The following is a 56731-nucleotide window of genomic DNA, read 5'->3' as shown; positions in this document are numbered from 1 at the left end:
CGTGCCACGGCCCTGCGCATCGCCCGATTGCCAACTGGCTCAGGCTCTTCGCCGGGGTGTTGCCCTTCACCTTTCCAGTCGTCTGACCAAAGCCAATCTTCGAAATAATAGAGCCAAAGGTAAGTCCACGGAATGATGGTTTGGTCGATCCGCTTCCGCGCGTCCCATTCCCTGGCACCTGGAAGATAAAGACAAAGGCGCAGCGGATCTCTGTAGACGTGAGGCAAAGGACGCCCTGCCGCCAGCAACTCCAGATCCGGGTCGTCTATCTGAACACCGGGCGTTTGACCCGGCTGAAGCGTGATAGTGGCAAGGTAGGAGCGCGCCAAGGCGGTCGGTTGTATAGGCTCTTGCCATGTCAATTTGTTTGCGCGGACCTGCCCCACACCACTGATAGCCGGGCTTGCCTTCAGGAACAGCAGCTGCTGCGACAGGGTCAGGTCGTATTGCCCGCCTCGTCCTATCATCAATCACCGAAGAACGTATTTGTGGGCACGGTCGTTGATGCTGCGACCTTCGATGTCGTCAGCCCGACCACAGGTGCGACAGAAAGCAGACCCGATTTGCGACCATCCGACACCGCATTGACGCGGTTGCCGAGAACCCGTCCGGTGACACCGGAACCGAACGAACGCTCCATGTTCAATGACACACGGTCCTGACCAACAGCATCGCGAAGGACTTCAAAGTCGGACAGAGCTTGTGCGTGCCACGCATAGAATGCTGGTGCCCGGCGTTCATCCTTGTTCCAATTGTCGGCGAAGTTTTCCCCGTTGGTTGTCTCGTTCAGGATGGCATAGCCCCGCCGTCCGTCCAGAATGGGGCGGTCGATGAAGTGCGGCATCATCCGGATCGTTTCGACCAACAGATCCATTTCGTCATGGAAGACGTGGTTGCGCACGCAATAGGCATATGACTGCATCGCAAGGGTGGTAATGATAACGGAAATCGGGGCCACGTCTTGCGTGTTGTTCTGATAAAAAACGTCGCGGTGCCGTTTGAGCAATTGCACGATGCGGCGCAGGATGCCTTTCACTGCTTCTCGGACGGGGAACGGCTCCACCGTCGCCTCGTCCCGCTGCATGGCGATAAACTTGCCCACAAAGGTAGGCCGGAGTGCGGCGCGCTCATCGAACAGGGTCTTGTAGGCCCGCGGGTTTGTCGGATGCCATTCCTTCAGAGCCCGGTCGGGCACCAATTCGCCCCGGTTGCCGCAGACCGGGTTTGCTATCGTCGGGGATAGGTCGAGGTGGAAGTCCCCCGCATAGTTCAGACGCCAACAACGCTTTTTTTCTTCGAGAAGGCGCACATAGGTGGCGTGTTCCTTGAGCCGGTTTCCAACCGCCGCCTTCAGGGTCGCTGGTGAGATGCCGGACGCGATACCTGCACAAAAGCAGATCAGATCGACATCGAATTCCCGCCGCCCGATTGGCTTCACGGCCGTTCCAAGCGCACTGGACCCTTGGAGATAGACCAGAACACTGACGAGTAGGGGATCAGTTGAACCGGACAGCCAGTCTCCGACGGCACCATAGCTCTGGCGCGCACGATCAAACTGGGTTTCGGTGAGGTCCAGATCCTCGCCTATCTCGTCCAGGATGGTGAATATCTGCGTGCGCCGCCGAATATCACTGTCGGTCAGCGGCTGTCGCAACATCTGATTCATGCCGCTTTCTCCTTGAGTTGATAGACCGGCACGAAGGTATCGGCAGGCTGGGTGAAAAAGATCGGGGTCAGGTGGGGCTTTGCTTTTCGGGCTTCTGACATACCGAGGCCCTTGAGGCGGCCGATCTTCGTGGTGTCATCCAAGGTAAAAAACCCGCTCGGGACAGACGGCGAAATGCGGTAGATGCGATCCCCATCGTAAGGGTGTCCCGTCAGAAGTTTTGCCATGCCGAGGGCGCCATGTGATTGCCCATCCGCGTAAAGGTTGAGGACTTTGAGGCCGAGTCCGGCAAACCCTGGACTTTCGGGCAGCATGTAGACTTCGTCCAGACACCCCAGGCTCAGAATGCGCAGGTCTGACGGATGCCACCCCAGAAGAGTGATGGCTTCGACGACAGCAATGGCTGTGGGATTGTTGGCCCATGTCCCGCCATCGGTCAGGCCAATATCATCAGCAGTGCGATGTCGCTTGAAATACGTAGGTGCCGCTGCCGTAGACAGGGCGGCATCAAGCGCAGTCTTGCGATAATCGGTTTGCAGGCGTGTGTGATGCGCGGTCTTGTAGATATAAGGGCTGCGGAGATCGGCATCCCACGCCGGGATCACCAACCGGGTCTGTGATTGCCCGATCAGATCGTTGTTGAGAACGGCCTTGAGTTCACGGGCAAGAATTGCCGCATCGTGCTTTGGACCGACTACGTGCCGACCTGTGGCGGTGAGGGTGCGCCATGCCTGCCGTATCCTCCCCAGCGGTTCATCATCCGCATTGTCCTGACCGAAGATGACAGGCCCGCGACGCTCGTAAAGCTCGAGCAGTTCCTTTGCCGTGCGGCCGAGGCCAAGGCCGAGTGCGATGATGCCACCCGTCGATGTGCCCGCGATGAGATCGAAATAGCGCCCAATGGGCTGGCCCAGATCTTCCTCGAGCCCCGCGAGGAATGCAGCGGGCATCGTGCCCTTAATCCCGCCCCCGTCGATGGAGAGGATGCGACGTATCTGCCTGTTGTTCCCACCGTTGCTCATCCTGACATCCATTCCGCTTATGCCCTTCAGCCTTTCGGCGGATACGGGTCCTTGCCATAGGTGTTGCGCTCGCGGATGCGACCGTTCTCGCCGTGGATCAGCATCTCGCTGCCCTGACGAATGGCGGATTCCCGCGCGGCCGTGATGGCCTCGCGCTGCGTGCCGTGGACGGAAGACGCGCGGGAGTTACCCGCCCCCTTCACTGCCCAACCGCTTTCATGCGGCACAACATGCTGATTTTTCTTAGACATTTCAAGCCTCACATGTCGATTTCGGTTGACGATGCGAAAACCTTGTGTTTAAATATACAGGAAGAAATGGCGTTTATCAACCACAACAATAACCGCCGGGAGAGGATCATGTTCGGACAAAGACTCAGGCTTGCCCGCAAGCGGGCGGGTCTATCCATGCAAGCGCTCGCGGAGCGCGTAACCCCAAGCGTGTCAGCGCAGGCCATCAGCAAATACGAGGCGGACAAGATGATGCCGTCCTCGTCGGTGCTGGTCGGCCTCGGCAAGGCGCTCGGCGTGTCACTGGACTTCCTGCTCGGCGGTCAGGTCGAAGCTCTGGAAAGCGTCGAGTGGCGAAAGAACTCGACCGCCTCGGCGCAGGATCGCGCGATGGCGGAATCCATCGTCATCGAGAAGCTCGAAGACTATCTCGCCATCGAGGACATCCTCGATATGCACCCCGCTGAAGACCCCTTCGCCGCGCTGCGCGTGGAAATGGTGGCCGATGAAGAGGCCATCGACGCCAAGGCGCGGGACGTGCGGCGCGAGTGGCAGCTTGGGATCGACCCGATCCCGAGTATGACCGCCCTGCTCGAAGACAAGGGACTCAAGGTCATCGAGGCCGATCTCCCGGAACGCATCAACGGGCTGGCCTGTCATGTCGAACGGGCGGAGGGCGCACCGACTGAGGTGATCGTCGTCTCGCGGCACACCAATGTCGAACGCAAGCGCTTCAACCTCGCCCACGAACTCGCGCACCGGATCATCACCGAAACCGGCAATGCCGCACTGAAAAAGGAGCCCTCGATGCACCGCTTCGCGGGGGCGTTCCTCATTCCGCGTGAGCATCTGGAAGAGGAAGCTGGCCGAAACCGTCACGGCATGACCTGGATAGAGATCATGCGGCTCAAGCGCACCTATGGCGTCTCCGCCGCCGCGATGCTCGTGCGGCTCGGCCAGGTGGGCATCCTGTCGAAGAGCGCTGTGGAATATGCGTTCAAGACCTATGCGCGAAGCTGGCGGCGCGAGGAGCCGGAGCCTATCGGTCCAGGCGAGGGCTTTGCGGCCTTCGAGAAGCCGCAGCGCTTCGAGCGCCTCGTCTGGCGCGCACTCGGCGAGGAGATGATTTCCCCCGTGCGGGCGGCGCAGATGCTCGGGCTCCCCTTGAGCGTTGTCGAACGCGACATCAGGGGGCCTCGTGACCAGTGACCTGTGTTGTCGTCAATGATGCGTCCTGTCTGATCGACTTGAAGAAGGGAGAGTTGCTGCACGTCCTGCTGCGGCTGCCCTATCGCTTCATCGTGCCCCTGCCCATCCGTGAGGAGGAGCTGCTCGATTTCACGGCGCAGGAATGGCGGATGCTCGAAGACGGTGGCCTCGCCACCTACGATCTGCCGGGGGAAGAAGTCGCGCGGGTTTTCGCTCTAAAGCGGGAACATAGCCGCCTGTCGGCCAATGATTGCTTCGCCCTCGTGACGACAACCTGCCAGGAAAACGGCATCCTCCTGACCGGCGACAACCTTCTACGCAAGGTCGCCACCGCTCGCGCGGTGCGCGTTCATGGCGTCCTCTGGATCATCGACGAGCTGCACGCCGCCGAAGCCTGCGATGTCGGGCTTCTTGTCTCCGCCCTGCAAATCTGGCGGGCGGATGAGGCGGTCTTCCTACCCCCCGCCGAGATCGACAAGCGGCTGCGCCGTCTCGGGGCATAATCTGAACAAGGTGGAGATGGCTGGACCCTGCCCACGACGTTCCGAGCGAAAGATCGAACGGTCATGCAAACCAGCCCCTTTTTTCGGCGTCAAAAAGCATCGTTTGTGACATTCAGCGTTACGGAAGCTACGCGCAGGTCGCCATGCCCGCCACCCTATCGCGCAACCAGCCTTTCACCATCCTCCTCTCGCAGCATCGCTTCCATGTCGTCCAAGCCATCGACTGCAGAGCGCATCTGCGCCTCATCAGCTACGCTCGCTGCCTCTGCATCGGCGACCTGGCTTCCAAAATCCATCTCCATCTGGCGCTGTTCCTCGGCGATAACGGTTTGAACGACAGGCGCGGTCTTTTTTGGAGCGACGTCGGTTTGCTTTGACGTTTGGCTGCCAGCATCTTGGTGTGCGGTCTCCACAACGGCGTCAGACCCACCTGGTCCGTTCGAAGGCGGAGTCATCGGCATGGCGCGCACGCTCAACGGGAGATTGCCCTGCGATCCCCCTCCCCCCGGCTTCGGAAACGGCAACTCGCCTGATTGCGCCGCGTGGATCGCCTTGAAGAGCCGGTCGTCAAAATACTGGATCCGTTTGGCTCGGACCGGCATTTGCGCGTCGATCACCATGACGATCTCATCGAGCGGTAGGCGGCGCGCTTCATCTTCAGGCAACAACGAGCTCTCTTCAGTCCGCGTGGATTGGCTGCGGCCCTCGAAGGGGTTCTTGCCGATGGACTGGGACCGCGTGATGACGGTCTTTGTGGTCTTTCCGACAGCCTTGCTGAGCTCCTCGACCGTTTTCTCATCCGAGGGCGTCAGGTAGAGCTTCACGCCCGCATTCCCCTGCAAGGCGCGGCGTGTGTTCTCGCCATAGATTTCATCGAGGGCGGGGATGGTTTGCGTCACCACGGCGAGGTGGCCACGATAGGTGCGGAGGGTCTCGATGCTCTCGACCACGATGGGCATTTTGCCGAGGCGGTTGAACTCATCGAGCATGATCATCACTGGCCACGGCTCATCCGGTCCGGGGTCCTTTTCCTGCATGGCCGAGAGAAGATCGGAGAAGAAGAGCCGGATCAGCGGCGCCAGAGGCTTCACCATGAGAGGCTGGACCACGAGATAGACCGAAAAGGGCTTTTCGCGGATCGTCCGGAAATCAAAGTCCGACACGGCCGTTGCCTCATCAATCGCCGGGTTCTGCCATTGGTCCAGCCCCGAGGTCATCAGAAGCGAGACGTAAGACGTCAGCGTATCGTTATTGGTTGAGGCCAATCGCGTGAAGATCAGTTTGGCGGCCCGGTTGTCGACTTCGTGGCCGCGCGCGAAGTATTCCTTCTGCTTGTTCCCACCCGAGGCGGCGATGCGATAGATCTCGCCGAGGGTCGGGCGCTTGCGCTGGAAGGCCAACAGGCCTGCCGCCACGAAGAGATCGATCCCGCCCTTGAGCAGCCCCTGCACCCGGTCATTGTCGCTTTGCAGGAAGAGCGTCGCCAGGAGCTGCAGTTCCATCTGCTGGCGGGCAGGGTCTTTCAGTTCGAAGATGCGCAGAAGCGGGTTGTAGCGATGCGTGCGCTTGCCCTCCCAATCGGTGGGGGCAAAGCGATAGACCTTGTCGCCTTGGGCGGCGCGATGCCGGGCCGTGGCCTCAAAGCACTCGCCCTTCACATCGAGCGTCACGGCGGAGCCTTGCCAGGTCAGCAGGTTCGGAATGACAAAGCCCGTGGTCTTGCCGCGGCCCGTGGGGGCCACGATCAGCGCATGGGGGAAGACCTTGGAGCAAATGTAATTGGCGCGGGAGCCCGGCGTCCCCAGCTTGCCGAGGATGAACCCGGTACCGGGTGCCCCAAAAAACCCGTTGGCCTTCATCTCGCGCGCGGTCTGCCAATGGGTCTGGCCAAAGCGTGTGAGGGCCGATCCCGACAGGGCGAGGCTCAACATCAGGCCGGCAGCCGCGAAGCTGCCGATGATCAGGTGGATGAGTTGGGCGTCCTCCGGGCGGCGATCGAGGATCGCCATGTAGTTCTGCGCGATATAGGCAAAGTCGATCTCGGCCCCGAAGCCAAGGTCCTGATAGGTCAGCACGGCCGAAGCGATGGTATAGCCCATGGCTCCGGTCACAAGTGTCACCAGCAAAACGCCTGTGGCGATCCGTGCTTTGCCCATTGAGGCGCTCAATGGACCTGACCCCGCTCAGTCTCGCTGTCCAGATCAGCGGCGCGATGCCGTTCATATTCGGTGTCAGCCAGATCATCGACCACCTGGCGCAAGGCCTCCGTGTTGGCCGTTGCTGCATCCGATTGCAGATAGACCTTGGCGACATAGAGCCGGTCGAGGCGGTCCTCGAGAACCTTGTCCAGCGCATCGGCATCGCCGGATGTGAGCCGATCGAGTTGGCGAACGTCCAGCACCCGCGCGATCTCGTCGCGAAAGGCGTCCCGCTCCGCCTCGGTCTCGAAGGGCGCGGACAATTCCCCGGCCCGCTCATGGTCCAGGACACGCGCAATCTCGTCTGCTAGGCGGTCGGCACGGCCAGACTGCGAAGCAGTTTCATCGCGGGTTGCGAGGATGTCGTCGCGCGTGCCAACCCCAAGCCCGTCGCGCATCTCGGTTTCGCGGCGGACCTGATTGATGGCCTCCGTGTCCCGGATCTCGACGACGGCCGCATAGGTCGCGCCGAGCCCGCGGGCGAGGTGGGACGGCATGTCCGGATAGCGCGCGCGCAAGTCATCCGTGACAGCATCTGCAACGGGCGTGCGGAGGTCGCGTCCCGCTATGATCTGGTCGACTTCGCGGGTGATCTCGCTGGCGCGGGCCGCATCGGTGATGGTCTCCCTGTAGGGCTCAGACCGGTCGATCACATCCCCGGGGCGTGCGAGCAGCTCCGGATGTGCCTCGAGATACACGCGCTGCTCCGTCTCGATCCGGCGCTCTGCCCGCGAGACCACCTCCCAGTCCCGGTCCTCGATCTGCTGCGCTGTCAGGCCATCTGCGCGCATCTCCTGACGGATTGTCCCTTCCATCTCCCGCACCGCGCCCTCATGATAATGGAACTGCTCGCTGACCGGTTCCGCTTCCATGACGCCATCCCGGCGCAGCACGTTCTCGCGCTCCAACAGCGTGCCAAGTTCCACATGCACGTCATTCAGGATGTCACGCGCCTGCTCCAGATCGGCACGGCGTTCGAGGTTCAGATCCCGCGCCTCGGCCACCTTTGAGAGATCATCTGCGATCCATTGATGCTCAAGTGCTGCACTCGAGGCCCCGGTCTCGATCCGGGCCACAACTTCCGATGTGCTGATCCCGGTGCCGTGTAGTGCCGCGTCAATGCGCGATCTCAGGTCGGGCTCGGCCAGACGCTCGCGCTGGTTGGTGTCGATATTGGCTTCGGAATAGATCCCGCCCTCCGAGGGGGTCTCTGACAGCGTGGATGATCGCAAACCGAGAGGCTGCATGTGCTGGACCTGCGTCTGGATTTCGATGAGACGTTTTTCCAGCACGGGACGTTCCGCGTCAGATTTTTCGGCGATCATGCCCTGCACCCGCGCGAGCTTTTCCGCATAGAGGCTTCTCAGATCCTCAAAGCTTTGATCCTCGGCCATGTACACATCTCCTGTTCGGTCCACCTGCCCGCCATGCGCCAGCACCTCGCCCGCGCGGAAGAGTGCCGCGGCAATATCCTCGCGGGCCTCCCGGGAGGCCTCCGCGGCAAGCGAATGGTAGACGGTCCTGGTGTTGGCGATCTCCGCCAGCGTCCGCGTCAGGTCCTGCCCAACACGTTCCCGCTCGCGGGGCGCGCGGCCCTCTTCTTTCGCCGCATAAACCTCGCGGGTAGGGGCGGGGTAATGCACGACCCCGCGATCCACCCGGCGCGTGGCTTCCAGGCGCACGCCATACTTCTCCGCCTCCTCGACCATGGCGAGGCGGAAATCGTCGTAGTTGAAGCGGTGGTTGCGCCCCAGAAAGAAGAACTCGCCTTCCTGCGAGCGGCGGTTCAGCACCAGATGCGCATGCGGGTGATCGCGGTCCTCATGCACCGCGATGATGTAGTCGAAATGCCCCGCGTCAGTCTGGAAGAACCGCTCGGCCACATCGGTTGCGATGTCGCGCACATCCTCCCCGCGCGTGCCGATGGGGAAGGACATGAGCATGTGGGTGGTCTGTCCGAGCTTGGGCTTGAAGCCCGCATCCCACCGCTTGCCAAAGCGCTCGGTGAGGTCCTTGATGTCGCCCGCCTCGAGCTTGGACTTGCCATCCAGAAACCCGCTACTGTCCACGATATGGGTGGACTTGGTGGTGAGATAATCGAGCTGATTCATCAGCTGCGATTTGTTGTGAGTGCCCCCGCCCCGGATCGCCTTGAAGACCGCTGGCCGGTGCCCTGCTGCCGCGCGCACAAGCTGGGTCTGCTTGGCCACGTGTAGCCCCTGCATCGAGCCCCGGATGCGGCTCCAGCCGTCCCGGAAGACCTCGCCCGTAACGGTATGGACGGCATCATTCAGCCGCATGGGCAAACTCCCTCAAGGCGGCTGTGGCCTGCAGCTGCATCGCGTCCCGACGGCGGCGCAGGAGCAGATCGATCTCGTCAGCGGAATCCAGGATGAACCGCGCCAACCCGCGCATCTGGGCAAGGCGCAATTCGGTGAACTCGGCACGCGTGCCTCCCCCGGCCCCCTGCCCTTGCCGGTTGGCCAGCGTCATCTGCTTGGCGATCTGCGCGACCCCATTGCCAACCTCGTGCAGAGAGGCGCGGTAGCGCGCCATCTCTGCTGCCATCTGCGCGTCCGGAACGAACACGCCACCCGCCGCCTGAATGAGCCGCCGCAGCCCCTCGGCCCGGCTCTCGATCCCGGCTGTCGCCAGCACCGCGTCAAGGGCTGCGAGCTCGGCGGTGGTCACCTTCACACTGACTGCAGAAACAGGAACGCCCGTGTCCGTCTGGCGTTCGACATCAGCTTTCAGGACGTACCGCACGGCCCGTGCCGTCACCCCGAACTGCGTCGCCAGAGCGGTCGTCGACACACCCTCCGCGGCCTCGCGGACGATCTGCATCTTCTCGATCTCTGTCAGGCGTTTTGTTCGGGACATGCGGAAGAAAGACCCCCTATTTCCTGCCACCTTCCACCAAGGCTGCCCCCACCTTACGATAATATACCGATCTGTCAATTATATACTTACGTCGCATTCAGGCTCAGGCAGCCTTGGTGTCCGCTTCACGCCGCGGCCCGCAGGGACGCGGCTCTGCCGCCCTCACCACCGGGTGCACCACCTGTCCTAGGGGTCCCGTCCACCAGCCCCGCCCGAGGGTCTGGCCGAACGCGCATGTGTTCGGACGGAACCGCGGGCGGGCGCAAACCCCACCGACAGGGCGGACAGGCAGGGTCAAGGAGGGCCAGATTTGGCTTGCCAAATCTCTGCCGCAAAAACCGGGAGGCCCTGGCCGATAGGTTTTTGTGGATGGCCCCCTTGAGGCTGACTGGCCGGTCTGTCGCGGCCAGACTATTCCGGGGGAAGTGCGTCCGTTGAATGCGCAGCGACCGGCAGCTTCGTGAGGTCGCCTCCGGCGATCTGACCGCCGGACCCGGCATCCCTGAAACAGGGATCGGGCCGCCCCCGGATCGTCTTGGGGCGGCCCATCCTCGTGAGAGGATTCAGTCCTGGGGATCCTTCGCGCTCGGCGGGAACATCACCAGCTCCGAGACCGCGACCGGGAAGTCGAGCTTGAGGCTGAAGAACTCCGAGCCATCCCCGTTGCGGGTGTTGCGGAACATGGCGCCCACGCGTTGGAAGCGGGTGCGCTCCTGACCATCGGTGTCGGTGAACTTGACTGGGACGGTGGCGACGTAGTGGTTGGTCATTTGGGTTACTCCTTGTTGCGATGGGGATCACCCGGCACGGGGGCAAGGGGCCCGGTCGCAAGTGCAAATGCGGAGGGTCCGCGGCGCCGCCGTGGAAGCCGTATTTGTGCTTGCCGAAGCGTGAGCTGAGGGCACGAACGGGCCGACCCCGTGCGATCCACATCGATGAGCAAAAAGGAGTGATCCGGATTTGTACCGCCACTTTGAAGTCGCGATCGCACCCGTCGATACCGATCTGAGGTGGCTTGGTTCGTTCTGATCCAATGCATCTGGATAATGATCCCTCACGCTCACCACACGGCGGGTCAGCAGCGTTCAGCCGCGAGCGAAGATCGTCGTCGGTGTCGGGTGAGTGCCCCTGCTATCGGCACCAAGGTTGAGGGGGTGGGGGACAGCTGGTGCGGCCACATTGATATGGCACGGCCAAACCTTCAGCGATGAGCGTACTGCCCACGTCCCGACCGTCAACGAACAACGAGCCACAAAACCGCCCGAAATTGCATCGATCCGTGCCTTCAGTCCCGGGCCGGCAGGAACAGGCCACGCGCTCAAATTCAATTGACGCCGCACCCCGCACCAATTGACCAAGACGCGCTGTTGCCTGTTCCCCGACCTGGCGCTCTGCAGTGCAGGATGGTCTCCATGTCTCAGGCGCGTTAAACCCGACGAGACGCACGTTCGCTGTCATGCCTCGAATATCAATCGTATCACCATCAATGATCCGTACATCGCTGGCTCGAAGCGACCGGTCTTGCGAGGCGGGTCGCTCTGCAGGTGGCGCGACCGGCGATAGGAAACTGGAAGACATCCAGCCCACTCCCAAGTTAGACCGAATTTGGGTCCATTGCCCTTCATCGCGAAGCATTTCGACGCGAGTCCCTTCGCTCAAGACGCCCATCACAGCGTTCGCGGTAGACGGCTCAGAACGTTGGTTGACACGCGTCCCTGTCACATAGACGTAAGTGGTGTCTGTCGTTTGCGATGTGGGAATTGCTGACGGACTGTAGGGCGTGGATCGCGAATTCGACGTCTCAAACACTGATCCAACCAATGCGAAGAACCCGACAGCAATAACCAGCGGCACCATGATTTGGCGTTGAGCCTTGCGCACAGCACGCCGAGGTGCGGTGATTGCGCGGCTCACGGAGATCGGACGAGGTCTCGCCTGAACGGCCCTGGATCTGCGCTTTGGTGGTGGTTTCGAAGTGCCGTCGTCGGCAGCTGCCCTCGTCTGGGCCGGTTTTTCCCCTTCCAGTTTCAGGACTTTGTGCAGGCTGGCGTACTGAGCTTTGCTCAGGCGAGTCTCAGTCCCGTGACGCTCAAACCGTTCAGCCATGTTTGTGAGAAAAGACACTTCCCAATCGTTTGTCTGCCCGGACCGCAAACGCGCATCAATGCGTGATTGGATCTCTTTGGTGCGTTCCGGAGAAAAGGGCATCGAGGAAAAACCTGTTCGGGTGTTGAGCTGCGCAACAAATGTCTTCTGCCGCACGGGCACATTAAGCTGTGATTGCATCGAGATACCATCCAGCCATTCCCAAAACCACATTGGCCGTGTTGCACTCATCAAGACTTTTGCTACCCGTTGCTGGAGTTCGCTGCGACACCCCTGAGGTTCGCAAACATTTGAGAAACGACGAAAGGGCCGCCCGAAGGCGACCCTCTATGCTCACGTCTCCGCGGTCTTCTTCGCCGGGTCCGCAACCCGCATGACCGTCAGGCCTTTCGCTTCCGCCTTCTGCCCGAGGTTCAGCGCCACCCCGTTGCCGCCGAAGAGTACAACCCCCGTCGCCGCGAACTTGTCGTCCAGCATTTCGTCGTTGCACTTGAACGGTGCCGCACGCCCATGAGCGGACCAGCGCGGATCGAAGCGCGCCTGCGCGATCCCGCGTGCCCGGGCCCACCGGGCCGCAATCATCTCGGCCCCGTGCTTGCCGCCCTTGTGGCAGAGGAAGATCTCCTGGTTGCGGTTCTGCCTGATCCGTTCGCGAACCTTGTCGAGCGTATTGAAGATCACATCGACATCGGTCCAATCGGTGGCGCCTGAGACAATCAGGGGCACCCCCTCGACTTTCGACTTCTCGGCAGTCTCGCGGTCGTGCTGTTCGAGGAGCTGTCGCGCCTCGAAGACGGCCCCGGTCTCTTGCGCCCGAATGCTCGCGCGCGAGCCTGCCGCCGGGATGAAGGCGTGGCCCGTCTCGATCTCGTAGCATTCCGCCGCCGCCTCGCTCATCACCTCGATGGCGCCGACGATCTCCCGGAGGTGCAGAAAGCGCGCCTGCGCTTCTTCGAGCGCGGTCTCGGCGATCTCCGATCCGTCGTGGGATTTTGCCAGCGCGCCGATCTTGTCAGCGGTGCGGTCGACCTCCTTGCTAAGCACCACTTTCCGGCGCTGCAGGATCGTGGCGAGCCCATGGGCCAGCGGTTCGATCTCTGCTTCAAGCCCGGTCCCGCGCAGCTGACCGAGCAAAGCCTCGAAGCTCTCGCGGATGATGTGGTCGGTCAAGATGTGATCCTCGGGGATCGGCAGCTGCGCGTCCTTCTCGGTCAGTCCGAAAAGCTCGATGGTCTCGTAGGTGTTCGCATTGTCATAAGCCATGTCTGGTCTCCATATTCGGTTGTGGAGCCACCACGTGAGTGTGGGGGCATGGCCGAATGCCTGGTTTCCGAATCTGCCCGGGTCAGGGACGGCGCAGCCGCCGGCTTGCCGGGCGCAAAAGTTTTCTGCGCGCAGCCCCCGACACATGCGCGGCCTCACGCACGGGACTGCCCCGCGCCACAGGCCCCGCCCTCGCCGAAAAGTTTTGCGATCCTTGACGCGGGCTGATTTGGGGGCCATCCGGAGGATATGCTTCCGCACTCATGTGTGTGTGTTTTGACGGTAGGTTTGCCCGACCCGAGCAGGCAAAAGGCCCGACCGGACGCGGGAGACGGATGAAGCGGCGGGATCGTTTTGCCCCGCAAAACAGACCAGAGCGCAATCCGGCGGAGCGGCCGGGGAGGGACGTGCTCGCGAGGCGGGCAAACCGGGATGCCGGGTGCGACGCCGCGGTGAGGCCGCATGGCCGAATGCGCGACGGACCGAAGGGCCGTTCTCCCCTGCGACACGCGCAGCCGAGCAGGGGAGGCCGACAGGCTGGGACTCAGGTCGATGGTCGAGTGCACAAAACCGACACACTCCGCATGCAAACCGTGCAAATTGTCTGGTCTGTTAAAGGGTTCGGATGTAGAAAAGACCCTATCAACGCTGAAAATGATCATTCAGAAAGAGCAGTTCGACTTTGGCTTCCGCCCAACAACTCATCGGTCTCGTTAAGAGCCACGCAGAAGGGGACGCTGATCGTTTTTACGATCTGGCGATGCAACTCTCGGCGGCCGAAGAGCAGAAGGGACACACCCGGCTGGCTGAACAGTTGCGGCAGTGGGCTGAAGCGGGGCAAAAGCCGCCAGCAAAGCGAACCCCTGCAGTCACCCCTATCGCAACGCCTCGCGGCGATCTTGCAGAGTTTCTTGCCGCGTCTTATCCGACGGAGCGACTCGTCGATGTAATCTTACCGGATAGGATTGGGAGTGAACTGTCGCATCTCGTCTTCGAGACACGTATGCGCGAAAAGCTCGAGGCAAAAGGCCTGAAGCCACGGAGGCGCGTTCTCCTCTCCGGTCCTCCCGGCACCGGCAAGACCCTGAGTGCTTCAGCACTGGCCGGGGAGCTGCAGTACCCCCTTTTTTCGGTCATGCTCCACGGTCTAATAACGAAGTTCATGGGCGAAACGGCGCAGAAATTGAAGATGGTCTTTGATGCCATCAAGACGACACGCGGTATCTACCTGTTCGACGAAATAGACGCTTTGGCTGCGGCCCGGGGCGGTGAGAACGATGTCGGCGAAGCCCGGCGGGTTTTGAACTCATTCTTGCAGTTTCTGGATGAAGACACAGGGCCTTCGATCGTCGTCGCCACTACAAACCTGCCGGGAATTCTTGACCGCGCTGTGCTGCGCCGCTTCGATCTCGTGTTGCCCTATGTGATGCCCGACGGTCCTGCTATCCGGCAGGCACTCGAACGCCGCCTGATCGGTTTCTCGTTCAATCGAATAGGATGGAAGCGGGTGACGGATGTCGCCGCAGGCCTCTCAACGGCCGATATTGTGGCGGCGGCGGAAGATGCCGCGAGACGTGCGGTTTTGAATGATACTGACAAGATTGCGACACAGGATTTGCTTGACGCCCTCGAACGCCGACGGTCGCTCCAAGATTTAGGGACCAATGACAATGGCGCGAGACCTTCCGCACTTCCACCTTCGCAATCTCGGACAACCTCGCCCATTCCAAGCAAAGGGCGGGGGCGGTTCCAAAAGACCAAGTGATGTCCCCAATCGCGCTGCGCACGCCCAAGCGCTGCTTCAGGCCATCGACGCGTTGCCGGATATTCCGGCCACTGAGCTTCCCGGCGTTTATCTCGAAATCAGCTCCCGTATCGACGAGCGCCTGAAAAAGGATAGCCTAGATGCCAGTGGCCTGATGCTTCTTCGCATCGAAGATTTTCCTATTCCAGGTGGCGCCCAAGAGCGTGCGACGGTGTTTGCAACAGCCAAGGGTATTGAGAACCTGCGCAAGAAGGTCGACCAGTTTCGGACGGAAGACACGCCTGATCGCGAGAAAGATGGTGAATTCATCCCGGGCCGACCAAAGAATGCAGACTTGGTTCAAAGCGTCGCTGCCATTACGGAAGCGGGATTGCGTGCCCTCTGGCGCAGCCCGCCGGGCAAGTTTCCCGCGGCGGATATTGCGGCAGTCTGGGAGGTTTGGCTCGAGCCCCAAATGACCGAGGCCTTCGTTGCAGCAGCGCCTAACTATGGTGTGACTGTGGGCGCGGATCGGCTGGAGTTTCCCGAAGATACAGTGGTGGTCGTCCAGGCCGATCGCAATCAGCTTGCCCAAGCCGTCCGGCGACTGGGTGGCGTACGAGCACTTGCCGCTCCGACAATCACTGCAGATTTCTTTGACGGCTTGCCGGTGGCCGAACAGGCACAGTGGGTCGATGAGCTTTCAGGCCGGACCACCTATTCGGATCACCCCAATGCTGGCTACGTTACGCTCCTGGATACTGGTGTCAGTCGGGCGCATCCTCTGATTCAGCCGGCGCTTAGCGTGGATGATCGACATGCCGCAAATCCGGCTTGGGGATTGGAGGATGTGAAGGGCCATGGAACGCAGATGGGAGGACTCGCGCTCTTTGGCGATCTGACGCAAAAACTTCATCAGGCGAACCCAGTTATGGTCATGAACCGTCTGGAATCCGTCAAACTCCTGCCAGATGCCGGCATGAACCCGCATCATCTCCTAGGCGCGGTGACCAAGCAGGCGATCAATGCGGTCGAACAGGTTGGTCCCCGACGCCGTACTTTCACCATGACGACGACGACGGGTGAGGACACGCCGCACGACGGTGCCCCGACCTCGTGGTCGACGGAAGTCGATCAGCTTGCCGCCGGTGTTTCAGGTGGACTCAGACAGCAGCGCTTGGTGCTGGTTTCGGCAGGGAATACCGACAACTTCACCTTTGGTGCCGGAAACTACCTCGACCGATGCGATCACGAAGACAACGAGATCGAGTCGCCTGCCCAAGCGTGGAATGTTTTGTCTGTTGGAGCCTTTACCGAGAAGACTGTACTACCAAACGGAGACCCGGCCCAAGCGCTTGCACCATTCGGCGATCTATCGCCAGCTTCGAGAACTGCATCGTGGTCGTCCCATTGGCCGAACAAACCGGACGTTGTCCTTGAGGGCGGAAACTGGGCGCTAAGTGCCATGCCTCCGCCAATGCGGCACGGATGGTTATCGCTCCTTTCGACGCACCATAATTATCCGGTCCGATCTTTCACATTCACCTTCGACACCAGCGCTGCGACAGCGCTTGCAGCGAAGGATGTAACGGAACTCTGGTCGGATTATCCGACACTTTGGCCCGAGACAGTCCGTGGTCTCTATGTGTCTTCCGCGCGTTGGACTCAGCAGATGCGAGCACATTTGCCGGCCCAAGCGAACAAAGGTCATTACATGCCGCTTTTTCAGCGCTATGGATTTGGCGTTCCGGACATGGCCCGTGCCCGCCGCAGCGCGTCGAACGCGCTGACACTCATCGTGGAAGACACGATTACACCCTACGGAATCTCCGAAAAGACCGGCGGTGATGTCCACAATGAGTTGAAGCTCTTCGCCCTACCCTGGCCCGTTGAGGCTTTGCGCGCGCTCGGCAATGCCGACGTTACCTTGCGGGTGGCGCTAAGCAGCTTTATTGCTCCAAACCCGTCAGAAGCCTCACGCGGCGTTCGTTATCGCTACGCATCCCACAATCTGCGGTTCCAACTCAATCGCGCCGGCGAGAACGAAGCCCAATTCCTAGCTCGGATCAGCAAGGCGGCCGAACAGCCCGACGGTCCCGCAAACGACGAGGATGATCTTTGGGACTACGGTAGCAATCGGCGCCATGTCGGATCGCTGCACATCGATCAACTGACTTGCAAGGCATCAGATCTCGCAAGGCGAAACTTGTTGGCCGTTCACCCAGTCACCGGATGGTGGAAATCCAAAAAGCTTCTCGCTGAAGGTTTGCCTTCTGTGCGCTATGCATTAATCGTAGAAATCGATGCGGAAGGGTTGGATACCGAACTCTATGCCGAGGTTCAAGTAGCTGTCGAAGCCCTAATTGCCGCTCAAGCGGTTGTGCAAGTTTGACTCTATTGGAGACGCTGTGCAGCGCTTCCAATCTAGACAATACATCTACATCGGACCGCCTCATGCAATCGCCATTCGATCGCTCGACTGACCCAGGCATGAAAAAAAGGGGAACCGTGATCCCACGGCTCCCCTTTGGGTTCAGATCATCTCCCCCTCACCCGGATCACGCGACCAGCGACAGCCCCGCGCCTGCGTCCTGCGGCTGCTCGCCGCTGTCGATGAACGGGATGATCGAGAAGGTCTGCCCGCCGCGTTGTTCTTCGTTCTGCACGGCGTTGACGCGCAGGTCGCCATCGGGCGTGTTGATAAGCAGCGACAGGTAGTCGTTGCCGGTGCGGCTGCTTTTCGCCATCCAGGCCGAGCCGACGCGGATCGGTGTGCCCCGTGGCGAGCTGACCTCGATGCGGTAATCGGGGTGGGTCTCCTCGGATTTGTAGCTGTTCTCGATCAGCATGAACTCCAGATCGAACATCATGTTGGCGATGTAGCCGGTGAAGGCGTTGTCGGCATCCATGGCGGTCAACTCGCCCGAGATGGAGCCGGATTTCATCAGCCCGTTCGAGACGAGCGGGATGATCTCGAATTCGCCGCTTTGGGCCGCGCGCGCTTCTTTCGTCTGCACCGCGTTGACCCGGAACGGGCCGAGGCCCACATCGAGCTGCATCGAGATATAGGGGTTGCCGCTGGTATTGCCGGTCTCGTTCCAGGCCGTGCCGATGCGCACCTTGCGGCCCGACTTGTTGATCGCCGTCAGGTCGTAATCCGGGCTGCGTGCGGACATCTTGGCCCGAGCCTCGAGCTGGATGGCGATGTCAAAGCGTGACGAGTGGATCATGCCGGTGTATTCGGCGGTTGCGGTCTCGACATTGCGGGTGAGGGTTCCTGCGAACATGGGATGGTTCCTTTTGGATTGGCCGGTGCCTGACGTCCTTGCCAGCGCATCCGGGATTGCTTTCTCGACCCCTTGAGGGATCACAAATCAGAAAGCTTGCTTTCCCTTTCTGCCCTGCCTCCAGCTCATCGCTGAGGGCTGATTGGATGTGCCACCTCTCCATCGGGTGCTACGCCCCTCCCCTGCTCGTCTGGTCTTTATTGTCTGCCCGGATTTTCCGCGCTGTCCTCCGATCGCGCGATGAAGAACTCCGCCTCTTTTCCGTTCAACCGGTGCCCGCCCCGGTCGGTCAGGCCGATGCAGCTACCATTCGGTAGATAGGTGATGAGGTACTGACCGAGCCGGTCCTTGTGGACAACGTAGCCGGTATTGGCCCAGTGCACGGTCTGGCCGGCATCGACGGCGGCCTTGATGTCTTCGAGTGTCATGCGAACCTCCTTACGAAGAATGGTGGGTAAACGACGCAAGAAGCCCGATCTTCCGACCGGGCTTCCATGCAGCATTCGTTTGGCAAACGACCGAGAGCTGTCAGGCGCTTTGCGTGGCTTGCGTCGCGCGCGCCGCCATCCAATCTTTCAGGCCAAGAACCGTTCGTCCGGCGGCGACCTCGGAGGCCCAGGCGACCCTTGGGTCGCCGCAGGGCTCGGAGCCGACATGCCGGTCGATGTGGCCATTGGCCATCCATGGCTCGGGCTGGATCCGCCGCAGCCAGTCCGCCATGCTCGGGATGCGGCCCTGGCAGTCTTCACAGATATGCTGCTCGCCGATCCAGCGCACGGGTATGTCCCGACCCGCGCTATTGGTCAGGGCCAGGCCGAAAACCCGTTCCGCCGCGAACAGGCCTTGAGCGTGGTGGCGCATGGCGCGGTGCGTGAAGAGCGCCAGGTGCTCTTTCGAGGCGTCAAACCAATCGTGCACAGCCTGATAGTGAGACGGCACGCCGCCGAATTTCCGGGCGGAGCTTTCGGCATGATGAAGCGGATGGGCCATCTCAAAGACCCTCTACATAGCTGTGCGAGCATTCGACATAGCGGTCCGCGTGATCGAGGGTGATGCTGTCGCCGGTGATGTCCCAGGTCAGCGTGCCGTAGCCGCCCTCGTTGTTTTCGAACCCCGGGTGATGGTGATAGGCGAGCGACCAGGCGAAATCGCCGACCTCGGTGGAAAGCGGCTCCGGTAGTTTGACGTCCGCAGGCTGCACCGTCACATCCTCGACATTGCCGGAGTCGCCATAGCCTTCGTATTCGGCGGTGACCTCGCTGATGCCAAGCGCGCGTAGTTGCGCGAGCAGCTCCGCTCGGGTCGCCTTCAGCGTGGTTTCGCGCTCCGCGCGCCACTGAGCCGCCATTGCGGCATAATCGATCTGGGGATTGGTCATGGGTCTGTCCTCTTGTCTGAAATTGGGGGGCCGAGCTTGGCATTGGTCTACCCACGCCCGGAAAGCGCAGACCGGCCAAACCCCGATCCGCGATGCCCGATGCAAAGCCCGCTTTGACTTTTCAGGCGGCTTGTTCTGACGTCATGGCGGCTCCCTGCCCCACGATCCGGGCCAGAATGCGGCCCGTGTCGATCCCGTCCCCATGCGGCAGGAACACCCGCAACTGGAAGGCGATGATCTCGGTGAAGCAGCCGAGGGCCTTGAGGCCGTCGATCATGCCCTTGTCGGCGCCGCCCAACTCAAGGCGCATCTCGCCTGCGACGCGGCGGCGGGTCAGGGTGAGGCCCCGGCCGAGATCGACCGGCGCCGTGGTGCCGAGGGCGGCGGTCAGCATCTCCTGCGGCGTTTGCGGATTGGAGACGAGGAAGCGGGCGCGCAGCGCGGCCGCCCCTTCCTCGCTCAGCGTGCGCCCGATCATCGGCGTCGCCCCGTCCGGCGTGACCCTGTAGATGCGTTCATTCGTGGTCGGAATATCCTTCCAGATCGGCAGCAGCAGCCCGGTCAGCAGGTAGAGCTTGGTCGTGGTGGTTTTTGGCAGGGACGCAGCCTCGGCATCCCAAAGCCTTGCAAACTCAGGCCTTTCGATGTCTTCCCAGGCCGAGGACTCGAACCGTGCCTCTTCAAGATAGCTCGACCCGTTTGGACGCACCGCCTTGCGCATCAGCGTGACGATGTCCTCGTCATACATCTGCATAGGGCGCGCTGAGATGAGCGCCGCACGACCCGAAGCACGATTGACCATGGGTAGCTTGTCCGGATTGCGCGACATGGCCTCTTCGGCGCCCAGCACATACACTGGGTCGGTCACCTCGAGCCCGATGATCCGCGTCACCGCGCCGGATTTCGGGCAGGTCCAGAGATCCTTTGTGGAGACCTGCTCGATCTTTTCGCCACGCAGGGTTTCCACGCCGAGATCGAGCGTGCCCGCCGCGCGCGCCCGTTCAGTCTGATCGGCAATCCGGCGCATGAACTCGGCAAAGAGCGCGTTCTGCATGTGGATGGGGAGGGCAAGCACCCGGTTGAGAAACCGCTGGATCGGGGGAAGCTCCTCAAGGAGCACCCCGTCCTTGTCGATCAGCCGCAGCGCAGTCCAGTCGGTGAAGCTCTCGTAGCTCATCGCCTCGGCGCGCCCGGCGGCAAGATCGGCGAAATACCCGCGCAGCGCCGCTCGCGCGATCGGGCTTTCGAGATTGTCCTCCTCGCGGAACATGCCCTGCGAGCCGGTCTCGCGCTGGCCCTTGGTCAGGGCCCCAAGCTGGTCGAGGCGTTTGGCAATCGTCGAAGTGAAGCGCTTCTCGCCATGCACATCGGAGGTGCAGACCCGGAAGAAGGGCGCGCTGACCTGGGCAGAGCGATGCGTGCGGCCGAGTCCCTGGATGGCCGCATCGGCGCGCCAGCCGGGCTCCAGCAGGTAGTGCCGCCGCCGCTTCTGGTTCTTCGCCGTTTGGGCCGCATGATAGGACCGGCCCGTCCCGCCCGCATCGGAAAAGATCAGGATATCCTTTTCGCCGTCCATAAAGGCTTGGGTCTCCGACGAATTGCTGCTGGCGGCGCGCTTTTCGATGAAGAGATGACCATCCTCGGCCTTGAGGGGCCGGATGGACCGCCCCGTGACCTCTGCGACGGCCTCGTCGCCAAAAGCCCAAAGGATCTGATCGAGCGCCGAGGGGATCGGAGCCAGCGTCATCAACTCCATCATGGCCGCGTCACGCAGAGCGAGCGCCTCGCGCGAGACGACCAGCGCGCCAGTTTCATCGCGGAGCGGCTCGGCCACCATATTGCCGTCGATCTCGACCAGCTTTTGCGCATGAATCGGGAAGGCCTGTTCGAGGTATCCCAAGACGTAGTCGCGCGGCGTCAGCGCGCCTTCGACCAGCTCGTCCTCCGGGTCCATCGTCTCAAGCCGGCGTTTCAGCAGGCTCTCACCCGTCGAGACCACCTGAATGACGCAAGCATAGCCCGCCGCCAGATCATCCTCGATTGCGCGGATGATGGTCGGGGCTTTCATGCCCATCAGGAGATGGTTGAAGAAGCGCTGCTTCGTGCTCTCGAAGCGGGACTTGGCCGAGGCGCGTGCGGCCGAGGCATTGGTATCGCCCGAGGCGTCGTTGACGCCAGTCGCGGTCAGTGCCGCCTCGAGATTGTGGTGGATCGTCCGAAACGCACCCGCATAGGCGTCGTAGATCTCGATCTGGGCCGGGGTGAGCGCGTGTTCGAGCACGTCATATTCCACGCCATCAAAGCTAAGGGCGCGGGCCGTGTAGAGCCCGAGCGTCTTGAGATCACGGGCGACCACCTCCATGGCGGCAACACCGCCCGCCTCCATCGCAGAAACGAAGCTCTCGCGGCTCGGGAAGGGGTATTCGGGACCCTGCCCCCAGAGACCGAGACGCGCGGCATAGGCCAGATTATGCACACTCGTCGCGCCCGTGGCCGAGATGTAGAAGACGCGAGCCCGGGGTGCCGCCAGTTGCAGCCGCAGGCCCGCAAGGCCCTGCTGGGAGGGTTTGCCCCCCCTGCCCTGCTCGGACCCTGCCGCGTTCTGCATGGCGTGGGCCTCATCAAAAGCGAGGACGCCTTCAAAGTCTGCGCCCATCCAGTCGAGGATCTGGCTCAGTCGCGTGGTGCCGCATTTGCCCGCGGACCGCAGCGTGGCGTAGGTGACAAAAAGGATACCGTCGCCCATCGGGATGGACTGGTCCGGTTTCCATTTCGACAGCGGCTGAATGTCGGCGGGCGAGCCGCCGAGATCGGTCCAGTCGCGGATGGCGTCCTCGATGAGCGTGGCAGACTTCGAGACCCAGACGGCCTTACGGCGTCCGGCGAGCCATCCCGCGAGGATCAGCCCCGCACATTCCCGACCCTTGCCGCAGCCGGTGCCGTCGCCAAGGAAATAGCCGAGGCGATAGGCCCGTGCATTAGGGTCATCATCGGCGCGCGTCAGCTTGGTCTGGTCGTCATCGATGGTAAACCGACCGGGCAGGTCGCGCCCATGGGCATCATGCGCCATGATGATGGTCTCGAGCTGCGCCTCGGAGAGATGTCCCTCCTCGATCAACCGGGCGGGCAGGCGCAAGTCATCACTGCCCGTGTTTGAGGGCATGGGCGGGGCAACCGAGGCCATGGCGATGCTCTCGACGAGCGGCGTGGGATGTTCTTGCGCACCCGCGATCTCGATCCGCTGCGGACGGTAGCGCGCATAGATGTCCGAGATGGGCGTGTTGTCGCGCGGGGTCTCAAGGCTCTTGAAAGTGAGCGGGACAACGGCCTTGGCCCGGGGTTTGGAGGGGGCGACAGGCGCAGCGGCGGTCTTGCGCGGGGCAGATGATGGAACGCTCGACCGAGTATGAGGGATCGCTGCCGCCCGTTGGACTGGGCGCATCTGGGGCCGGGTTGCGGCCACGGCGTCGACAAAAGGAAGGGCTTCGTCCAGATCGCACACAATGGCGCGGATCATCTCGCCACCCTCCTGCACCTTGTCGAAGATCATGAGCTGGGTTTCCACAGAGGTGCCGAGCTTGCGGTAGACCTGCCCCGGCATCGTCAGCGCCAGTCGCGGCGTCAGGAGACCGCAGGCGCGGAACCAATGCGCGGCATCGCGTTCGGGCGTGAATCCCGGCGGCATGATCGCCACCAGCCGCCCACCAGGCGCGAGACGCTTTGCCGCCGCGATGAGATGTTTGGCGGCGATGTGTTTGTCCCGCGACCGATCGACCGAGGAGGCGAAGGGCGGGTTCATCACCACGACGTCGGGTAGAACCGGCGACTGAAGCAGATCGTCGATATGCTCGCCGTCATGGCCCGTCACCTCGCCGCCAAAGACCGAGCGCAAGAGGCTCTGGCGAAAGGGGTCGATTTCATTGAGCAAAAGCGTGGCACCGGCCCGGCCAGCGAAAGCAGCAAGGGCACCAGTGCCAGCCGAGGGCTCCAGAACAGTCTCGCCCTTGCGGATCGCCGCCGCCCGCACGACCAGCACCGCGAAAGTCAGCGGCGTGGAAAACTGCTGCAGCCGGATCTGCTGCTCTGACCGGCGCGTTTCCGTCAGAAGCCTTGAGGCAAGCAGCTTTGCAGCGGCGATGTCACCTGCCGCGCCGTCCCCACGCAGCAGCATTTGGACGGCAGCGGCTTGCATCAGGTCATAGGCCATGCGCCAGTCCCAGGCACCGCCGGCATCGCTGCCATGAAACGTCTCGCGCATGATGCGCGCGAGCGCTGAACTGCGCAGGGGTTGGTGGTCGACCTCCGCGCCGATCTGCACGAGGGCAGAGGCGAAGTTAGCGTTGGATTCAACAGGATTGGGGAGCGTTGAGAGAGGCTTGGACATGGGGAATTCCTTTGGATCAGGGTCTGAGTTCCAAAGGACAAAAAGCCCACTTTTTCTTTTCAGGGTGACGGGGTCAGACCGCGCTGACCTCCAAGGCTTGGTCAGGACTTGGGTTCGACCTGCCGCTTCGCATCAATCAACGCCTGTGCGGCCTGCATCACCTGAACCTGAGATGTTCCCGCGCGTGCATCCTGCAGCGCGGCCTCTACCTGCGCGCAAAACCACGCGTCATATGAATTCGCATCAGCGGCCACGGAAATACTCCTCGAGACCGAGGTGCGGCTTTTCCTTACCCGTTGGGTTCATTGCGCTTTCTCCGACTGTATTATGGGTCGATGCTACATCACCGGGCGTGGTGACGAAAACGGCAATGCCATTGTGGTCAAATCAAGTCGGGCCACTTAGGAATCGAATGCCGGAGGGGGCAGAATCCTACGTGAAGCTCAAAGCCGCCGTTTATTGAAAGCGCGGCGAAATCTGACTCAGAGCCCGAAGTTACAAATGCTGCATGGCTCTCGAACGTCGGCTTTTCGAAGCTGAATGGTAACATTTCAAATCAAAGCGGGTTTCTGCACGGGTTGTGAAAACGCATTTCGATGGCGTTGCTTCATGCTCGGGAGCGATAAGAACTTCCGTTTTTTTGCAACTGCACTCTCATTTAAATTCTACTGCGTTCGCCATGCCGCCTACTAAGCGGCGGTCACTTCCGGGAAAGACCACATTTTTACATTGCAATTACATGCGCTAGGACGCATATGCGTCTTACCGCATGTAAATTTACGGAGATACCCATGCAAGATTTCCTGACAGCCATCGCTGACCCAGTCCGCCGCGCTGCGTTGCATATCTTATGGGATGACAGCGAGCATTGCGTTTGTGAACTAATGGCCAAGCTTGATGCAACGCAAAGCCGAATGTCGCGCCACATGAAAGCACTGAAACTAGCAGGGATCGTTGTGGATCGGCGGGATGCCCAATGGGTGCGTTACCGCAGAAACCCCGCCCTGTCCCGTGAACTATCAGCCATCATAGATGCCGTGCTCAAAGCCGAACAGTCAAACGAAAGGAATGTGGCATGACCACAGATACACATGACATCGAACCTCATCGGGAACATTCTGACTGGTTCTGGTACGTTGGCGTCCCTGCGGGCGGCATTGCATGGGTTTTACTCTATCAGCAGCTGATCCCGTTTTCAGAATGGGCGACAGCCCTGTTTCCGATTTCGCGCGACAGCCACACTGGTGAGGCTATCGCCTTCTTTCTCTATGACGTCCCGAAAGTGCTTCTACTTCTCACGCTCATTGTTTTTGTCACGGGGGTGCTACGAAGCTGGTTCAGTCCGGAAAAAACGCGAGCCATTCTGTCTGGCAAGCGCGAAATACTGGGCTATCCGCTCGCCGCAGCACTCGGTGTGCTGACACCCTTCTGTTCTTGCTCTTCTGTCCCACTTTTCATTGGTTTCGTCTCGGCAGGCATCCCGTTGGGGGTCACCTTCTCGTTCCTCATCGCGGGCCCAATGGTGGGGCCGGTCGGCCTCGGGCTCCTTTTTGGGCTGGTAGGCTGGAAAATCACAGCAATCTATCTGGTATTCGGGTTTTCGATTGCGACCATCGCAGGATGGGTCATGGGGCGGATGGGGCTTGAAAGATACCTCCAAGACTGGGTGCGCGAGTTGAACACAGGTGCCGCCACTGGTTTGCCAGAGGAGCGCCTCTCCATGGTAGACCGCCTAAAGGTCGGGTTGGATCAGGTTAAAGAGATATTGGGCAAGGTTTGGATCTGGGTCGTGATCGGTATTTCCATCGGTGCGCTCATCCACGGCTACGTACCTGAGGCTGTCATGCTGAAAATCATGGGCGGCGAAGCGTGGTGGTCCGTGCCTGCCGCAGTAGTGGTCGGGGTCCCAATGTATACCAATGCGGCTGGGGTCATCCCCATCGTGGAGGCGCTCTTGGGCAAAGGCGCCGCGCTTGGCACAACACTGGCCTTCATGATGTCTGTGATCGCCCTCAGCCTGCCTGAGATGATTATCCTGAAGCAAGTGCTGACGCTGCGCCTGATCGCAATCTTCATCGCGGTGGTCGCCTCGGGCATCCTTGCCACCGGATTTCTGTTCAATGCACTGCTCTGAAGGAGAACAAGCATGAAAACTATCAAAGTCTACGGTCCTGGCTGCAAACGCTGTGACGCTACCGAAGCAATGATTCGCGAAGCCGCGACAAGCTTGAGTATTGAAGTCGAGATTGAAAAGATCACTGATCCTCGGTCGATCGCAATGGCAGGTGTAATGTCCACTCCAGGCATAAGCGTCGATGGCAAGTTGGTGCATGCTGGTGGCTTACCGGATGCGGTCAAGCTGGAAGGATGGTTGGCGACATGATCTTTTCAAGATTTCTAGGGGCAGCGTTTGCCCTGGCTTTTGCGTCCACAACTGTACAAGCGGACATGCTTGAGGTGCAAAATGTCACTGACGGCATTTACGCCTTGGTTGGTCCCAAAGAGCAACGCTCGGCAGAGAACCTCGCCAACAACGCAACATTTGGTGTAGTTGTCACCGATGAGGGCGTCGTGCTGATGGATCCCGGCGGAAGCTGGAAAGGGGCACAAGCCATCCATAACCGCATTCGCGAGATCACAGATCAGCCAGTCAAATTTGTCATCAACACGGGCGGACAAGATCATCGCTGGCTTGGCAACGGCTATTGGCAATCCCACGGGGCAACGGTCATTGCGTCACAAGCCGCTGTCGAAGACCATAAGGCACGCGGTTCGCAGCAGCTTACTGCCCTCTCGCAATTTTTGGGAGACCAACTCTCAGACACCGAAGCTGCCTATGCGGATGTGACCTTTGCTGACACCTACACTCTGGAACTTGGCGGGCTGACGTTCGAGATCGTGCATCCGGGGCAAGCGCACACGCCAGGTGACAGCTTTGTTTGGCTGGACCAGAAAGACACCGTTTTCACCGGCGATATTGTGTATGTCGAACGTATCTTGGGCAATGGCGGGCAGTCCAATGCCAAAAGCTGGATAGAAGCATTCGAGGCGATGGCAGCGCTAGAGCCTGTCCATGTTGTCCCCGGTCACGGCCATGCCACAACCTTGGAACACGCCACAGCTGACACCTATGACTACCTCGTCAATCTGCGCACACAAATCGGAGCATTGATCGAAGAGGGCGGCGACATCATGGACGCGCCAAACATCGATCAGTCTACATTTGAGTATCTTGAGCAATTCGACAGCCTTGCCGGTCGCAATGCCCAAACAACCTATGAACAAATGGAGTGGGAATGATGCTCGAGTACAATGTTTCGGCCAAGCGGCTGGATGATACTGGGTCCCAAGCAATGGCGGGCGAGGCAAGTATCATTCTGGATACCGGAATGGCCGGACGGCCTGATGCCCTCAACCCCGCCGAGTTACTACTGACATCTTTGGCGGCCTGCATGATCAAGGGGGCCGAGCGCGTGGCCCCAATGATAAAATTTGGTCTGCGCGGCCTTGAGGTGTCCCTTCATGGCCAAAGACAGGACAGCCCGCCCAAGATGTTGGCGATCACCTACGAACTGGTTGTCGACACCTCTGAAACCGACGAGCGGATCGAGTTGCTACACAAGAACATTCGCAAATATGGAACTATCTCCAATACACTGGACGCAGCACTTGAGTTGTCCGGTACGATCAGACGCAAATCCTGATGGCCTTTGATCACAGCCATGCGGCCCCGAAGAATCTAACCCCCGCCTTTCAATGGGCTGTTGGCCTGAATACAGTCTACGTTCTGCTTGAGGCCGTGGCTGGGTTTATGACCGGCAGTCTGGCATTGATCGCGGACGCGGCCCACAATCTGACGGACGTCGCAGGGCTTTTGATTGCATGGGCGGCAATGGCTTTGGCCAAACACAATCCGTCGGATCAATTTACCTATGGGCTGGGGCGCTCAACCGAATTGGCAGCGCTGGCGAATGCAATCGCCATCCTGATCGGCGTTGGCGCGGTGGTTTGGGAGGCAATGGGCCGCTTTCAAACAGCGGTCGAGGTGCCTGGCGGCACCATTATGGTTGTCGCCCTTGTCGGGATTGGCATCAATTTTGGCACAGCGATGCTGTTCAGATCTTCCCAACATGGCGATTTGAACGCCAAAGGGGCCTATTTGCATATGATGGCTGATGGCGCTGTTTCTGTTGCAGTAGTTCTGGCAGCAGGCGGCATTTTACTGACTGGCTGGACATGGCTTGATCCCGCAGTGGCCATTCTGGTCAGCTTGGTCATCGCAGTCACCGCATATGGATTGGTGAAGTCTTCATTGAGATTGACGCTCGATGGCGTCCCCGAAAACATTGATAAAAACGCCATCAGCGAATGGCTAACTAATCTACCCGGCGTGCAGTCGATGCATCATCTGCATATTTGGGCATTGAGTACGACCAAGACAGCGCTGACGGTTCACTTGGTTATGCCTGACCAGATAGGGAATGGCTTTCTGGCAGAAACCGCGCGGGAACTTGCACACGATTTCAACATCGACCACGCCACTATTCAAATCGAACGACCTGACAGCCAATGCAGAAGCTTCTCAGAAATCACGTCGATATAGCCTCATTCTACATGGTGCCTAGGATAGATATTTCTATCACCGTTTAGTGGATTTATATCAAAGAAACAAAAACTTAACTCCAGATATCATAGCAGCGACAGCAAGAAGCCAGATCAATGGTTTCACGGGCAGGATACGCACTCCCAGACTTGTTCCTATAAACGAGCCCACCAATACCATCCCCGACCAAGGAAGTATCTCATATGGTATGGAACGCAGCACCACGTAATTGCCCGCAAGACCGGCAACAGAATTCGCAAGTATGAACACGGCAGCGATTCCGGCTGTTTGCCGCGCGCCAGCCCAACCTGATATCAGAAACAAGGGGCTGAGAAGTACGCCACCGCCAATGCCGGTGAGACCCGAAAGGAAACCGATACCGGCGCCGGCACCGACACTTCCCAAAAGGGGTATTTTTCGCGAAACCACATCAAACCTGGTCTGTGAGCGTGAGGTTTGCCAGAGGAGGTAGAGAGCCGAGAACACAAGAAGCCCACCGAGAAGAGGCCGATATATCTCGACCGGAAGTGCGATGCCGCCTCCTAGAAATGCCAGAGGCATCGACGCCAGAATGATCGGAAGTGCACTGCGCCACTCAATGAAACCGGCCTTCGCAAAACGATAGGTCGCAAAACCCGCGACGACAACGTTCAGAGATAAGGCAACGGGCCTGATGACGTCAGGGACCACATTCAAAAGGGCCAGCACGGCGATATAGCCGGAAGCTCCGCCATGTCCCACTGATGAATAAAGCATAGCAATCACAGCCAGAATGGCACCGATCGCCAAAACAGAGTCAGATTCTATCATATTCTGGCCCTCAGTTCAGGTTTCTCAAAGCCGAACAAACTCAAGGCGATCGCCTGCATTAACCTGATCCATATTGGCGGGAATAATGGCGAAACCGTCTGATCTGCATATCAACGATATTTTGGCGGAAAAGCTCTGATCCAGCATTTCGACCTGCGGCCGACCATCAAGTGACACCCCGGCAATCTTCACCGGCCGGAATTCCTGGCGCCCGGGACGTCGCGAGAAGCCTTCTAAAACCTCAACATGCATAACAGGACGATCTGCGAGTGCCTTGCCAGCCAGTTTTTCTGCAATGCGATGGCCAATGAGCTTCCAGGTCGTAAATGCTGCGACCGGATTGCCGGGCAGTCCCACAAACACGGCCCTGTTTAGTGTGCCAACCGACAGCGGTTTTCCCGGTTTCATAGCGATCTTCATCACTTCAATCCGACCACCTGCCTCTTGGAGTTGGGAAACCATATGATCCTCTTCACCGACTGAAACACCACCGGTGGTAACGATCATGTCGACATCTGATGCGATATCCGTCAGCGCATTGCGAAGCTGAACTGGATCGTCGTTGATGGCACCCAGATCGATCAAATCGATCCATGGCTGGCGAAGTGCGGCAATCATGATGAAACGGTTGGAGTTGTAGATCTGCCCAGGCGCAAGATCTTCACCCGGTTGCCGCAACTCACTGCCAGTACAGAACAGGGCAATGCGAACCTTTCGAAATACCGGAATTCGGGCGCGCCCAACCGAAGCAATCGCCCCGATTTCCCGGGCCCCGATGAGAGTGCCCGCGCGAAGCAAAAGAGATCCTTGTGCCGCGTCCTCACCTTGCCGACGGATACAATTTCCCATGTCTACAGGGCTGTCGATTTCAATGATCTTATCGTTCAGCCGGACATGCTCCTGCATGATCACGGTGTCTGCACCCTTTGGCAACGCCGCGCCAGTAAAAATTCGGAAGACTTCCCCGGGGCCGACTTGACCGGACTCCTGGACGTTGTCTCCTGCTGCAACGCGTCCGGTTACGCGCAACCGCCAGGGCCCGATTCCGGACAGGTCTTTGGCGCGCAGTGCGTAACCGTCCATGGCAGAGTTGTCGAATGGTGGAAGGGGAAAAGGTGCCACCAAGTCCTCAGCCAGTACCCGCCCAATGGCATCTTCTAATCCGACTACTTCTGAAATGTTTACTGGACCAGCAAGTGCTAGGCTTTTTTCAACCGCCACCGCCAAGGAAATCAATTCCCGTGTCCCTATGCGTTCGTCCACACTACATGGGTCCACTGCAGTTTTTGCCTTGGTTCTCTTCATGTCAACATCCCCGCTTCTTCTGGTGGCCAAACCGACAGGACATCTTCCACTATTGGCCTTTCTGTCGCTGGCGGAACTTTTGACACAGTGCCAACCGCGACAAATCCCAAAAGCTGTTCTTTAGCGTTGAGCCCAAGGCCATTCTGGAGTGCGCGGGTTTTTACCTTATCCCCGCTGACAATCATCGACCCGAACCCGAACGATGTCGCAGTCAGCAAGATATTCTGCACCGCCGCCCCTACTGACACCCATTGCTCGTGGGGGGGCACGTCCGGAACATCGTCGCGGATCACACCGGCGACGGCGATAAGACAGGCTCCATTAAAGGCCTTTTCTCGGGCTCTCTGAGTTTGACCCTCGCTAAGTTTGCCATGCGTTTCGTGGGCAGCTGCTTCAAATAAATCCGCCAGTTTCGGTCGGTCGTCATTTCGGATCAGAATAAAGCGCCATGGGCGGAACCGGCGATGGTCCGGCGCCGCGCAAGCCGCCTCAATCATCATTCTTACTTGTTCTTCGTTCGGGCCAGGCGGGATCAGCCGTCGTGGCGACGCTGATCGGCGAGCAATTATGTCGTCTAGCTTCATGAAAACCCCTCAACAGAAAACGGGCGGCAAAACTGCCGCCCGCTTCATTTGCATTATTACCGTCTCAGGCTTTGTATTCCTTCGACTTAAAGGAAATGGCCTTGGCCTGTGGGGTTGCATCGGCGATTTTGCGGATGTTGCCCCAGGTGTGCTTGTAGTCCGGCAGGTTCAGTTCATTCACACCAGAGTTCACCACGTTGCCCTGAGATCCTGCGGGAGAGCCGAAGACCATCGCGACCTGGCCGGGTTTGGCCGTGTCGGTCGGATAGGCCATACCTTCCGTTGCACCGTTTTCGTTAGTGATCTGGATCAGATCTCCAGCGCCGATGCCCAGGAGGGCCATATCGTCTTCGTTCATCTCGACAAACGGATAGGGGAAACGATCCTGGATGAATTCGTTTTCCTGATCCAGGAACTGGTTTTGCCAGAAGATGTTGGCGCGGACGTTGTTGATCCAGAAGTCGTGGTTCGCCTCTTCCTGCGCCTTGCCTTCGGCCTGCCAGCCCCGCCAACCGGCGGCACAGAACAACGCCTTGCCATCTTCGCGGCCATGGCGCGTGAACACCCCGTCGGTATAGAGCTGCGGTGTGCCGACCAGTTCACCGTTCTCAAAGCCGGTGACAGGTTCCTGAACCCCATTTGTGCCCATCGCGCGCAAACGCTCATAAGTCACTTCGGGGTTGCCTTTATGGTAGCCGTCCATAAAGGCGTCTTCCTCGGTCTCCCAGTCATAGCCTTTGAACTGATCGGCATAGGCGTCATTGCCGATTTCGCGCAGAACACGCTCCATGTGCTGCGCCATGTCGGCAGCGATCAGGCAGTCCGGTTTGGAGTTGCCATAGGGGTCCATGTAGCGTTCGGACAGGCGCAGACGACGCTCACCGTTCATCGAGGTGAGGTTCATCTCGTTCGATTCACAGGCAGGCAGGATTACGTGGGCGTTATGACCGATCTGGCTGTGGATGATGTCCACATCCACTACAAACAGACCACCAGCATTCACCGCGGACACGATCGCATCAACCAGCTCTTCGCGCGAGCCGCCTGCGGCGGCATCCATCGCCTCTTTCACCATGTCGGAACGCTTTTTCATCACGCGCTTGAACTGCGTGGCGTTGAGCGTCGTCTTGTAGTGATCGCAAGCCCAGATGTGATAGACCTTACCGCCACCCTTGATGAGATGCTGGTCGAAATACACCGCAGGACGGCCAACATGAGCGTCGGAGGGGCGATAGTAGCCTTCCTGGTGTCCACCCAAACGGCAGCAACCGGTGCCATCACGGCCAATGTTGCCAGTGGCCAGCGCAAGGTTCACGACAGCACCGATGGTGCGGTAGTTGTCGTTGCCCCAGATGATGCCTTTCTCGTAGCCGGTCACGCATTTGCTGCGGCTGCCATCCTCTTTGGGTTTTGCGATCCATTCGGCGGCCTTGACGATGTCGGCAGCGTCCACACCACAGATTTCTGCCGCTTCTTCAGCAGATGTTCGGCAGGTCTCCATTGCATACTCAAGGCTACCCAATCCGGAGGGTTGGCCGGTGCCCATGGCAACGGCTTCTTCACCTTGGAACGTGCTGTTGGCGACAAATTCGGAATCTGTCCAACCGTTATCAACCACCTGCGTCAGCAGCGCGTTGAATAGCACCATGTCGGTGCCGGGCTTGATTGCCAGATGCAGGACGTTTTCCTTGCCCGCGACTTCTTCAGCGGCATTGACGGAAACCGAACGACGGGGGTCAACCATGATGAACCTTGCGCCGCTGCGCATCCCCGGAACCATGTGGTTCAGGTAAAGGTTGGTCTGGGTTTCCAGCGGATTGGCTCCGACGATCAGGATCGTATCCGTGACTTCATAGTCGCTGTAGGAATAGTTAAGCTCGTCCACGCCCATATCACGCGAGGAATGGACCTCGGACATGTAGGACGGGCGGTTGTGAATGCGGCAGTTTTTGACCTTCATGCTGTCGAAATACAGCTTGCCGGTGCCCCATGTATTCTCATACCCACCAGCAGAGCCACCGTGGTCGAACATTGAGACCAGAAGCTCATCCTCGCCATATTCCGTGACGATTTTCGCGGTGACACGCGCCACAAGATCCTGCGCATCGGCCCAGGAGGTTGGCTGCCAGACACCGTTGCGCCAAACCAGCGGATCAGACAGGCGCTGCTGCTGAGTGCCCGTTACTTTCGAGGGCCGGTTCTCGGCCATGCGCCCACCGCGAATGGAGGTCAGGCCCGAGTTTACGACACAGTCCTGGTCGGGAATGATGGCAAGATGCACATCTTTGCCGTCCTGCTTGACCATGTTGTAGTTGGACGGCGCAAGCCATGTGCCATCGGCGGGCTGTTGTTCGTTCAGATCAATACCGAAAGCGTTGTTTTCGGGCGTGCCCTGCTTATTGCGTGGCCATGTGTAGGCCTTGTAGCCGCAGCCAACGATGCAATAGTGGCAGGTGACATTATGCACCTTCGCATCTGCCGGTGGAATTGGCAGGCGGTCTATTTGTCTTTTGTAAGCCATTGTGTTTGCTCCCCCTTACAGAACGTTTGACGGACGGCCGAAAATCAGGTCAGAGCAGCCTTCGGCGAAGATGTCTCCATTGTTGTCGACCCGCAGCGTAAATTGTGGCAGGTTCTGCGTGGCATGGCCCCAGATCTGCTGACCGCCAGCCTCGGCATCAAAGCGCGAGAAATGTCCCGGGCAGTTGAAGCTGCGATCCTCACCGTTGTAGTTGAGATACCAACCCTTGTGGGGGCAGAGTACCGTATAGGCTACGATGTCACTATCCGGACCAACACCACCTTCGACGGGCTCGCCGAGCTTGAGTAGAACGCCCGGGCTGTCCGCATCGGGGTATTCGATGTCCATCGGTTCATTGACAGCCAGATCAGCAACATTGGCCAACCTGTTGGACGGATAGTCTATCTGCGCCAGAGCCGGGGACGCCTGAGCCTGCTGCGCGGGCGAAATCGCGGCAACGGCTGCGCCAGCTGTGGCCATAGCGCCGCCGCGCAAAAATTGACGCCGGCCGGCATCAACTAAACGATTACATTTCATGATAGTTCCTCCCTAAAAGCCTTTGGCCAAAGCGTACCAAATCGGGAAGGATGGTAGGTATGGAGATTTCCGAAAAAAGTGTTCGCTAATAGATTGTTTATAATACGTTTTCTTGAGCGTTCGGAATTCCGAACACTACTCTCTGTATTCTGAAGTATACTTGAATGCCGAAACGAGGAACTAGTGTTCGCTCTTGATTCCAAGCTTTTTCATCTTTTCCCAAAGCGTGGTACGCGACACAGAAAGAAGCTTGGCCGCCTCTAAAATATGATGATCGGTTTGTTCAAGAGCCGCGAGTATCGCCGCTCGTTCTGCATCATCGCGGACGCTGGATAATGGACGCGTAGCAAGATTGTGATTCTGAGCGTCTGGGAAAAGATCGAGCGGGAATAGGATTTCTCCTTGCGCCTGCGATACTGCCCGCTCCATTTTGCTGCGCAACTCTCTCCCATTCCCCGGCCAAGGGTAACTAACTGCAGCTTCTTCACAGCGCGCAGATAGTCCTTTGAGCTTTACCACACGACGTGCATTGAACCCGTCATAAAACCGTCGCATCAGCCAGAGAATGTCATCTGGCCTGTTGGCAAGTGGTGGTATAAAAATTTCGACTGCACTTAAACGCTGTAGCAAATCTAGCCGCAGCCCATAATGCGCCTGTGCAGACGTCAAGTCTGGCGTTATCCCGCAAACCAACTTCGTCGCCGGCTTCGATGAGAGCCATTCGAAAATCATCTGTTGGACAGTATCGGTGGCATGGGAAATCATTGAAAGATACAAAGTGCCGTTGGCAGCCGCATGTGTCAGTGCAGGGCGTTCAGCGGTATCGTTAAACAAAATGTTAACTTGCTCCGAAGGGGAAAGCCTGCTGAAATCAATGCTTAAAAACGACCCGCCGATGCTATCTGCCAGGTCATGAATTGACCGTGCAGCCAAGCCTTTTCCAGTCCCCCGATTGCCCTTGATCAGAACTGGGCGGTCATTTGAAGAAGCACGTATTAACGCTGCCTGCAATTCAATCGCTTGACGTGAAACCCCGAACGGGCTGTTACCGATCTCTGATTGGTCTGCGGATATCATCCCCGACAGCCGCGCCAAGAACTGATCCATATTGAAAGGCTTGGTCAGGTAATCAGCGGCACCTGCGTGAATGAGACGAACGGCCTGATCAACGCCACCATGACCGGTCACAAACAAAAAAGGTGGCGGAACAGAATGATCGCAAAGGGCCATGTACAAGTCCTCGCCTGTCCCATCTGGTAACTTGATATCGCACACGACCGCATCAAACTTTTTGTGCGGTGTACGGATTGCGCCGAGGGCCACCGTCTTTGTTTTCATCCAAATGACGTGAGCACCTTCAAGTTCGAGGCGTTGAGCGATCGACCCGCCCATGATTTCATCATCTTCGACCAAAGCGATATGTCTATTTTCTAGGATCACGTCACGAATCCGCCTTTTGGTTGCAAGGGAAGTGTGATTGTAATCTTGGCTCCGCACGCTGGCAAATCGGCAACTTCAATACCACCCCCTAGGCCCTGCGTGATTTCGCGCACTGACCGTAAACCTACCCCTGCCCCGTTTTTGGATGCGGACCCAACCGTCAGTCTGTGCCGCGCGGCTTCAGACAACCCTGGGCCACTATCGCTCACGTCAATTCTCAACGTTTCTTCCTCGGTCGTCACGTTAAGACCAATCCCACCTCCCTCGCCGGCAGCAGCTGATCCGTTCAGCAAAAGGTTAAGGATGATCTGCTGCACTTTAGCGCCTGGAAGCACCCGAAGCGTATCATCGTCTACGCCAATTGTCAGATCGAGCGTCTGGTTCTTACGGGCGAGCTCAGGTTCGATGAGCAGCCGTAAGTCATCAAGATCTACTTTTGAAAGCGGATGGTCCTGCACATTTGATCGTCCAAAATCCAAAGTCGCCTTCGAGACGTCACGCAGGTTTTTTAGACCTCGATACAATAATTCTGTTGAGGCTTCGACGACATCCGGCCTGTCCTTGAATTTCCGCAACGTATCAACCGCATTCAACAAACCACCAAGGGGATTGTTTATTTCGTGGGCGAGGGTGGAAGAAAGGCGGCCTAGACTGACTAGTTGAGCCTGATCCGATAACCGCTGAGCGATGTCCCGGCGTTCCGCCTCAGCCCTTACCAATTTATTGTACCGCTCAAACAGTGATGCGAATTCAGTTCGTTTTGCAGGAAAGGCAGAGTGTGGGATCTCCTCAAGACCATCGCCTTCGTGACTACCCATAAATTGCGAGAGCACCTGAACCTGCCGCATCATCCGGCTGATAAGAAAATACCCGGCACCCGCCAGAAGAATCGTTGCAAGTGTGTTTCCGATGATCAGCGACCAAAGAGCCTCTCGGCGTTGTCTAAGATAGTTGCCGACGTCAATCTCTGTCACAACGTGCCCGATAAGCTGCCCCTGATAGACCACATCCTTTTGCGTCCAGACTGTTGTTTCAGTGTATTTCAGCGATAGATCATCGATGCTAGGTGCGGCGATGAGAGCCGATGGAGCCGAGGTTCCTGTCGGGAAGCGCATCGGATCATCTGCCGCAATGATCTGATCACTATTGTCTGTTGCCACCAAGGCTCGAACTGGCAGATCACCCGCTGCGTTGCGCGCACGATCAACGGTGTCAAAAGTCCCCCAGATATCCTGTCGCAAAATGAATGGTTCAAGAGCCAAAGAAACGCTGTCCAGATAGACAGACGCCACGCCACGAAGGTTGTCATCCTGAATGTTGGAAAAACGAGTGAGGACCCGCTCTGAGGCAATAACCGCAACAAAGATCAAAAGAAGAGCGGCGATCAACGGCACACGAACAGTGAGCGGCCAAGATTGCGGCCGTGCCCAATGATACTCAGATTGCCGCATCCAAAACCTCTATACGACGGCGAATATCATCAAACAGGTTTTCGGCTCCCACGGTGAACCCGTCCAATTGCAGCATTTCCAGAATTGCCATGCCGTCAGCTGTGTTCGAGATATTGATCAAGGCCGTTTGCAACGATTGCACAGTCTCTGTCGGCAATTGACTGCGTCGACAGGCAATCGGTGGAAAACCAAACCACTCGGATTTCCAGACGACTTTCGTTTGTGCCGCCAGATCAGGTTCTGTCGCAGATACCGCCTCCCAGACATACCCATCTATGCTGCCGGATTGGGCCAGCCCAGACGCCACTGCCCGCAGCACATTTCGATGGCCAAAGGTGAAGAATGTCTTCCCGAAAAAACTGTTCCTATCCTCGTCGCGCGCAACAAGCTCACTCTGAGTCACAATATATCCAGAGTTGGAATCCGGGTCGGAATAGGCATGAACGTCGCCTTTGAGTTGAGAAAGATCGGAGACATCGCGTTCCGCGCCTGCAATCAGATATGACTGGTATAACGGTTTCTGGTTCCAAACCGGCACGGCAAGGAGGGCAAGCTTGTCCTCGTTTCGAAGATAGGGATACCCACAAATCCAAGCGGCGTCCAAATCGCCAGCTACCAGAAGAGCAGTGATCTCTTCATAGGTCCTGCGAAATACAAGCTCCACAGGGCGGGACATTGCATTCGCCAGATAGGTCCGCAAGCCATCCACCAGCATTTGGTCGTTGGTCAGGAAGACTGGGGTCAGACCAAATCGAACCGGTTCATCTGACGCGGCAATCGAGGGAAATCCAAAACCGGTCGCTACTGATGCAGAAGTTAGAAAGCTACGGCGGTTCATTGACATTTAGTTTCCCTTCAAGCCCTAAGTTGTCAGCATAAGGCGTTTCTCCGCCAAGCGGCAAATGCCCTGATCTCTGCGAAATCTAGTCCTCAAGAACCATAGCCACTGATCAGGTCTGAATTGGACCGTCGATGGCCGTGAGCAGTGTAAATTTGGCTGATGATAGTTTGTAGCAACTGTCGAAGGCCTCGCATTTCAGGCACTCCTCCCACTCTTTCGTATCCACATTTGGTGTGCGCTTTGGTCCGGCCAGACCACGCGGGACGGTATCATATCCAAAGACTTTGCCAGTCACGGTGCCGTTGTCCGCACCACCACCTAAGGTCTCAGGAAACATCGTTCCGTAACAGGGTTTTTGAGTCATCTCTGACTGACCTCCATTTTGAGCGCGCCTTATTCCTTGCGCGTCAGGGCGCAAAGCGTGCGCGTGTGCGATTGGCAAATGCCACCAGCGTGAGCATTACCGGTACTTCAACCAAAACCCCAACAACGGTTGCGAGGGCAGCGCCAGAGTTCAACCCAAATAGGCTGATCGCGACGGCCACGGCCAATTCAAAGAAATTCGACGTCCCGATCAAGGCGCAGGGTGCCGCAATTCGGTGCGGCACTTTCAATGCGAACGCTGCAGCGTAAGCGATTGCGAAGATACCATAGCTTTGCAAGATGATCGGCACCGCGATCAACACGATGATGAACGGCTTGGACACGATCACTTGGCCTTGAAGCCCAAAGAGGATCATAACGGTGACGATCAAACCCACCACTGAATAGGGCTTGACCCGCGCCTGAAACGTCTCGATTGCCGCCTCTGACCCAAGGCGCTGGCGAGTAATTAACCCTGCCGCAAGGGGCAGGGCGATGAACAGCAAGACCGACAGAACCAATGTGGACCAAGGGACGGTGATATCGGTCACACCCAGCAAGAAAGCCACGATAGGCGCAAAAGCGATGACCATAATCAGATCATTCACTGACACCTGCAAAAGTGTATAGGTCTCATCCCCGCGCGTCAGTTGTGACCACACAAACACCATCGCCGTGCAGGGTGCGGCCCCCAGCAGGATCAAACCGGCGATGTATTGCATCGCATCCTCGGGTGGAATCCATGGCGCGAAAACATACTGAAAGAACAGCACGGCCAATGCCGCCATCGTAAAGGGCTTAATCAGCCAGTTCACGACAAGGGTGATCATCAATCCGCGCGGTTGTTTTGCCACGTCTTTCAGCGATCTGGGATCAACGCCAACCATCATCGGATAGACCATCGCCCAGATCAACACGGCGACAACCAGATTGACGCTGGCCACTTCTGCCGCCGCGACTGCATTGACCAAGCTAGGGGCAACATTGCCCAGAAGGATGCCAGCCCCCATCGCCATCGCGATCCACAAAGAGAGATACTTTTCAAAAATATTCATGCGGCAACCTTATCATTTTCTGGAGCTCTGAGTTGCGACGTGCCGAGCCAGCTAAAACCGATCATCGCGGCGGCGGTGCCAAGGCACAAGGGCAGCCCGCCGATCTGGTATGTGAAGCCGGACAAGACTGTGCCAACCAATCGGCCTGCCGCGTTGGCCATATAGTAAAAGCCGACATCCATCGTGACCCTTCTTGCATCCGTAAAGCTGAGGATGAGAAACGAATGCAATGCTGAGTTCACGGCAAAGATGCCGCCAAAGACCAAGAGGCCCAACACGATGGTTATCGTCAGCGCATTAGACGGTTCGGAGACCAGCCAGACCAGACCGGTTAGGAAAGCAGGTACAATGATCAGCAGACCCACCCATCGTTTTGCCAGTGCAAGTATCTCCGCCTCTGTCCGTGATGCCGCCTTCAGGATGCGCGGTGCCCAGCCTTGGACAACGCCATAAAGGATCGTCCAGACGGCCATGAACGTCCCGATCATGAAGAAGGCGGTGCGATTGCCCTCGGTGCTGCCGTCCGACAGCACAGCGTAGAAGTAGATCGGGATGCCAACCACGAACCAGACGTCCCGCGCCCCGAACAGGAACAGCCGTGCGGCGCTGAGCCAGTTGATGTTGCGGTTCTTGGAAAACACTTCCGAGAACTTCGCATCCTTACGCCCGACCGGCAGGCCCTTTGGCATACCGATCACGACACCGATCAGGATGAGAAAGAGGATGGCCGCCATCGTCAGCACGGAAGGCACGAACCCGAAGACGGCCAGCAAAACCGCACCCAATAGAAAACCGCTTCCCTTCACAGCATTCTTTGATCCCGTCAGAATAGCCACCCAACGGAACAACCCACCGCCTGTCGTTGGGGCAAGGATTTTGACGGCACTCTTGGAACTCATCTTGGCCAAATCCTTGGCCACGCCCGATAGGCCCTGCACCAGCATCACAAACACCACAGAGGCGGTGATGCTCCACGCCGGATCAAGCTGGGTCAGAGCCAAGAGCGCCACAACCTGCAAGGACAGCCCTGCGTAAAGCGTCGACGTCAGCCCAAACCGTGCGGCGATCCACCCTGCGGACAGGTTCGTCACCACACCTGCGATCTCATAGAGCACAAACAGATAGGCCAATTGCACCGGCGAGAAACCCAGCGTGTGAAAGTGCAACAGCACAAGCATTCGGAGCGCGCCATCCGTCAACATGAACGCCCAATAGGCTGCCGTCACCGTGATGTAGGCGGCAAATCCTGCGCCCCGTTCTGGTGGCTGTGTCACAGTTTGCCGCCCACCATAAGGGCAACATCGACCAAGCGATGCGCATAGCCCATTTCGTTATCATACCAGGCGTAGACTTTGAGCTGGGTGCCGTTCACGACCATCGTCGAGGGCGCATCAATGATGCCGCTGCGCTGATCGTTGGTATAATCAGACGAGACCAAGGGGCGGGTTTCATACCCAAGGATACCCTTCAACGGGCCTTCGGCTGCGGCTTTGAACAGGCTATTCACCTCATCCACAGTCGTTTCACGCGCCATTTCAAACACGCAATCGGTAATGGATGCGTTCAAAAGCGGCACCCGCACCGCATGGCCGTTCAACTTGCCCTTCAACTCGGGATAGATCAGCGTGATCGCCGTCGCAGATCCCGTTGTGGTCGGGATCAGGTTTGTCAGCGCAGAGCGCGCGCGGCGCAAATCCTTCGCGGGGCGGTCCACAATTGTCTGCGTGTTGGTCACATCATGGATCGTCGTGATTGAGCCGTGCTTGATGCCGATCCCTTCCAGCAGAACCTTGACCACTGGCGCGAGGCAGTTGGTCGTACAGCTTGCCGCTGTCACAATCTGGTGGGTGTCCGCCTCGTAAATGTCTTCATTGACGCCATAGACGATGTTGGCAGTTGGGCCGTCCTTGACTGGTGCAGAGACGATAACTTTTTTCACACCCGCTGCAAAATACGGGGCCAGTTTGCCCTCTGTCTTGAACGCGCCGGTGCAATCAATCATCACATCCACGCCGTCCAGTGGCAGGTCTTCCAGATTGAGCGTGTTGGTGACAGGGATGCGTGTGCCGTCAATGCTGATCGCCCCCTCACCTGCTTCAAACGTCGCAGGCCAGCGGCCATGGATTGAATCGAATTCCAACAGATGCGCGTGCATCGCAGGATCACCTACGGCATCGTTTATAAATGCAATTTTTGCCCCGCGTTCCAAAAGCGGACGGAGAGCAAGTTTGCCGATGCGGCCAAGGCCGTTGAGAGCGTATGTAGTCATATCTGGTTATCCTGTTTGGCAGTTTCTTTGCCGATCTCATCGACGCGTTTTTGCAGCGATCCACGGTCCAAATTCTCGAACGACAAGGCGGAAAATGCCATGATCCGGTTGTGCAGCGCACCGTAGGTCTGGTGGAATGCAAGACGCTTTTCCGCATCGGTTCCTTCAGCCTTTACAGGGTCCGGCATACCCCAATGACCCGAGACGGGCTGACCCGGCCAAGTGGGGCATTCCTCATTGGCGGCACGGTCACAGACGGTAAATACAAAATCCATGCGCGGAGCGTCGGCACCTTGGAATTCCCCAATGTTCTTGGACCGCAAAAGCGACACGTCATGTCCCTTTGATTTAAGCAGTTCCACCGCGAAAGGGTTCAGCTCCGAGCGATGCACGGTGCCCGCCGAATAGGCTGTGAACGTATCGCCCACTCTATCGCGCAAAATGGTCTCGGCGATAATCGAGCGGGCAGAGTTTCCGGTGCAAACGAAGAGGACGTTGAACGTCTTGTCAGTCATGGGAGAGATACTCCTGAGAAGATCAGAAAAGTGTGGCGGGCAAAGGTCAGCCCGCCCGCGACAACAGTCGACGAAAAGCCCCGCAACAACCTCGCGGGCTGCGTCGAGATTGATGGCATAAAGCAGGCGCGTCCGGTCCCGACGCTGTGAGATGAGACCTGCCTGAGTCAGGGCAGACAGGTAGACCGATGCGGTGCTGGCCTTGAGGTCCAAGGCTTCGGCGATTTCACCAGCTGGCAGTTCATCCGGGCAGCGGCGCATGAGCAGCCGGAAAACCGCCATCCGCTGGGGGTGGCTGAGGGTTGCGAGTCGGCTTGTAAGTAATGATTCCATATTTTATGGATATTAGAAATAATGAAGTGCAGTCAAGCAAACTCCTGCCCGAGGCATCCAGTACAAAATAGCAAATTCGCACCTATTTAGCCCTTTATCGCAATGATGGCACCTTCCCGAAAGTAGCCATTGGCGCAGCCGCAGCGAAAGCAAACTTTGTCCCGCGCGGCTGCCTCTCAACTGATTGATGATGAAGGTCCGCTCAGACCCGCCATCGGCTAGTTCCATTTCATTCCCCCTGCCCCGCCATAAACTCGGCCAGCACAGGACTTGCCGCGCACTTTGCGGAGCTGAGCAGCTCCGATCCCGCAAGCGAGGCCCTTGAGAGCCGCACGAGCCCACCGGTTTCCTCGATGCGGTAGCAGCGGCGTTTTTGCCGCCCCCGCCTGTAGTGCGTCGCGGTGACGATCTGGCAGGTGCTGCCATCGGTGAGCGTGACCGGTGCTGCGAGCTTGATCTTGTCGCCCTCCTCGTAGTCCGGGATCGCAGCCCAATCCCGGCAGCGCTGACGCCAGGCATGGGCGTAGCTGCCTTCATCTTTCAGGTTGGAGAGAAGCTCGATCAGCCCAAGGGGAGCACGAGATTCGTTCGGGCCAGCGCTTTCCTCCATGTCCTTGTAGCCCCAGCAGCCGTCATCGTATCGTGTGAGGAAGACAGCCCCGAAAGTGATGGAGCCATCCGCATCGGTCACATAGGTCGTGTCTTCGACGTGGGTGCCGTCGAGATTGGTGACCCTTGCCGCCGCATACCAGGTGGAGCCGACCTTGCATGCCTTGACCAGTTCGGTTTTGCGCGTGTCGCCCTCGAAAGTGCAGAGCCGGTCAATCTCCGCTTTCTCATCCGCGTAGGTCTGGACGCGGCGGTCGGTGTAGAAGAGCCATCCCATCAGGCCGCCCTCCGATCATCGAGTTCCATCAGCGCATCGAGCGGCACGCGGTAGGACTGCATCGCGTCGAAATCCTCGCAATTGCCGCAGTTCTGCACGATCGCGAAGGTGTCGCAGGCATCCTTGAGGATGACCCGGAAGGTGCCGCCAAGACCTGAAGGCACCTCGTAGGTCCCGCCGATGAGATAGTCCGAGGCCCGGCGCACGAAGACACGGATGCTGTGGCCATCGGTGGCGAGCCGGATCGCCCCCCGCCCCCGGTCGATGAGCACCTGCACATCGTCGAGGATGTCGGTGTAGAACTGGCCGGTCAGATCGCGAAACGCCATGCGGCGCTGCGCCATCCAGTCGGTGTCCCGAAACGGGTTCATGCCGTCGGCGAAGGCGAAGGAGGGATCGGCCTGTTCGGTGGTGACGATACGGGTGGTCGTGCCATCGATGCCGTTTGAGCGCAGATGCACACCATTGCCGACGATCAGGATCAGGGCGGGCCTGTCCACGGGCCCGTTCCAGTTGGGCAGGAAGGTTTTGCAGGCGCGCGCATGGGCGATCTGTGCCGCAACAGCGGACGCAGAGAACTTGAGAATAGCCATGGGGATGTCTTTCGGTTGGGTGTGGGAGGGTCGACCCGCGCGGGGAATGCCTCGCGCGGGTCGCGTGAGGACTCAGGCCGCTTGCGCGACCTCGCTGTCAGGCTCGGGGGTTTCCGCAGCGGGCTCCGCCTCATCACAGGCGACACCGGCGGTCTGCATCATGGGCGGGCACCAGGCGGCCACGGCAGCGCGCTGCGCGTCCGTCAGTGTGGCGAAGGGCTCGGCGAAGAGCTTGTCGCAGAAGGCGACGATCTCCTTCTTGCTCGATGACGCGAGCGTCACCGCCTCCTGGGCGAGACCCAGATCGTCGCCGAGGATCTTCAGCAGCCAGGCCTTCTTGAAGCGGTTGAAGAGGGCCGCATTCGGCGTCCAGTGGGCGCGGATATCGGGCATGATCTCGATCTCGAACGCATGCATCAGGCTATCGCGCGATCGGTCCCGCGCGAAGCAGGACTGCGTGGTGCTGGCGGTGGCATAGGCCACGAGCTTGGCCTTCTCGCCGGCCTTCAGCGCGCGAAACGCCGCGAACTGATCGGCGGGCGCACGGGTGTCATCGAGCCACGAGAGATCAAGCGCCTCATGCGCCGCCGCCACCTGCTCGAGCGAGGTCTCGTCGATCTCGTCCATCTTGGCGTGGCTGCGGTATTCCTTGCGGGCATCGATCTTGATCGCCTGCGTGACACTCATACCGCTGGCCAGAACGTCACTGACCAGCTTGAAGAGCGTCAGATCGAGCGTGGCCTCCGGATGCAGCGCCATCGCGGTGCCGAGGGCCATGGCTCGCTCGGTCTTGAGATCCTCGGCCAGTGAGGCCGGATAAGTGATTTCGCCGGCGTCCGGGGCTTCTTCCCCGGTCGGGCCAGCCGAGGAACCGCGCGCGCCCTCCTCTTTGACGGTGTCTTCCGGGCGGACGAGGCCAACATGGAGGGTCACCTGCCCGCCCGACCAGGACGCGATCACCCCAGACCGCGCGAGGTCCTCGGCGCTGTAGGCTTCCTGCAGATCGCGCGCTTCCTCTTCCAAGGCGTCCACACGTTCGTAGAGGGCATTGTAGGCGTCCTCCTCGAGCCCTTCATCCTCCATTTCGAGCTGCAGTTTCTCGAGCTCGGCGGTGATGTCCTCAATGCGCTTCTGGGCAGCCTCGTCGGGCTCGATCGGGCCCGGATAGACGCGGCCATAGTCGGCCATGGTCGCGTAATCATAGCGCACCATCGCATCGGCCCAGGCAAAGCCCAGCCTCATACGGGCCTCTTCGGCAGCGGCACCGAGCTTCTCGAGCAGGATGGTCTCGACCAGAGCCGCATCCTCAAGCACGGAATGCTCTTCCAGAAGGTCAGCCGCAACAGCACCGCCGCGTTCCTCGTAGTCCGCGCGCACGAAAGCCCCGATATCATCGCTGACCTGCACACCGCGGGATTTGAGTGCCTGACGGACGGTGTAGGCCTGCAGATAGCCGCCGTCTTTCGTGAGCGCCTCGAAAACCTCGCGCTGCGCCTCCTGGCTTGGGTGCTCGGCGAAGGCCTTCATCGTGTCGAGCGTGATCACCTTGCCCCGAGCCGCGGCGCGGATGTCGGGGTGGATAAGGCCATAGCGCAACCGGCCTTTCACGGCGGCCACCGTGGTGCCGAAGGTCTTTGCGATCGTCTCGGGCGTCTGGCCGTCGACCTCCATCATCCGCGCGAAAGCCTCGAACTCGTCGATGGCATTCATCGGCGCCTGGGTGATGTTCTCGGCGAGCGACAAGGCCGTGGTGACGTCGCAGTCCTCGGGCACGAAGCGGCAGTCGACCTTGGTTTTCGCGGTGAACCCCTTTTCGACCTTTTCCGCGACCAGATCTTTCAGCGCGGCATGGCGTCGGCCACCGGCGAGGACAGCGTATTTGCCGTCGAGCTTCTGGACCAAGAGCGGCTGCAGGAGACCCAGAACGGCGATGCTGGCCTTCAGATGGGCGATGTTCTCAGGGTCATAGGTTTCCGGAGAGTTGCTGCGCACATTTGCGGGATGCGGGACCAGATCGCCGATGGCGACGGTGAGAGGGGTAAAGCTTGTGGTCATGGGATGTCCTTTTCGATGGTTATGGTGCGATCCGCGCAGCTATCCGCGCGACCAACCCCCGGCTCCGGGGATCAAAACGACAAAAGGCCCACTCTCCCTTTGAGGGGTCAGCGGGCCTTCCGTGTCGGTTGTGTGGGTATTGAGGCTGCCCCTGCGCTTCTGTAATGGGGCTGTTGAAGTCAAGGTCCTTGAACGCATGCAGATTTGGCGCGATCCAGATTCCTCAGGCTCGTCGGATTGATACACTTGCACGGTTCAAAAACGGCGACGCCATGACGCCTCAACCGTTTGATTTTTGGTCTTCAGTGGCAGCCTTGTTGCCTGACTTGCCAAGGTGTGTTCCGTCGCCAGGATAATGCTTCCGTCCGTGGTCGGCGCAGAAGCCGCCACACTATACTGGTCCAAGTGCAATTCCCGCGTGCCCATCTACCAGACGTGCTCAATCAAAGATTCGGCACTGGGCACGGGCCGGCATCGTCGGGAACCGCGTCCCGGCGAGGGACCTCGGTGAGCCGGGTCATCAGGCGCGGCTAATTCCTTTCTCGAATCTGGGTGACAGCGCGGGCACGGACGCCTACGCCATTCCGGCCGTGTCTATCGGCTGTTTAGTGAAACGGAATTCTGTCCCGTCCCGCCACATCCGGTGCAATACGACCCCAATGCGGCGCGCAAGACCAACAGTCGCGCGCTTCTTGCCCCTTCGCTGCGCCACCCGAAGAGCCCATGCCGTCAGCCAGCTCGGTCGGCCGCGGTGCAACATGATCGTCGCCGCCTGATATAGCGCCGTGCGTAGGATCTGATCACCCGCCCGAGTTATCTGACCAGTTATGTCGCGCTCCCCGGATTGATCGCGCCTCGGGGTCAACCCGACCCATGGACCAACATCCTTCGAGGAACGGAAGCGACCCGGATCATCGATGGCGGATTTGACCGTAAGCGCTACGACCGCGCCGACACCGGGCATGGTCATCATCAGGCGGCAGACCGGATCGGATTTGGCGTGATCCCGTGTGAGTTTCTCCAATGCGGCCAACTCGTTTCGCAAGGCAGTACGCGCCTTCAGGATCGGGTCCGCGGCAGCCATCAGCATTGAATTGCCATCGGTCAACTCGCGGACGCGAAAATCGAAGTTTCCCCTCAAAACCTTACCGATCTTCAAGCCAAAATTGCGCAAGACCCCACGTACTGACAGCTCGAGGTTGATGCACGCCTGCTGGATCGATTTCCGCGCTGTCAGGACCGCCCGCATCTCCTGGGCCGATACCGATTTGCAATGAACTGGGCGAAACCAGCCCATCTGCAATAGCCGCGCAATACCAAGGGCGTCGCGACGGTCCGTCTTGATCGGCATGGCCTTCAGAGCGCCTTTCACCTGCCGCGTTTCCATCAACACGGCCTCAAACTGCGCCTCCGTCAGGTGCCTGTGCAGCCATTGTGACAGCGGGCCAGCCTCCAGACCTATGACAGCGATGTCGCTGCACAGGCTGCGCAAAAACGCAACCAGCGCCTCCGGCTCGCTAGCCACTGTCTCTTCCTTCACTACTTTGCCATGCGAATTCAGAACGCAAATCGCCGTACTTGCCAGCGAGACGTCCAAACCGATAAACAGATTCATGTCGTTGTCCTTCCATTCTGTGCTCAGAATTGGGGCGCGCCTCTCGGCAAGACCCCGTAGGCACACATCACGTGCCAAGGGCAACGACACCTCACCTCTACAGTTACAACAAGCGAAACAGTGGAGATGGGGGCCAAGCCCCATTACGGTATCTACCAGTCGCGCGCCATCATGATGGTTAGCACGCGCATGGTGGTTTCCGGGTTGTCCGGGGTCTCAGCCCCGTAGCGGAAGTCCGAACCCGCCTCATAGAGATCAATTTTCCAGAACACGGTTTCGCCCCGGATCTCGACCGCCCCGAAATCGTGCCAACCTTCCGGATCATTCTCGGGCTCGAATGTGGCAAACTCACCTGTCGCCTTCACCGCCTCGGCCATGAAGCCGTCACCGGCCTCCATGAGCGAGCGGGTGACATGCATCCGGCCCTGGATGGGCTGCGCGGGCGGCACCCCAAGGCACGCGAGCTTGCGAAACGCGTCGTTCTGCACCGCGATCACGGTCGGATCCGGACGGTCTGGCTGGGGTTGAACATTCATGGACATGGGGATCTCCTTTGAGAGGTTTGAAACACCCTTCTCAAAGCCCGCTTTTCTTTTCCGCTTGGCGGATGAATCGAGGCCGAAGGCGCTCTACCCGAACAACCCTTTGGGTCTGTAATTCGGGTTGGGGATGGTTTCGATCCAGCCGCCTTGTTCTTTGATGCTCTCGAGCGCTGCCGAGAGCGGATAAGCGCCCTCGGCAGCGCTCCACCAATAGGCACCGCGCTTGAAGGTGATGATCTTGCGGCGGCCGTCGTTGAAGCAGGCCACCCGCAGCGTTTTGGGTTCCTTACGTGACATGGGTGTCTCCGTTCTCCGTGCGGTCAGGCGGCCTCGGCACTGCGACCTGCCCTGCCCACCTCCGATCTGGCGATCAGATAATCACAGGCGCGCTGCGCATCGGCGGCGTGCCGGAAGATCGCGCCTTTGTCAGACCGAAGGACGCGCAACCAGTTGTGGAGGTAGGCGGCGTTCATCTCGAGCGTATGCGCCGTGAAGCCGAGCGTCTGACCCAGGAACACCGAGGTCAATTCCGCGACGATCTCCTCGCGCGCATAGGACGTGTTGCCAAACTTCGAGAACCCGAAATCACGGTTCAGTCGATGGGGGGCTTTCGTGGCATGGGCCAGCTCATGGGCCCAGACCCCGTAGAAATTGCGCGGTTCCTGGAACCGCGTGATGGACGGCATGTAGACCTTGTCCACGGGCGGCAAATAGTACGCTTCCGTGCCCGTGAAGACGGTCGTGATGTCGATGGCATCGAAAAACGCCTGCATATGCGGGATGGGCTCGGACGGCGGATGCTCGGGCGCGGGCTCCGGATCGGGGAAGAAGCTGTCGGGCAAGCCCTCGATCTGGCAGGCATTGAACACGCGGTAGGATTTCTGGAAGCGGAAGATACGGGCTTCCTCGGAGTGATCATTCCCGTCGCTGCGGTCATGCTCATCGCCGGCGTCTTTCCGGCTTTGACCGTAATAAACGACGATAGAGGACTTCTCGCCCTTGCGGACCTTTGCGTCCAACGCATTGGCTTGCGGCAGCGTCATCCAGAAGGGAGAGCTGTGGCCCGCCATCACGGTCCGCATGGTCAGCAGGAAGTTGTTCACCCCCTGGTAGGGTTCACCGCCCACGCGCAGGGGGCTAGAGCTGCCACCTGCGGTCCAGGGCTTGCGCCACGGCAGGACGCCGCGCTCGATGATGCGGATGATTTCGTTTGTGATGACCTCGGAGGCATCGAATTTGGGCGTGCGGGATCGGGCCATGGCTGGCGTCCTTTCGAGTTTTGGTGAGAGGGAGTGGTGACTAGGTTGACCGACAGGGCCGCGGATCGTTGGTGATGCTCGCGCCGAGCTGTTCGACCATGTCGATGTAGGTGGTCAGCGACACGGACCTGCCGGGACCCGAAGGTTCAGAGTCGTCCGATCCGTCCCGCGTCACCCGCGGCAGGTTCGCGAAGGCAATCACATCGGTGACGGGTCGGATATCGATAAACGGGGTCCCTCGTGCGACCGCAAGAGTGGCCAAGGGAAAGCGCTCGATTGGCGCGAAGGTTGAAACGGTGGTCCAACCGAGATGGATGAATGTCCCACCCTCTCCGCAGATCACATGCGCGTTAGGCAACAGCGCCGCCTGCTTCAGATAACCGAGATCACTTAGGACGGTCTCGCGCTCGCGCCGTTGTGCCTGCCCCGTCTGGCCGGTTCGGCGTAGTTCCTTGTGTCGCCACCACGAGGCAGCGGTCGCGCGCAATACGCGCAAGACACCTGTTTGCATGAGAATGCCCTTCATCAGGAACGGCAGACCGGAATCCGGCTCGGACCCATCCGAGGGACCCCAAAGGCCCTCATCCGTCAGTCACAAAACCCGAAGGACACTTTCACTCTTTAGGGATCTGATGCCGGAGATTGTTAAATGCGAAGCTCATGAGAACGCAGGATCCTGCACTTTCCGGCATCAGACCCCAATGAGGAACAGGATCAGGCCCGGACACCCTCTTTCGGGCATCCTCAGGCCTGACCTCCCCCGGCCCTCCTCTTCCTCTCAAACCCCATGATTTCCGCAGGTGGCTTGATTTTGTTCCTGTTATGTTCTATTTTAAGAACCACGCTAAGAAGGGAGATCCCCGATGGAAAGCACCACTTACGCCCTGCCCGCGACGCCCAAGCAGATCGCCTATGCGCTCGCGCTGGCCTTGCGCAACCAGACGCTTTTGCCGTGGGAGGTTCAGCAAGATCGGCGATCCTTGAGTGCCTGGATCGACGCACAAGCCAAACTGAACCTGGGCGCGCAGGACAGCCGCCCGACATCGAAGCAGGTCGCCTTTGCCGAGCGCCTCGCCCGCATCAAGCGCCGCGCCGTGCCGGACGAATGCTTCCGCGACAAGGAGCTGATGTCAAAATGGATCGATGGGAATAAATGAAGCTGGGTAGCCCCTGCGGTGATTGAGACTACTTCAGCCGATCAACAATCGATGCCCCGCCCGACCTGGCAAGCGCGATCAGGCTGGACTGGATTTTGGATGTGAAGACGGAACTGAACGTACCGATGGGCGTGCGGTCCTCCCAGACATAGGACCGCTCCAGAATATCGGTGTTGATCTCGTCCAGCATGACCCATTTGCGGACATGGGTCTCCAACCCCACACGCTGCGACTCGATCTGTGGCACCTCGATGCACTTGCGCGAGGGCAAGGGCGGTTGCGTCGTGATCGGCAGGATGAACACCACGGTCTCGCTATCGGACTTGGCGACAGTGACGGCGATACAGACAGGCCGTGTCTTGCGGCCCTCGGTCTCGCCCGCCATCTGCTCGCGGTTCCACAGGAACGGATAGCGGAAAACCTCTCCAGCACTCGGCTTAGTCATCAGCCTGCGTCAAGTCCCGCTCGAGCCCTTCTATCATCAGCGCCTTGAGATCCTCGGGCATCTCGTCAACCATATGAGCCTGTTGTGTGGCCCCCCGGGTGAGGTGCTGGTACTGGTCCATGCTCATCAGCACGAATTTCGGCTTGCGATGTTTGGTGATCGCAATCGGCGACCGAATGGCCGCGTCGAACAGGTCACTTGTGTGCCGCGTCAGGTCGGCCGCCTTGAACTCGGGAAGCTCATTCATGATCAGGGTCTCCATTTGTCCAGAATATACATACATTCTGGATATTCTGCAAGAGATGGGTTGAGCCCTTCCATGTGTCATCCGAACCGCCGCACGGTCTCAGTGTAGGTGTACTCATAGGCGGTGTTGCCGTCTTCAATGGACTCGTCCGAGGTCAGGTGGTCGTAGCCGCGAGAGACTGCCAACCCGCCGTAGCGGTCAAACATGACGAAGGCCCCTGCCCGCCCGATGTCTGTCAGATTGAAGGCTATCGGCCGGATCTCGATCGTTTGGATCTCTGCTTCCAACATGCCAAGCTGCGTATCGATCTCCGGGGGCTCTCATCTTGTCTAGCGTACTCTTTTTCCAAGGCCTGATACTCGGAGAGTAGTTTGGTATGGGTCGCTTCTTCATCCGTGACCAGCCAATCGAGCAGCATTGTGCCACCCTCAGCGTTATAAGCATTAACACAGACAAAGACGGCGGTAAGTTTGGCCACCTGGGCCGAGGCGTCTGTGAACATCTAGCAAACCTGGAATGGCTTCTTGTTCCATGATAAGTTGATCACATCCCAGACCTGCACCTGACGCGGGTGATCTGGGTTAACCTTCAAACCACCATTCTTCTTCTTGATGATCGTATGGTTTGAAGTGTGCCGCATCTGTCTCTTGATCTTCGATGGCTAAGCAGACTCACCAGCCGGTCGAGTTTATGTGGCAAGAGCATCAGTTTCCTTGCCTCATCATAGCGTCGAGGTAGGCGTTGTTGTTTTTCACTTGTCCTGTGCTGGCTCTGAAAATCAATTCGTCGAGTGCAATAAGGAGCTGCCCTGGACCTCGTTCTTTAAGGTGTTTCATGATCCTGCCTTGTTCTATTCTTAGCAATTTTCCGACATCGGCCAATATTTCGAGAACTGATTGATGATCTCTTGGTTCATGTGGGAAGAAGTCCGATACGTTTTTCAGGTCCGTCCAAGCCATAATTGTTGGATCTCGGCGTTCCTGAAAACCAGCGGTGCTGTGCGCATCTGCACTATCCTTTTTTATATTCAATCTTGTGAGTTCTACGTGCCGGACATTTTGTCCGTCGTCGCCGGACATTTGGTCGGGCATTGTTTCCTGAGCATCATGGTTTCCGGCCGGAAACTCTCTGATGGTCGCTCCGACCAACTCTGCCAGCCTCTTGATAAGCTCTATGATTTCGTCGGCTTTGAGAGTTGCACGGCGTAGGATGTTCCGTACGTTCTGGAGAAATGAGACAGTCTCGACATCCTTTGCTTGGCGCAAAGCCTCGACACGAAGAGCCAGTGCCTCCGCTTTGAGTGACCGCAGCTTTTCCTGATCGCCCACAAGCTGTTCTGCGTGTTCGGTGAGCTCTCTTTCCCGATCATACATTGGCTGCAGATCGAAGCCAAAGGCATCTCTGATCAATCCACCGTAGCGAAGAGGGAACCGTTTGCGGGTTGCGCTATCTCTGCGCTGAATCAGCCCGGCATCCACGAGGTGTCCGATACACCGTCGAATCGTTCTCTCGTTCAGGCCGTTCGTTCTCTCAGACAATGATGCGTTTGAGGGAAAGACGATAGTCATTGGAGCTGTTTGTCCGGCCTTCTTCGGCATGAAGCTGATCAAGGCCTGCAGTGTTACCAGGTCATTTGGTGTCAGACCGAGTTCTTTGCGAAGCGCTCGGATCGGCTCGATGACCCTGTACGGGTTCGTACCGGGTACAGAAGATCGTTCCGCCAAGGCGGGTGTGTGAGAAAATACCTGTCTCATGATGATGTCGGCTGAAAAAGCTTCCCCGTTCACCGCGAACGGTGTTGAAAACGATTCGGCTTCGGGGTATCAATCAGGTGTCTAAGCTAATCGAGGCCCTTCGGAAGCACTGCTTTCGGGGGGTCTTTCCTTTTCTGGCCTGTCCTCCTTTCTGCTCAGTTTTCGTTATCGTCTATGTCAGGACCATCAAGATCCTGATCCCTGCCGGAGACTGGGTTACCTATGGGTTCCATTTTCTCTGGGGTAATGATCTGCCCTGGACCAGCGGCCTTCGCGTTCGCCAACGCGAGAAGAGCGGCCTCTGGATTCTCAGAGATCCACTTATGAAGCCCGTCATCTCCGTTCTTGACGGTGATGATCACGTTTCTTTTGGTGACCTTCACCATCCCGAGTTTTGTCTTGATTGCCGATGGGGCAGGGGGCTTGTGCTGTTTCAGGAGCCCTTCGAAGATCGCAAAGCGTTCGTCGGAGGTCTTGCCTGAACCTCTGGATTCCATGAGAGCATCATGGAATTCTCGGTTTCCGGCCGGAAACCCGTCATCTCCAGAGAAGCCAAGGCTCTCATAAGACTTTGCGGCAGCATACCAACGATCCCGTCCAACCCCTGGTGCCGCCCCGATCTTTTGGATGAGTTCAGTCGGAATACAGGAAGTGACTTGTTTCATGCGAGCAAGTCCCGTGAGCTTGTCACCGGCTTTCCTGGCTTTCTGATCGATGTTGAGGGCGTCACAGACCAGTCCCTCATCCTTGCCGGACTCTATGAGAGAACGTGCAAACAGGGCTTTCTCGATCCAGCTGAGGTCTTTTCGGAAGCTGTTCTCTTGGCCTTGTGCAAGAATCGCTTGATCCTCATCCAAGCCTCTGATGAGAGCCTTTGCGGGCTTGCCAATAAGTCGAAGGGCCGCTAATCGTCTGCGCCCATAGATGATCCTGTACCGCCCCCCTTCGGGGCTCAGTAGTATCGGGATAAGCTGTCCCTGCTTGTCAATGCTTTCAGCCAGTTCCCTGATGTCATCTTCGTCATCCAGGGCCAGACGATCCTGGAACTCGGAATCATCAATAAGGTCGGTACTGATTTCTTGAATTGAAGATTGTGCCGCATCCTGAAGAGAACGGGCCATTCCCGAAAGGGCAGGGGCTCGTGACTGGGTTCGAGTCGGAGAAATCGACGAGCTCTGCTGCTTTTCTTCATCCTCGGGAATGTCGAATGTGACTTTGCGGGCCATTACTTACGCCCCCATGCCGTTTTGATGAGCCCTTCGACTTCCGCCACAACCCCGTTGATGGACTCGATAGCCCGATCGTACGTCTGGCGATGAAAATCCGTTCTGGCGATCTCGAACAGTGTCTGTTGCGTGAGCCCAGCGTCAGAGACTGCGGAGGATTTCAGGAAAGGCTGAGTAAGAACGTCATCCGTGAACATGGTCCGCAGGAATGCCGCCATCTGGGTTTGGGGGCCGTCATTGGGCTCGAAACGAGTGATTAGAAATCTCATGAAGTCCCAGTCGGGCGACGCGCCCACATCAGCAATTGTTGCCATGAGGCTGGATGTGAGCTGCAGGAATTGGGCCATCGAGGCGACGTCAAGCATGCTTGGAATGACAGTGACGACTAGGGATGTCGACGCTACCAAAGCCGATAGTGTGGTAAACCCGAGTTGCGGTGGGCAGTCGATGACGACAATGTCGTAGTCTGTCTCGACTTCATTAATGCAAAGGGCAAGCCGCTGATAGAACGGCGGCCTGATATTGTTTCGAAGGGCGTGTGCGGTTTCGGTCTCGAACTCAGAGAGCAACAAGCCGGCCGCGGCTAGATCGAGGTTGTGGAAATACGTTTTGCGCACAACGTCTCTAAATGGGATAGGGTCCTCGTACCGAAGAGCATCGTACACCGTTCCGGCCTCAGGAAAGTCGATTTCCGGCCGGAAACCGAACATGGTGGTCATTGAGGCTTGTGGGTCGAGATCGATTGCCAGAACTCGATAACCATCAAGGGCAAGCTTTTGGGCCAGATGGATCGCCGTTGTCGTCTTCCCAGCGCCCCCTTTGAAGTTGGCGATCGAAATGATCTGGATATGCTCCCCATCCCGACGACGAGGAACGATATGCTGGAACTTGGTGCTTGACCGGGCTATTTCGTGGCGCGCTATATCGATTTGCTCTGCAGTGTAGAACCTGCGGCCGCGGGCGTCTGTCTCGATATCACCGAGATCGAGCTTGTCCTCGAAAAACATCTTCCGCAAAAAATCTTGGCTTACACCGAGGATCTGGGCAACTTCCGTGGATGAGAAGCGTCTGAGAGCCTTTCGTTCATCAGGTAGAAACGACTTGCGCATATTCACATCAAGCGATTTGCTTAGACGTGTCGCCATCGTTTGGATCTTTTGATCCATTCTGATCCGCTGCTCGTTCATGCCCGTCCCGCCGCCCGTCTTCCGGGTCTATCTTGAGAAGGAACGCAAAACCGCCGGAAACTGATGGTTAGCGTTCTTCCGCAAAAATGTCAGGAAAGCGTTTGACAGGCAAGGATTTTTTCAAATGGTGGGCCGGTATCCCGTGAAATCAATTATTTACAATGACTTATCTTATTTCGCGGATCCAGCGCGTCAAGTGCTTGTGTCGCTGCCATCTCTTAAACGCAAGATGTACCCGATTCACATAGGCGGTTTTGCTTCCAAAGAACGAATCTGAGTCTCTTAAATCATTCCCAGACTCTCGGCTCGCTCCAACAGCATCTTGACCGATGAGGGCTGCCATCTCGTTCGGCCACGGGGCGTGCGTTCGCGCATAGATTCCAGCCGTTCACAGATCGCTTGAAGCGTGATGTCAGGATCTGCGCCCTTGATGCCAGCAATAATGGCGGGCAGGCGATCGTCCGTTTCGCGGCGCCCGGCGCGGGCCAGCGCCTCGGTAGGCAGGAAGCCGTCGCGGACATAGGCCTTCACAGCGCGCAGCAGACGGCTTTGGGTCCAGCGACGCGCCTCGGGCAAGGGGCCGTTGATGATGCGCAGCACGTCCTCCCAAGCCAAGCCGGGTCGCAACCGGCGCACGTGGGGCACCCAATCTTGTGCCGTCTCGTTCAAACGCTCCATGTAGCCGTCCTGTCGCGCCAGCCGCACTTTGCGAAGAGCAGCAGGGTCTTTGGCACGCAACCCAGGGTTCCCGCCCACGCGGCCCTTTGTGCGCGCGCTGGCGAGGCCGGCCTTGGTGCGTTCCCGGATCAGGGCGCGCTCGAACTCGGCCGCAGCGCCCAAGACCTGCAGCGTGAACTTGCCTTGCGGGGATCCGGTGTCGATCGGGTCCTGAATGGAACGAAAGAATGCGCCCTTGGCCTCCAGCCGCTCGATCACCTCCAGCAGATGCGACAGGGATCGCGCGAGGCGGTCAATCCGCACGACCAGCAGCGTGTCGCCCTTGCCGATGCGCTCCAGCACCCGCGCAAGCACCGGCCGCGCACGATTGCCGCCCGAGGCCTGTTCCTCATGGATCTCGGCGCAGCCTGCGGATTTCAGGGCCTGCGACTGGGGCAGGGGGGTCTGATCCTCGGTTGAGACGCGCGCATAGCCAATCAGGGGCATCAAAACAGGCCGTTTGTCGCGTTTAACTCCCGATTTCAATTGAAGCGGTAAGCTGTAAGCCAGGCGCAGAAATTTCACCTAAGCGTTTCACGGGAACAGTGGGT

53 protein-coding genes and 1 pseudogene are annotated in these 56731 nt (G+C 58.7%); 11 read left to right on the top strand and 43 right to left on the bottom strand.

Annotated features, from left to right (window positions below; all coding sequences use genetic code 11):
• Window positions 1-466: 466 nt before the first annotated feature.
• Genes BUC08_RS23050 through BUC08_RS23040 form a run of 3 tightly spaced genes read right to left on the bottom strand, consistent with a single transcriptional unit; the run spans window position 467 to window position 2939 of the window.
• Window positions 467-1666, bottom strand: a complete 1200-nt coding sequence (locus tag BUC08_RS23050; protein WP_009815561.1) for a nucleotidyltransferase domain-containing protein — start codon at window positions 1664-1666, stop codon at window positions 467-469.
• Window positions 1663-2688 (bottom strand): CBASS cGAMP-activated phospholipase, encoded by a 1026-nt coding sequence (locus BUC08_RS23045; RefSeq protein WP_224769625.1) that lies wholly within the window; start codon window positions 2686-2688, stop codon window positions 1663-1665. Before BUC08_RS23045 ends, BUC08_RS23050 begins: the two co-directional genes overlap by 4 nt.
• 26 nt (window positions 2689-2714) lie before the next feature.
• A complete protein-coding gene (locus tag BUC08_RS23040) occupies window positions 2715-2939 on the bottom strand; it encodes a DUF2188 domain-containing protein (RefSeq protein WP_009815559.1) in 225 nt (74 codons plus the stop codon).
• On the opposite strand from BUC08_RS23040, the gene BUC08_RS23035 reads away from it, so the two are divergent.
• Together BUC08_RS23035 and BUC08_RS23030 are read left to right on the top strand one after the other, a co-directional pair.
• A complete protein-coding gene (locus BUC08_RS23035; RefSeq protein WP_224769626.1) occupies window positions 2919-4127 on the top strand; it encodes an XRE family transcriptional regulator in 1209 nt (402 codons plus the stop codon). The two genes, BUC08_RS23040 and BUC08_RS23035, sit on opposite strands and share 21 nt — an antisense overlap.
• Window positions 4128-4180: 53 nt before the next feature.
• Window positions 4181-4630 carry a PIN domain-containing protein gene (locus tag BUC08_RS23030; RefSeq protein ID WP_224769642.1) on the top strand — a complete coding sequence of 150 codons (450 nt, stop codon included), beginning with the start codon at window positions 4181-4183 and terminating at the stop codon, window positions 4628-4630.
• 155 nt (window positions 4631-4785) lie between these two features.
• Here BUC08_RS23030 and BUC08_RS23025 read toward each other — a convergent pair whose 3' ends face one another.
• The 6 genes from BUC08_RS23025 to BUC08_RS23000 form a co-directional block, all read right to left on the bottom strand.
• Window positions 4786-6786, bottom strand: coding sequence for a type IV secretory system conjugative DNA transfer family protein (locus BUC08_RS23025; protein ID WP_037930785.1), 2001 nt, complete (start codon window positions 6784-6786; stop codon window positions 4786-4788).
• Window positions 6787-6794: 8 nt separating this feature from the next.
• A complete protein-coding gene (locus BUC08_RS23020) occupies window positions 6795-9128 on the bottom strand; it encodes a relaxase/mobilization nuclease domain-containing protein (RefSeq protein ID WP_037930790.1) in 2334 nt (777 codons plus the stop codon).
• Window positions 9115-9708 (bottom strand): helix-turn-helix domain-containing protein, encoded by a 594-nt coding sequence (locus tag BUC08_RS23015; protein WP_037930792.1) that lies wholly within the window; start codon window positions 9706-9708, stop codon window positions 9115-9117. Before BUC08_RS23015 ends, BUC08_RS23020 begins: the two co-directional genes overlap by 14 nt.
• Before the next feature lie 563 nt (window positions 9709-10271).
• Window positions 10272-10478, bottom strand: coding sequence for a hypothetical protein (locus tag BUC08_RS23010; RefSeq protein ID WP_007120662.1), 207 nt, complete (start codon window positions 10476-10478; stop codon window positions 10272-10274).
• A gap of 361 nt (window positions 10479-10839) precedes the next feature.
• The gene (locus BUC08_RS25270) at window positions 10840-11565 is read right to left on the bottom strand and encodes an SH3 domain-containing protein (protein WP_224769643.1); all 726 of its coding nucleotides are present in this window, start codon (window positions 11563-11565) and stop codon (window positions 10840-10842) included.
• 582 nt (window positions 11566-12147) lie between these two features.
• Entirely contained in the window at window positions 12148-13077 is a 930-nt protein-coding gene (locus BUC08_RS23000; RefSeq protein WP_037930798.1) for a DUF2493 domain-containing protein, read from the bottom strand.
• Between the two features lie 682 nt (window positions 13078-13759).
• Between BUC08_RS23000 and BUC08_RS22995 the strand changes: the two genes are divergently transcribed.
• Together BUC08_RS22995 and BUC08_RS22990 are read left to right on the top strand one after the other, a co-directional pair.
• Window positions 13760-14842: an AAA family ATPase gene (locus BUC08_RS22995; RefSeq protein WP_037930801.1), complete on the top strand. Its 1083-nt coding sequence runs from the start codon at window positions 13760-13762 to the stop codon at window positions 14840-14842.
• The gene (locus BUC08_RS22990; RefSeq protein ID WP_224769628.1) at window positions 14748-17213 is read left to right on the top strand and encodes a S8 family peptidase; all 2466 of its coding nucleotides are present in this window, start codon (window positions 14748-14750) and stop codon (window positions 17211-17213) included. The genes BUC08_RS22995 and BUC08_RS22990 overlap by 95 nt, the downstream gene beginning before the upstream one ends.
• A 166-nt stretch (window positions 17214-17379) precedes the next feature.
• Here the strand turns inward: BUC08_RS22990 and BUC08_RS22985 are convergent, their stop codons facing one another.
• The 6 genes and pseudogenes from BUC08_RS22985 to BUC08_RS22960 form a co-directional block, all read right to left on the bottom strand.
• Window positions 17380-18108, bottom strand: a complete 729-nt coding sequence (locus tag BUC08_RS22985; protein ID WP_037930807.1) for a DUF736 family protein — start codon at window positions 18106-18108, stop codon at window positions 17380-17382.
• A 125-nt stretch (window positions 18109-18233) separates the two neighbouring features.
• Window positions 18234-18536, bottom strand: a pseudogene (locus BUC08_RS22980) (hypothetical protein).
• Between the two features lie 100 nt (window positions 18537-18636).
• Window positions 18637-19098, bottom strand: coding sequence for a DUF6915 family protein (locus BUC08_RS22975; protein WP_037930810.1), 462 nt, complete (start codon window positions 19096-19098; stop codon window positions 18637-18639).
• Between the two features lies 1 nt (window position 19099).
• Window positions 19100-19486, bottom strand: coding sequence for a DUF6878 family protein (locus BUC08_RS22970; RefSeq protein ID WP_037930812.1), 387 nt, complete (start codon window positions 19484-19486; stop codon window positions 19100-19102).
• Between the two features lie 121 nt (window positions 19487-19607).
• A complete protein-coding gene (locus BUC08_RS22965; RefSeq protein ID WP_037930815.1) occupies window positions 19608-23870 on the bottom strand; it encodes a strawberry notch family protein in 4263 nt (1420 codons plus the stop codon).
• 101 nt (window positions 23871-23971) lie between these two features.
• A complete protein-coding gene (locus tag BUC08_RS22960; RefSeq protein ID WP_037930818.1) occupies window positions 23972-24124 on the bottom strand; it encodes an antitoxin PaaA2 family protein in 153 nt (50 codons plus the stop codon).
• A 537-nt stretch (window positions 24125-24661) separates the two neighbouring features.
• Between BUC08_RS22960 and BUC08_RS22955 the strand changes: the two genes are divergently transcribed.
• Genes BUC08_RS22955 through BUC08_RS22930 form a run of 6 tightly spaced genes read left to right on the top strand, consistent with a single transcriptional unit; the run spans window position 24662 to window position 28473 of the window.
• The gene (locus BUC08_RS22955) at window positions 24662-24949 is read left to right on the top strand and encodes an ArsR/SmtB family transcription factor (RefSeq protein ID WP_037930821.1); all 288 of its coding nucleotides are present in this window, start codon (window positions 24662-24664) and stop codon (window positions 24947-24949) included.
• Complete coding sequence (locus BUC08_RS22950; RefSeq protein WP_037930823.1) at window positions 24946-26004, top strand: permease; 1059 nt, start codon at window positions 24946-24948, stop codon at window positions 26002-26004. Before BUC08_RS22955 ends, BUC08_RS22950 begins: the two co-directional genes overlap by 4 nt.
• Before the next feature lie 12 nt (window positions 26005-26016).
• Complete coding sequence (locus tag BUC08_RS22945; RefSeq protein ID WP_037930825.1) at window positions 26017-26253, top strand: thioredoxin family protein; 237 nt, start codon at window positions 26017-26019, stop codon at window positions 26251-26253.
• Window positions 26250-27170, top strand: a complete 921-nt coding sequence (locus tag BUC08_RS22940; RefSeq protein ID WP_051694663.1) for an MBL fold metallo-hydrolase — start codon at window positions 26250-26252, stop codon at window positions 27168-27170. The genes BUC08_RS22945 and BUC08_RS22940 overlap by 4 nt, the downstream gene beginning before the upstream one ends.
• Entirely contained in the window at window positions 27170-27574 is a 405-nt protein-coding gene (locus BUC08_RS22935) for an OsmC family protein (protein WP_037930890.1), read from the top strand. Before BUC08_RS22940 ends, BUC08_RS22935 begins: the two co-directional genes overlap by 1 nt.
• Complete coding sequence (locus BUC08_RS22930; protein ID WP_051694664.1) at window positions 27574-28473, top strand: cation diffusion facilitator family transporter; 900 nt, start codon at window positions 27574-27576, stop codon at window positions 28471-28473. The genes BUC08_RS22935 and BUC08_RS22930 overlap by 1 nt, the downstream gene beginning before the upstream one ends.
• A gap of 57 nt (window positions 28474-28530) precedes the next feature.
• On the opposite strand, the gene BUC08_RS22925 is transcribed toward BUC08_RS22930, so the two are convergent.
• The 21 genes from BUC08_RS22925 to BUC08_RS22830 all read right to left on the bottom strand — a co-directional run bounded on the left by BUC08_RS22925 (window position 28531) and on the right by BUC08_RS22830 (window position 49973).
• A complete protein-coding gene (locus BUC08_RS22925; protein ID WP_037930828.1) occupies window positions 28531-29283 on the bottom strand; it encodes a sulfite exporter TauE/SafE family protein in 753 nt (250 codons plus the stop codon).
• A 24-nt stretch (window positions 29284-29307) separates the two neighbouring features.
• Window positions 29308-30588 carry a molybdopterin molybdotransferase MoeA gene (locus BUC08_RS22920; RefSeq protein ID WP_051694665.1) on the bottom strand — a complete coding sequence of 427 codons (1281 nt, stop codon included), beginning with the start codon at window positions 30586-30588 and terminating at the stop codon, window positions 29308-29310.
• Window positions 30585-31172, bottom strand: a complete 588-nt coding sequence (locus BUC08_RS22915) for a nitroreductase family protein (protein ID WP_073194566.1) — start codon at window positions 31170-31172, stop codon at window positions 30585-30587. The genes BUC08_RS22920 and BUC08_RS22915 overlap by 4 nt, the downstream gene beginning before the upstream one ends.
• Before the next feature lie 64 nt (window positions 31173-31236).
• A complete protein-coding gene (locus BUC08_RS22910; RefSeq protein WP_037930831.1) occupies window positions 31237-33693 on the bottom strand; it encodes an arsenate reductase (azurin) large subunit in 2457 nt (818 codons plus the stop codon).
• Between the two features lie 15 nt (window positions 33694-33708).
• The gene (locus tag BUC08_RS22905) at window positions 33709-34230 is read right to left on the bottom strand and encodes an arsenate reductase (azurin) small subunit (protein WP_037930835.1); all 522 of its coding nucleotides are present in this window, start codon (window positions 34228-34230) and stop codon (window positions 33709-33711) included.
• A gap of 180 nt (window positions 34231-34410) precedes the next feature.
• Complete coding sequence (locus BUC08_RS22900) at window positions 34411-35670, bottom strand: sigma-54-dependent transcriptional regulator (RefSeq protein ID WP_051694667.1); 1260 nt, start codon at window positions 35668-35670, stop codon at window positions 34411-34413.
• Window positions 35667-37121, bottom strand: a complete 1455-nt coding sequence (locus BUC08_RS22895; RefSeq protein WP_051694668.1) for a sensor histidine kinase — start codon at window positions 37119-37121, stop codon at window positions 35667-35669. Before BUC08_RS22895 ends, BUC08_RS22900 begins: the two co-directional genes overlap by 4 nt.
• Window positions 37108-37965, bottom strand: coding sequence for a PhnD/SsuA/transferrin family substrate-binding protein (locus BUC08_RS22890; protein WP_037930838.1), 858 nt, complete (start codon window positions 37963-37965; stop codon window positions 37108-37110). Before BUC08_RS22890 ends, BUC08_RS22895 begins: the two co-directional genes overlap by 14 nt.
• A 106-nt stretch (window positions 37966-38071) precedes the next feature.
• Complete coding sequence (locus BUC08_RS24475; RefSeq protein ID WP_143186816.1) at window positions 38072-38326, bottom strand: hypothetical protein; 255 nt, start codon at window positions 38324-38326, stop codon at window positions 38072-38074.
• Between the two features lie 43 nt (window positions 38327-38369).
• Entirely contained in the window at window positions 38370-39380 is a 1011-nt protein-coding gene (gene arsB / locus BUC08_RS22885; RefSeq protein WP_037930841.1) for an ACR3 family arsenite efflux transporter, read from the bottom strand.
• Entirely contained in the window at window positions 39377-40654 is a 1278-nt protein-coding gene (gene arsJ, locus BUC08_RS22880; protein WP_037930844.1) for an organoarsenical effux MFS transporter ArsJ, read from the bottom strand. Before arsJ ends, arsB begins: the two co-directional genes overlap by 4 nt.
• The gene (locus BUC08_RS22875; RefSeq protein ID WP_037930846.1) at window positions 40651-41649 is read right to left on the bottom strand and encodes an ArsJ-associated glyceraldehyde-3-phosphate dehydrogenase; all 999 of its coding nucleotides are present in this window, start codon (window positions 41647-41649) and stop codon (window positions 40651-40653) included. The genes arsJ and BUC08_RS22875 overlap by 4 nt, the downstream gene beginning before the upstream one ends.
• Window positions 41646-42497, bottom strand: coding sequence for an arsenate reductase/protein-tyrosine-phosphatase family protein (locus BUC08_RS22870; RefSeq protein ID WP_037930848.1), 852 nt, complete (start codon window positions 42495-42497; stop codon window positions 41646-41648). Before BUC08_RS22870 ends, BUC08_RS22875 begins: the two co-directional genes overlap by 4 nt.
• Before the next feature lie 229 nt (window positions 42498-42726).
• Window positions 42727-43383 (bottom strand): DUF6927 domain-containing protein, encoded by a 657-nt coding sequence (locus tag BUC08_RS22865; RefSeq protein ID WP_037930850.1) that lies wholly within the window; start codon window positions 43381-43383, stop codon window positions 42727-42729.
• A complete protein-coding gene (locus tag BUC08_RS22860) occupies window positions 43383-43976 on the bottom strand; it encodes a hypothetical protein (protein ID WP_037930853.1) in 594 nt (197 codons plus the stop codon). The genes BUC08_RS22865 and BUC08_RS22860 overlap by 1 nt, the downstream gene beginning before the upstream one ends.
• A gap of 72 nt (window positions 43977-44048) precedes the next feature.
• Complete coding sequence (locus BUC08_RS22855; protein ID WP_037930856.1) at window positions 44049-46031, bottom strand: ParB/RepB/Spo0J family partition protein; 1983 nt, start codon at window positions 46029-46031, stop codon at window positions 44049-44051.
• Window positions 46032-46605: 574 nt separating this feature from the next.
• Window positions 46606-47646 carry an IS110 family RNA-guided transposase gene (locus BUC08_RS22850; protein ID WP_037930859.1) on the bottom strand — a complete coding sequence of 347 codons (1041 nt, stop codon included), beginning with the start codon at window positions 47644-47646 and terminating at the stop codon, window positions 46606-46608.
• Between the two features lie 152 nt (window positions 47647-47798).
• On the bottom strand, window positions 47799-48188 hold the full coding sequence (locus tag BUC08_RS22845; protein ID WP_037930861.1) for a DUF3768 domain-containing protein: 390 nt from the start codon (window positions 48186-48188) through the stop codon (window positions 47799-47801).
• An 87-nt stretch (window positions 48189-48275) separates the two neighbouring features.
• Window positions 48276-48485 (bottom strand): DUF6330 family protein, encoded by a 210-nt coding sequence (locus BUC08_RS22840; RefSeq protein ID WP_005617043.1) that lies wholly within the window; start codon window positions 48483-48485, stop codon window positions 48276-48278.
• A gap of 23 nt (window positions 48486-48508) precedes the next feature.
• On the bottom strand, window positions 48509-49447 hold the full coding sequence (locus tag BUC08_RS22835) for an ArdC family protein (protein WP_037930864.1): 939 nt from the start codon (window positions 49445-49447) through the stop codon (window positions 48509-48511).
• 40 nt (window positions 49448-49487) lie between these two features.
• A complete protein-coding gene (locus tag BUC08_RS22830) occupies window positions 49488-49973 on the bottom strand; it encodes a hypothetical protein (protein ID WP_037930867.1) in 486 nt (161 codons plus the stop codon).
• A 337-nt stretch (window positions 49974-50310) separates the two neighbouring features.
• On the opposite strand from BUC08_RS22830, the gene BUC08_RS22825 reads away from it, so the two are divergent.
• The gene (locus BUC08_RS22825) at window positions 50311-50604 is read left to right on the top strand and encodes a hypothetical protein (RefSeq protein ID WP_037930870.1); all 294 of its coding nucleotides are present in this window, start codon (window positions 50311-50313) and stop codon (window positions 50602-50604) included.
• A 28-nt stretch (window positions 50605-50632) separates the two neighbouring features.
• Here the strand turns inward: BUC08_RS22825 and BUC08_RS22820 are convergent, their stop codons facing one another.
• The 7 genes from BUC08_RS22820 to BUC08_RS22790 form a co-directional block, all read right to left on the bottom strand.
• Complete coding sequence (locus tag BUC08_RS22820; protein WP_224769631.1) at window positions 50633-51049, bottom strand: hypothetical protein; 417 nt, start codon at window positions 51047-51049, stop codon at window positions 50633-50635.
• Window positions 51042-51296: a type II toxin-antitoxin system prevent-host-death family antitoxin gene (locus tag BUC08_RS22815; protein ID WP_224769632.1), complete on the bottom strand. Its 255-nt coding sequence runs from the start codon at window positions 51294-51296 to the stop codon at window positions 51042-51044. The genes BUC08_RS22820 and BUC08_RS22815 overlap by 8 nt, the downstream gene beginning before the upstream one ends.
• Before the next feature lie 77 nt (window positions 51297-51373).
• Window positions 51374-51586, bottom strand: a complete 213-nt coding sequence (locus BUC08_RS22810) for a hypothetical protein (RefSeq protein ID WP_037930876.1) — start codon at window positions 51584-51586, stop codon at window positions 51374-51376.
• A 414-nt stretch (window positions 51587-52000) separates the two neighbouring features.
• The gene (locus tag BUC08_RS22805; RefSeq protein WP_037930908.1) at window positions 52001-53050 is read right to left on the bottom strand and encodes a helix-turn-helix domain-containing protein; all 1050 of its coding nucleotides are present in this window, start codon (window positions 53048-53050) and stop codon (window positions 52001-52003) included.
• 155 nt (window positions 53051-53205) lie between these two features.
• Window positions 53206-54276: a plasmid partitioning protein RepB gene (gene repB, locus BUC08_RS22800; protein ID WP_037930879.1), complete on the bottom strand. Its 1071-nt coding sequence runs from the start codon at window positions 54274-54276 to the stop codon at window positions 53206-53208.
• A complete protein-coding gene (gene repA / locus BUC08_RS22795) occupies window positions 54276-55463 on the bottom strand; it encodes a plasmid partitioning protein RepA (RefSeq protein ID WP_037930882.1) in 1188 nt (395 codons plus the stop codon). The genes repB and repA overlap by 1 nt, the downstream gene beginning before the upstream one ends.
• Before the next feature lie 282 nt (window positions 55464-55745).
• Window positions 55746-56627, bottom strand: coding sequence for a recombinase family protein (locus BUC08_RS22790; RefSeq protein ID WP_037930884.1), 882 nt, complete (start codon window positions 56625-56627; stop codon window positions 55746-55748).
• Between the last annotated feature and the right edge of the window lie 104 nt (window positions 56628-56731).

This window comes from Pseudosulfitobacter pseudonitzschiae (assembly GCF_900129395.1).
Lineage (GTDB): Bacteria > Pseudomonadota > Alphaproteobacteria > Rhodobacterales > Rhodobacteraceae > Pseudosulfitobacter > Pseudosulfitobacter pseudonitzschiae.
The sequence above is the reverse complement of the archived record's forward strand: the minus strand, read 5'-3'. Positions and strand labels throughout refer to the sequence as shown.

What these genes read in the sequence shown, in the direction of transcription:
- BUC08_RS23050 (WP_009815561.1), bottom strand. Translation starts at nt 1,666, where the DNA reads ATGAATCAGATGTTGCGACAGCCGCTGACCGACAGTGATATTCGGCGG.
- BUC08_RS23045 (WP_224769625.1), bottom strand. Translation starts at nt 2,688, where the DNA reads ATGAGCAACGGTGGGAACAACAGGCAGATACGTCGCATCCTCTCCATC.
- BUC08_RS23035 (WP_224769626.1), top strand. Translation starts at nt 2,919, where the DNA reads ATGCTGATTTTTCTTAGACATTTCAAGCCTCACATGTCGATTTCGGTT.
- BUC08_RS23040 (WP_009815559.1), bottom strand. Translation starts at nt 2,939, where the DNA reads ATGTCTAAGAAAAATCAGCATGTTGTGCCGCATGAAAGCGGTTGGGCA.
- BUC08_RS23025 (WP_037930785.1), bottom strand. Translation starts at nt 6,786, where the DNA reads ATGGGCAAAGCACGGATCGCCACAGGCGTTTTGCTGGTGACACTTGTG.
- BUC08_RS23020 (WP_037930790.1), bottom strand. Translation starts at nt 9,128, where the DNA reads ATGCGGCTGAATGATGCCGTCCATACCGTTACGGGCGAGGTCTTCCGG.
- BUC08_RS23015 (WP_037930792.1), bottom strand. Translation starts at nt 9,708, where the DNA reads ATGTCCCGAACAAAACGCCTGACAGAGATCGAGAAGATGCAGATCGTC.
- BUC08_RS23010 (WP_007120662.1), bottom strand. Translation starts at nt 10,478, where the DNA reads ATGACCAACCACTACGTCGCCACCGTCCCAGTCAAGTTCACCGACACC.
- BUC08_RS25270 (WP_224769643.1), bottom strand. Translation starts at nt 11,565, where the DNA reads ATGGTGCCGCTGGTTATTGCTGTCGGGTTCTTCGCATTGGTTGGATCA.
- BUC08_RS23000 (WP_037930798.1), bottom strand. Translation starts at nt 13,077, where the DNA reads ATGGCTTATGACAATGCGAACACCTACGAGACCATCGAGCTTTTCGGA.
- BUC08_RS22990 (WP_224769628.1), top strand. Translation starts at nt 14,748, where the DNA reads ATGGCGCGAGACCTTCCGCACTTCCACCTTCGCAATCTCGGACAACCT.
- BUC08_RS22985 (WP_037930807.1), bottom strand. Translation starts at nt 18,108, where the DNA reads ATGTTCGCAGGAACCCTCACCCGCAATGTCGAGACCGCAACCGCCGAA.
- BUC08_RS22975 (WP_037930810.1), bottom strand. Translation starts at nt 19,098, where the DNA reads ATGGCCCATCCGCTTCATCATGCCGAAAGCTCCGCCCGGAAATTCGGC.
- BUC08_RS22970 (WP_037930812.1), bottom strand. Translation starts at nt 19,486, where the DNA reads ATGACCAATCCCCAGATCGATTATGCCGCAATGGCGGCTCAGTGGCGC.
- BUC08_RS22965 (WP_037930815.1), bottom strand. Translation starts at nt 23,870, where the DNA reads ATGTCCAAGCCTCTCTCAACGCTCCCCAATCCTGTTGAATCCAACGCT.
- BUC08_RS22955 (WP_037930821.1), top strand. Translation starts at nt 24,662, where the DNA reads ATGCAAGATTTCCTGACAGCCATCGCTGACCCAGTCCGCCGCGCTGCG.
- BUC08_RS22950 (WP_037930823.1), top strand. Translation starts at nt 24,946, where the DNA reads ATGACCACAGATACACATGACATCGAACCTCATCGGGAACATTCTGAC.
- BUC08_RS22945 (WP_037930825.1), top strand. Translation starts at nt 26,017, where the DNA reads ATGAAAACTATCAAAGTCTACGGTCCTGGCTGCAAACGCTGTGACGCT.
- BUC08_RS22940 (WP_051694663.1), top strand. Translation starts at nt 26,250, where the DNA reads ATGATCTTTTCAAGATTTCTAGGGGCAGCGTTTGCCCTGGCTTTTGCG.
- BUC08_RS22935 (WP_037930890.1), top strand. Translation starts at nt 27,170, where the DNA reads ATGCTCGAGTACAATGTTTCGGCCAAGCGGCTGGATGATACTGGGTCC.
- BUC08_RS22930 (WP_051694664.1), top strand. Translation starts at nt 27,574, where the DNA reads ATGGCCTTTGATCACAGCCATGCGGCCCCGAAGAATCTAACCCCCGCC.
- BUC08_RS22925 (WP_037930828.1), bottom strand. Translation starts at nt 29,283, where the DNA reads ATGATAGAATCTGACTCTGTTTTGGCGATCGGTGCCATTCTGGCTGTG.
- BUC08_RS22920 (WP_051694665.1), bottom strand. Translation starts at nt 30,588, where the DNA reads ATGAAGAGAACCAAGGCAAAAACTGCAGTGGACCCATGTAGTGTGGAC.
- BUC08_RS22915 (WP_073194566.1), bottom strand. Translation starts at nt 31,172, where the DNA reads ATGAAGCTAGACGACATAATTGCTCGCCGATCAGCGTCGCCACGACGG.
- BUC08_RS22910 (WP_037930831.1), bottom strand. Translation starts at nt 33,693, where the DNA reads ATGGCTTACAAAAGACAAATAGACCGCCTGCCAATTCCACCGGCAGAT.
- BUC08_RS22905 (WP_037930835.1), bottom strand. Translation starts at nt 34,230, where the DNA reads ATGAAATGTAATCGTTTAGTTGATGCCGGCCGGCGTCAATTTTTGCGC.
- BUC08_RS22895 (WP_051694668.1), bottom strand. Translation starts at nt 37,121, where the DNA reads ATGCGGCAATCTGAGTATCATTGGGCACGGCCGCAATCTTGGCCGCTC.
- BUC08_RS22890 (WP_037930838.1), bottom strand. Translation starts at nt 37,965, where the DNA reads ATGTCAATGAACCGCCGTAGCTTTCTAACTTCTGCATCAGTAGCGACC.
- BUC08_RS24475 (WP_143186816.1), bottom strand. Translation starts at nt 38,326, where the DNA reads ATGACTCAAAAACCCTGTTACGGAACGATGTTTCCTGAGACCTTAGGT.
- arsB (WP_037930841.1), bottom strand. Translation starts at nt 39,380, where the DNA reads ATGAATATTTTTGAAAAGTATCTCTCTTTGTGGATCGCGATGGCGATG.
- BUC08_RS22875 (WP_037930846.1), bottom strand. Translation starts at nt 41,649, where the DNA reads ATGACTACATACGCTCTCAACGGCCTTGGCCGCATCGGCAAACTTGCT.
- BUC08_RS22870 (WP_037930848.1), bottom strand. Translation starts at nt 42,497, where the DNA reads ATGGAATCATTACTTACAAGCCGACTCGCAACCCTCAGCCACCCCCAG.
- BUC08_RS22865 (WP_037930850.1), bottom strand. Translation starts at nt 43,383, where the DNA reads ATGGGATGGCTCTTCTACACCGACCGCCGCGTCCAGACCTACGCGGAT.
- BUC08_RS22860 (WP_037930853.1), bottom strand. Translation starts at nt 43,976, where the DNA reads ATGGCTATTCTCAAGTTCTCTGCGTCCGCTGTTGCGGCACAGATCGCC.
- BUC08_RS22855 (WP_037930856.1), bottom strand. Translation starts at nt 46,031, where the DNA reads ATGACCACAAGCTTTACCCCTCTCACCGTCGCCATCGGCGATCTGGTC.
- BUC08_RS22850 (WP_037930859.1), bottom strand. Translation starts at nt 47,646, where the DNA reads ATGAATCTGTTTATCGGTTTGGACGTCTCGCTGGCAAGTACGGCGATT.
- BUC08_RS22845 (WP_037930861.1), bottom strand. Translation starts at nt 48,188, where the DNA reads ATGTCCATGAATGTTCAACCCCAGCCAGACCGTCCGGATCCGACCGTG.
- BUC08_RS22840 (WP_005617043.1), bottom strand. Translation starts at nt 48,485, where the DNA reads ATGTCACGTAAGGAACCCAAAACGCTGCGGGTGGCCTGCTTCAACGAC.
- BUC08_RS22835 (WP_037930864.1), bottom strand. Translation starts at nt 49,447, where the DNA reads ATGGCCCGATCCCGCACGCCCAAATTCGATGCCTCCGAGGTCATCACA.
- BUC08_RS22830 (WP_037930867.1), bottom strand. Translation starts at nt 49,973, where the DNA reads ATGAAGGGCATTCTCATGCAAACAGGTGTCTTGCGCGTATTGCGCGCG.
- BUC08_RS22825 (WP_037930870.1), top strand. Translation starts at nt 50,311, where the DNA reads ATGGAAAGCACCACTTACGCCCTGCCCGCGACGCCCAAGCAGATCGCC.
- BUC08_RS22820 (WP_224769631.1), bottom strand. Translation starts at nt 51,049, where the DNA reads ATGACTAAGCCGAGTGCTGGAGAGGTTTTCCGCTATCCGTTCCTGTGG.
- BUC08_RS22815 (WP_224769632.1), bottom strand. Translation starts at nt 51,296, where the DNA reads ATGAATGAGCTTCCCGAGTTCAAGGCGGCCGACCTGACGCGGCACACA.
- BUC08_RS22810 (WP_037930876.1), bottom strand. Translation starts at nt 51,586, where the DNA reads ATGTTGGAAGCAGAGATCCAAACGATCGAGATCCGGCCGATAGCCTTC.
- BUC08_RS22805 (WP_037930908.1), bottom strand. Translation starts at nt 53,050, where the DNA reads ATGAGACAGGTATTTTCTCACACACCCGCCTTGGCGGAACGATCTTCT.
- repB (WP_037930879.1), bottom strand. Translation starts at nt 54,276, where the DNA reads ATGGCCCGCAAAGTCACATTCGACATTCCCGAGGATGAAGAAAAGCAG.
- repA (WP_037930882.1), bottom strand. Translation starts at nt 55,463, where the DNA reads ATGAACGAGCAGCGGATCAGAATGGATCAAAAGATCCAAACGATGGCG.
- BUC08_RS22790 (WP_037930884.1), bottom strand. Translation starts at nt 56,627, where the DNA reads ATGCCCCTGATTGGCTATGCGCGCGTCTCAACCGAGGATCAGACCCCC.